66 protein-coding genes are annotated in these 47,869 nt (G+C 64.4%); 63 read left to right on the top strand and 3 right to left on the bottom strand.

Annotated elements, in window-relative coordinates; genetic code table 11:
• Positions 1 to 272, bottom strand: a 272-nt coding sequence (locus ACKUB9_RS29100) for an HNH endonuclease signature motif containing protein (RefSeq protein WP_410825972.1), incomplete at its 3' end; no start/stop codon positions are given.
• A gap of 80 nt (positions 273 to 352) precedes the next feature.
• On the bottom strand, positions 353 to 1,072 hold the full coding sequence (locus tag ACKUB9_RS29095) for a LexA family protein (RefSeq protein WP_407529396.1): 720 nt from the start codon (positions 1,070 to 1,072) through the stop codon (positions 353 to 355).
• 87 nt (positions 1,073 to 1,159) lie between these two features.
• On the opposite strand from ACKUB9_RS29095, the gene ACKUB9_RS29090 reads away from it, so the two are divergent.
• The 37 genes from ACKUB9_RS29090 (at position 1,160) to ACKUB9_RS28910 (ending at position 29,237) form a co-directional block, all read left to right on the top strand.
• Positions 1,160 to 1,357 carry a hypothetical protein gene (locus tag ACKUB9_RS29090; RefSeq protein WP_407529397.1) on the top strand — a complete coding sequence of 66 codons (198 nt, stop codon included), beginning with the start codon at positions 1,160 to 1,162 and terminating at the stop codon, positions 1,355 to 1,357.
• Positions 1,354 to 2,400, top strand: a complete 1,047-nt coding sequence (locus ACKUB9_RS29085; protein WP_407529399.1) for a ParB N-terminal domain-containing protein — start codon at positions 1,354 to 1,356, stop codon at positions 2,398 to 2,400. Before ACKUB9_RS29090 ends, ACKUB9_RS29085 begins: the two co-directional genes overlap by 4 nt.
• A gap of 3 nt (positions 2,401 to 2,403) precedes the next feature.
• Entirely contained in the window at positions 2,404 to 3,219 is an 816-nt protein-coding gene (locus ACKUB9_RS29080) for a ParB/RepB/Spo0J family partition protein (RefSeq protein WP_407529400.1), read from the top strand.
• A gap of 1 nt (position 3,220) precedes the next feature.
• Positions 3,221 to 3,358 (top strand): hypothetical protein, encoded by a 138-nt coding sequence (locus ACKUB9_RS29075; RefSeq protein ID WP_407529401.1) that lies wholly within the window; start codon positions 3,221 to 3,223, stop codon positions 3,356 to 3,358.
• Positions 3,359 to 3,360: 2 nt separating this feature from the next.
• On the top strand, positions 3,361 to 3,630 hold the full coding sequence (locus ACKUB9_RS29070) for a hypothetical protein (RefSeq protein WP_407529402.1): 270 nt from the start codon (positions 3,361 to 3,363) through the stop codon (positions 3,628 to 3,630).
• A 2-nt stretch (positions 3,631 to 3,632) separates the two neighbouring features.
• Positions 3,633 to 4,568, top strand: a complete 936-nt coding sequence (locus tag ACKUB9_RS29065; protein WP_407529403.1) for a helix-turn-helix domain-containing protein — start codon at positions 3,633 to 3,635, stop codon at positions 4,566 to 4,568.
• A gap of 178 nt (positions 4,569 to 4,746) precedes the next feature.
• The gene (locus ACKUB9_RS29060; RefSeq protein WP_407529404.1) at positions 4,747 to 5,091 is read left to right on the top strand and encodes a hypothetical protein; all 345 of its coding nucleotides are present in this window, start codon (positions 4,747 to 4,749) and stop codon (positions 5,089 to 5,091) included.
• Positions 5,088 to 5,531, top strand: coding sequence for a RusA family crossover junction endodeoxyribonuclease (locus ACKUB9_RS29055; protein WP_407529405.1), 444 nt, complete (start codon positions 5,088 to 5,090; stop codon positions 5,529 to 5,531). The genes ACKUB9_RS29060 and ACKUB9_RS29055 overlap by 4 nt, the downstream gene beginning before the upstream one ends.
• Before the next feature lie 15 nt (positions 5,532 to 5,546).
• Entirely contained in the window at positions 5,547 to 5,744 is a 198-nt protein-coding gene (locus ACKUB9_RS29050) for a hypothetical protein (protein WP_407529406.1), read from the top strand.
• Positions 5,741 to 7,144, top strand: coding sequence for a DEAD/DEAH box helicase (locus ACKUB9_RS29045; protein WP_407529407.1), 1,404 nt, complete (start codon positions 5,741 to 5,743; stop codon positions 7,142 to 7,144). Before ACKUB9_RS29050 ends, ACKUB9_RS29045 begins: the two co-directional genes overlap by 4 nt.
• The gene (locus tag ACKUB9_RS29040; protein WP_407529409.1) at positions 7,141 to 8,046 is read left to right on the top strand and encodes a DNA-methyltransferase; all 906 of its coding nucleotides are present in this window, start codon (positions 7,141 to 7,143) and stop codon (positions 8,044 to 8,046) included. The genes ACKUB9_RS29045 and ACKUB9_RS29040 overlap by 4 nt, the downstream gene beginning before the upstream one ends.
• 5 nt (positions 8,047 to 8,051) lie before the next feature.
• Positions 8,052 to 8,321, top strand: a complete 270-nt coding sequence (locus ACKUB9_RS29035) for a hypothetical protein (RefSeq protein WP_407529410.1) — start codon at positions 8,052 to 8,054, stop codon at positions 8,319 to 8,321.
• Complete coding sequence (locus tag ACKUB9_RS29030; protein ID WP_407529411.1) at positions 8,318 to 8,572, top strand: DUF837 domain-containing protein; 255 nt, start codon at positions 8,318 to 8,320, stop codon at positions 8,570 to 8,572. The genes ACKUB9_RS29035 and ACKUB9_RS29030 overlap by 4 nt, the downstream gene beginning before the upstream one ends.
• On the top strand, positions 8,569 to 9,378 hold the full coding sequence (locus tag ACKUB9_RS29025; protein ID WP_407529412.1) for a YdaU family protein: 810 nt from the start codon (positions 8,569 to 8,571) through the stop codon (positions 9,376 to 9,378). The genes ACKUB9_RS29030 and ACKUB9_RS29025 overlap by 4 nt, the downstream gene beginning before the upstream one ends.
• A gap of 212 nt (positions 9,379 to 9,590) precedes the next feature.
• Entirely contained in the window at positions 9,591 to 11,144 is a 1,554-nt protein-coding gene (locus tag ACKUB9_RS29020; protein ID WP_407529413.1) for an AAA family ATPase, read from the top strand.
• 1 nt (position 11,145) lies between these two features.
• Positions 11,146 to 11,430: a hypothetical protein gene (locus ACKUB9_RS29015; RefSeq protein WP_407529414.1), complete on the top strand. Its 285-nt coding sequence runs from the start codon at positions 11,146 to 11,148 to the stop codon at positions 11,428 to 11,430.
• Between the two features lie 10 nt (positions 11,431 to 11,440).
• Positions 11,441 to 12,166, top strand: coding sequence for a KOW domain-containing RNA-binding protein (locus ACKUB9_RS29010; RefSeq protein ID WP_407529415.1), 726 nt, complete (start codon positions 11,441 to 11,443; stop codon positions 12,164 to 12,166).
• A 664-nt stretch (positions 12,167 to 12,830) separates the two neighbouring features.
• Positions 12,831 to 13,196 carry a hypothetical protein gene (locus ACKUB9_RS29005; RefSeq protein ID WP_407529416.1) on the top strand — a complete coding sequence of 122 codons (366 nt, stop codon included), beginning with the start codon at positions 12,831 to 12,833 and terminating at the stop codon, positions 13,194 to 13,196.
• A 111-nt stretch (positions 13,197 to 13,307) separates the two neighbouring features.
• Positions 13,308 to 13,523, top strand: coding sequence for a hypothetical protein (locus ACKUB9_RS29000; RefSeq protein WP_407529417.1), 216 nt, complete (start codon positions 13,308 to 13,310; stop codon positions 13,521 to 13,523).
• Positions 13,524 to 13,803: 280 nt separating this feature from the next.
• Entirely contained in the window at positions 13,804 to 14,385 is a 582-nt protein-coding gene (locus ACKUB9_RS28995) for a hypothetical protein (RefSeq protein ID WP_407529418.1), read from the top strand.
• Positions 14,382 to 14,858 (top strand): hypothetical protein, encoded by a 477-nt coding sequence (locus ACKUB9_RS28990; RefSeq protein WP_407529419.1) that lies wholly within the window; start codon positions 14,382 to 14,384, stop codon positions 14,856 to 14,858. Before ACKUB9_RS28995 ends, ACKUB9_RS28990 begins: the two co-directional genes overlap by 4 nt.
• Positions 14,855 to 15,166, top strand: a complete 312-nt coding sequence (locus ACKUB9_RS28985) for a hypothetical protein (protein WP_407529420.1) — start codon at positions 14,855 to 14,857, stop codon at positions 15,164 to 15,166. Before ACKUB9_RS28990 ends, ACKUB9_RS28985 begins: the two co-directional genes overlap by 4 nt.
• A 90-nt stretch (positions 15,167 to 15,256) precedes the next feature.
• Entirely contained in the window at positions 15,257 to 16,072 is an 816-nt protein-coding gene (locus ACKUB9_RS28980; RefSeq protein ID WP_407529421.1) for a hypothetical protein, read from the top strand.
• A 140-nt stretch (positions 16,073 to 16,212) separates the two neighbouring features.
• The gene (locus ACKUB9_RS28975; RefSeq protein WP_407529422.1) at positions 16,213 to 16,830 is read left to right on the top strand and encodes a hypothetical protein; all 618 of its coding nucleotides are present in this window, start codon (positions 16,213 to 16,215) and stop codon (positions 16,828 to 16,830) included.
• Positions 16,784 to 18,751, top strand: a complete 1,968-nt coding sequence (locus tag ACKUB9_RS28970) for a phage terminase large subunit family protein (RefSeq protein WP_407529423.1) — start codon at positions 16,784 to 16,786, stop codon at positions 18,749 to 18,751. The genes ACKUB9_RS28975 and ACKUB9_RS28970 overlap by 47 nt, the downstream gene beginning before the upstream one ends.
• Before the next feature lie 2 nt (positions 18,752 to 18,753).
• Positions 18,754 to 19,257, top strand: coding sequence for a hypothetical protein (locus ACKUB9_RS28965; RefSeq protein WP_407529425.1), 504 nt, complete (start codon positions 18,754 to 18,756; stop codon positions 19,255 to 19,257).
• An 18-nt stretch (positions 19,258 to 19,275) separates the two neighbouring features.
• On the top strand, positions 19,276 to 19,497 hold the full coding sequence (locus ACKUB9_RS28960; protein WP_407529426.1) for a phage head-tail joining protein: 222 nt from the start codon (positions 19,276 to 19,278) through the stop codon (positions 19,495 to 19,497).
• Between the two features lie 2 nt (positions 19,498 to 19,499).
• Positions 19,500 to 21,035: a phage portal protein gene (locus ACKUB9_RS28955; RefSeq protein ID WP_407529427.1), complete on the top strand. Its 1,536-nt coding sequence runs from the start codon at positions 19,500 to 19,502 to the stop codon at positions 21,033 to 21,035.
• 12 nt (positions 21,036 to 21,047) lie between these two features.
• Entirely contained in the window at positions 21,048 to 23,180 is a 2,133-nt protein-coding gene (locus tag ACKUB9_RS28950) for a ClpP-like prohead protease/major capsid protein fusion protein (RefSeq protein ID WP_407529428.1), read from the top strand.
• 65 nt (positions 23,181 to 23,245) lie between these two features.
• Positions 23,246 to 23,584: a DUF2190 family protein gene (locus ACKUB9_RS28945; protein WP_407529429.1), complete on the top strand. Its 339-nt coding sequence runs from the start codon at positions 23,246 to 23,248 to the stop codon at positions 23,582 to 23,584.
• 7 nt (positions 23,585 to 23,591) lie between these two features.
• Positions 23,592 to 23,963, top strand: a complete 372-nt coding sequence (locus ACKUB9_RS28940; protein ID WP_407529430.1) for a head-tail joining protein — start codon at positions 23,592 to 23,594, stop codon at positions 23,961 to 23,963.
• Entirely contained in the window at positions 23,960 to 24,499 is a 540-nt protein-coding gene (locus tag ACKUB9_RS28935) for a hypothetical protein (protein WP_407529431.1), read from the top strand. Before ACKUB9_RS28940 ends, ACKUB9_RS28935 begins: the two co-directional genes overlap by 4 nt.
• Positions 24,500 to 24,521: 22 nt before the next feature.
• Positions 24,522 to 24,722 (top strand): hypothetical protein, encoded by a 201-nt coding sequence (locus ACKUB9_RS28930; RefSeq protein WP_407529433.1) that lies wholly within the window; start codon positions 24,522 to 24,524, stop codon positions 24,720 to 24,722.
• A gap of 4 nt (positions 24,723 to 24,726) precedes the next feature.
• The gene (locus ACKUB9_RS28925; protein WP_407529434.1) at positions 24,727 to 26,256 is read left to right on the top strand and encodes a phage tail sheath C-terminal domain-containing protein; all 1,530 of its coding nucleotides are present in this window, start codon (positions 24,727 to 24,729) and stop codon (positions 26,254 to 26,256) included.
• Positions 26,257 to 26,283: 27 nt separating this feature from the next.
• Complete coding sequence (locus tag ACKUB9_RS28920) at positions 26,284 to 26,640, top strand: phage tail tube protein (RefSeq protein ID WP_407529435.1); 357 nt, start codon at positions 26,284 to 26,286, stop codon at positions 26,638 to 26,640.
• 2 nt (positions 26,641 to 26,642) lie between these two features.
• Positions 26,643 to 26,963, top strand: a complete 321-nt coding sequence (locus tag ACKUB9_RS28915; RefSeq protein WP_407529436.1) for a phage tail assembly protein — start codon at positions 26,643 to 26,645, stop codon at positions 26,961 to 26,963.
• 162 nt (positions 26,964 to 27,125) lie between these two features.
• Entirely contained in the window at positions 27,126 to 29,237 is a 2,112-nt protein-coding gene (locus tag ACKUB9_RS28910; protein WP_407529437.1) for a hypothetical protein, read from the top strand.
• Positions 29,238 to 29,239: 2 nt separating this feature from the next.
• On the opposite strand, the gene ACKUB9_RS28905 is transcribed toward ACKUB9_RS28910, so the two are convergent.
• Positions 29,240 to 29,614: a hypothetical protein gene (locus tag ACKUB9_RS28905; RefSeq protein ID WP_407529438.1), complete on the bottom strand. Its 375-nt coding sequence runs from the start codon at positions 29,612 to 29,614 to the stop codon at positions 29,240 to 29,242.
• A 46-nt stretch (positions 29,615 to 29,660) separates the two neighbouring features.
• Here ACKUB9_RS28905 and ACKUB9_RS28900 point away from each other — a divergent pair, with 46 nt between their 5' ends.
• The 26 genes from ACKUB9_RS28900 (at position 29,661) to ACKUB9_RS28775 (ending at position 47,685) form a co-directional block, all read left to right on the top strand.
• The gene (locus ACKUB9_RS28900) at positions 29,661 to 30,137 is read left to right on the top strand and encodes a DNA circularization N-terminal domain-containing protein (protein WP_407529439.1); all 477 of its coding nucleotides are present in this window, start codon (positions 29,661 to 29,663) and stop codon (positions 30,135 to 30,137) included.
• A complete protein-coding gene (locus tag ACKUB9_RS28895) occupies positions 30,134 to 30,808 on the top strand; it encodes a hypothetical protein (protein ID WP_407529440.1) in 675 nt (224 codons plus the stop codon). Before ACKUB9_RS28900 ends, ACKUB9_RS28895 begins: the two co-directional genes overlap by 4 nt.
• A gap of 2 nt (positions 30,809 to 30,810) precedes the next feature.
• Positions 30,811 to 31,917 carry a contractile injection system protein, VgrG/Pvc8 family gene (locus ACKUB9_RS28890; RefSeq protein ID WP_407529441.1) on the top strand — a complete coding sequence of 369 codons (1,107 nt, stop codon included), beginning with the start codon at positions 30,811 to 30,813 and terminating at the stop codon, positions 31,915 to 31,917.
• Complete coding sequence (locus ACKUB9_RS28885; RefSeq protein WP_407529442.1) at positions 31,914 to 32,462, top strand: phage baseplate assembly protein domain-containing protein; 549 nt, start codon at positions 31,914 to 31,916, stop codon at positions 32,460 to 32,462. The genes ACKUB9_RS28890 and ACKUB9_RS28885 overlap by 4 nt, the downstream gene beginning before the upstream one ends.
• Positions 32,463 to 32,465: 3 nt before the next feature.
• Positions 32,466 to 32,729, top strand: coding sequence for a PAAR domain-containing protein (locus tag ACKUB9_RS28880; RefSeq protein WP_407529443.1), 264 nt, complete (start codon positions 32,466 to 32,468; stop codon positions 32,727 to 32,729).
• A 6-nt stretch (positions 32,730 to 32,735) separates the two neighbouring features.
• Positions 32,736 to 33,254: a phage GP46 family protein gene (locus ACKUB9_RS28875; RefSeq protein ID WP_407529444.1), complete on the top strand. Its 519-nt coding sequence runs from the start codon at positions 32,736 to 32,738 to the stop codon at positions 33,252 to 33,254.
• Between the two features lie 5 nt (positions 33,255 to 33,259).
• Positions 33,260 to 34,318, top strand: a complete 1,059-nt coding sequence (locus ACKUB9_RS28870; protein ID WP_407529445.1) for a baseplate J/gp47 family protein — start codon at positions 33,260 to 33,262, stop codon at positions 34,316 to 34,318.
• Positions 34,311 to 35,093, top strand: a complete 783-nt coding sequence (locus ACKUB9_RS28865; RefSeq protein ID WP_407529446.1) for a YmfQ family protein — start codon at positions 34,311 to 34,313, stop codon at positions 35,091 to 35,093. Before ACKUB9_RS28870 ends, ACKUB9_RS28865 begins: the two co-directional genes overlap by 8 nt.
• An 8-nt stretch (positions 35,094 to 35,101) precedes the next feature.
• Complete coding sequence (locus tag ACKUB9_RS28860; RefSeq protein ID WP_407529447.1) at positions 35,102 to 36,058, top strand: hypothetical protein; 957 nt, start codon at positions 35,102 to 35,104, stop codon at positions 36,056 to 36,058.
• 4 nt (positions 36,059 to 36,062) lie between these two features.
• Positions 36,063 to 36,464 carry a hypothetical protein gene (locus ACKUB9_RS28855; protein WP_407529448.1) on the top strand — a complete coding sequence of 134 codons (402 nt, stop codon included), beginning with the start codon at positions 36,063 to 36,065 and terminating at the stop codon, positions 36,462 to 36,464.
• A 9-nt stretch (positions 36,465 to 36,473) separates the two neighbouring features.
• Complete coding sequence (locus ACKUB9_RS28850) at positions 36,474 to 37,142, top strand: hypothetical protein (protein ID WP_407529449.1); 669 nt, start codon at positions 36,474 to 36,476, stop codon at positions 37,140 to 37,142.
• 274 nt (positions 37,143 to 37,416) lie between these two features.
• Complete coding sequence (locus ACKUB9_RS28845) at positions 37,417 to 37,950, top strand: hypothetical protein (RefSeq protein WP_407529450.1); 534 nt, start codon at positions 37,417 to 37,419, stop codon at positions 37,948 to 37,950.
• Positions 37,950 to 39,260, top strand: coding sequence for a hypothetical protein (locus ACKUB9_RS28840; RefSeq protein WP_407529451.1), 1,311 nt, complete (start codon positions 37,950 to 37,952; stop codon positions 39,258 to 39,260). The genes ACKUB9_RS28845 and ACKUB9_RS28840 overlap by 1 nt, the downstream gene beginning before the upstream one ends.
• Positions 39,261 to 39,273: 13 nt before the next feature.
• Positions 39,274 to 39,534 carry a hypothetical protein gene (locus ACKUB9_RS28835; protein ID WP_407529452.1) on the top strand — a complete coding sequence of 87 codons (261 nt, stop codon included), beginning with the start codon at positions 39,274 to 39,276 and terminating at the stop codon, positions 39,532 to 39,534.
• 9 nt (positions 39,535 to 39,543) lie between these two features.
• On the top strand, positions 39,544 to 40,104 hold the full coding sequence (locus ACKUB9_RS28830; RefSeq protein ID WP_407529454.1) for a hypothetical protein: 561 nt from the start codon (positions 39,544 to 39,546) through the stop codon (positions 40,102 to 40,104).
• A gap of 95 nt (positions 40,105 to 40,199) precedes the next feature.
• Positions 40,200 to 40,625, top strand: a complete 426-nt coding sequence (locus ACKUB9_RS28825; RefSeq protein WP_407529456.1) for a hypothetical protein — start codon at positions 40,200 to 40,202, stop codon at positions 40,623 to 40,625.
• Positions 40,622 to 41,242 carry a hypothetical protein gene (locus tag ACKUB9_RS28820; RefSeq protein WP_407529457.1) on the top strand — a complete coding sequence of 207 codons (621 nt, stop codon included), beginning with the start codon at positions 40,622 to 40,624 and terminating at the stop codon, positions 41,240 to 41,242. The genes ACKUB9_RS28825 and ACKUB9_RS28820 overlap by 4 nt, the downstream gene beginning before the upstream one ends.
• Before the next feature lie 10 nt (positions 41,243 to 41,252).
• Positions 41,253 to 41,741, top strand: a complete 489-nt coding sequence (locus tag ACKUB9_RS28815; protein WP_407529458.1) for a hypothetical protein — start codon at positions 41,253 to 41,255, stop codon at positions 41,739 to 41,741.
• An 11-nt stretch (positions 41,742 to 41,752) separates the two neighbouring features.
• The gene (locus ACKUB9_RS28810; RefSeq protein WP_407529459.1) at positions 41,753 to 42,097 is read left to right on the top strand and encodes a hypothetical protein; all 345 of its coding nucleotides are present in this window, start codon (positions 41,753 to 41,755) and stop codon (positions 42,095 to 42,097) included.
• 33 nt (positions 42,098 to 42,130) lie between these two features.
• The gene (locus ACKUB9_RS28805; protein ID WP_407529460.1) at positions 42,131 to 42,466 is read left to right on the top strand and encodes a hypothetical protein; all 336 of its coding nucleotides are present in this window, start codon (positions 42,131 to 42,133) and stop codon (positions 42,464 to 42,466) included.
• 169 nt (positions 42,467 to 42,635) lie between these two features.
• Entirely contained in the window at positions 42,636 to 44,528 is a 1,893-nt protein-coding gene (locus ACKUB9_RS28800) for a hypothetical protein (RefSeq protein WP_407529461.1), read from the top strand.
• A 655-nt stretch (positions 44,529 to 45,183) separates the two neighbouring features.
• Positions 45,184 to 45,879, top strand: coding sequence for a glycoside hydrolase family 108 protein (locus ACKUB9_RS28795; protein WP_407529462.1), 696 nt, complete (start codon positions 45,184 to 45,186; stop codon positions 45,877 to 45,879).
• Positions 45,880 to 45,902: 23 nt separating this feature from the next.
• Complete coding sequence (locus tag ACKUB9_RS28790) at positions 45,903 to 46,466, top strand: hypothetical protein (RefSeq protein ID WP_407529463.1); 564 nt, start codon at positions 45,903 to 45,905, stop codon at positions 46,464 to 46,466.
• A 3-nt stretch (positions 46,467 to 46,469) separates the two neighbouring features.
• Positions 46,470 to 46,838, top strand: coding sequence for a hypothetical protein (locus ACKUB9_RS28785; RefSeq protein ID WP_407529465.1), 369 nt, complete (start codon positions 46,470 to 46,472; stop codon positions 46,836 to 46,838).
• Between the two features lie 75 nt (positions 46,839 to 46,913).
• Complete coding sequence (locus ACKUB9_RS28780; protein WP_407529466.1) at positions 46,914 to 47,141, top strand: hypothetical protein; 228 nt, start codon at positions 46,914 to 46,916, stop codon at positions 47,139 to 47,141.
• Positions 47,142 to 47,214: 73 nt separating this feature from the next.
• Entirely contained in the window at positions 47,215 to 47,685 is a 471-nt protein-coding gene (locus ACKUB9_RS28775) for a hypothetical protein (RefSeq protein ID WP_407529468.1), read from the top strand.
• The last annotated feature ends 184 nt before the right edge of the window (positions 47,686 to 47,869 follow it).

Genomic DNA, 47,869 nt, shown 5'->3' with positions numbered 1-47,869 from the left:
ACTTCCCTCAAATTGCAGATCTTGTTGTTTAGGCGATTGCGGTCGATGTGATCCAGAATTGGTCCGGGATCAACGCCGTGATACAGCTTCCAGGCAACGCGGTGCGCAAGAAGGCTCCGACCGCTATGATTAAAGCGGATGTATCCTGCGTTGGAGATCTGTCGGATCTGACGCCAACCGCCTGTGACCCGGCGCGAGATTATGCCAGAGGCTGGATCGTAAAGATAACGCCTTCTCAGCTCTGAAAGGCTTGGCAATGGTTGTGCTTGCACGGCGGCGCTCCATCGGGAACGCCTTACGGTAGGCTGTCGCCTACCGCTCGTCAAGCCTCAAATCGGCTATCGCCTACTTTTCAGAGAGGCGAAAACTTACCGACGACCAAGCCGACGATCTCCACCTTTCGATAGTCGTCCGGCTGATAGCTGCGCGGGATCACCACCGGCTCCTGATGCGCCGGATCGGTTGAGCGCGGGATGAGGTGGATCTCGTCCCTTTTCACCGACACTTCCTTGACGGTCCACTCGACCTTGCCGCCGTCGTCGTGCCGCTGCACTACCACGATGTCATTGTCCTGGAGCGCCACGCGCGCATCCCAGTAGGGCACCGCGATCACGAAATCGCCGTCGTGAATGCGGCGCTTGTTCATAGACGGCCCCACCACCTTGTACGCTGTTTGTTCCAGTTCCGGGAAGCGACAAGGCACATATGGCACCGGCTCGGATTCCACCTGTGGGGGAGTATCAAGCTCAAACCATATGCCAGCCCCGACAGTTCCCGCAACCGGGGCGAGCCGCACAGCCTGTGGGGACCTATCTCGCGCGCGCGTAGGGAAGGACAATACGGCGCTGCGCTGCATCTCGATCCGTGCCTGACCCTCCCCCAGCATGATGGCGTCGAGGCTCAGGTCGTGAGCCTCAGCAAGCTTCGTCAGGGTCGAGGCCCGTGGGTCCTTCCCTTCGCTCACAATCTGCTGAACAGCGGCCTGATTGAGGCCAGCGCCTAGCGACGCGGACTTCATGGTGAGGCCCTTCTGCTCAAGGGCCTGTCTGAGACGTTCGCGCCAGTTGTCCATACGTGAGCTATGGCGCGAGTGTGGCCTATTGGCAACAGAGCGATAGCCTATTGACACCGGTAGGCTAACGCCTATTATCCCCTCGCCATGACCAATCACGAAGTCCTCGCTTTCATCAAATCGGAGGCCAGCCGTATCGGCATCGCGCCGACAACGCTGTGCCAGCGGGCGGTGCGTAATGCGCAGCTCGTGAGGCGCTTGGAAGCCGAGAAGACCGTGACCTTGGACACGGTGGTGAAGCTGAAGCAGTGGGCCGCCGCGCAGCCCTCAAGGCCCGCCGCATGAGCGTCCTCCGCTCTCTCTCGGATCTCTTTCTGATCTTCGGCCCCGAGGCTCAGGCCCGGGACAATAAAAACGGCGCCGCAGCCGAAGCCGGGCGCCGTGAGGATGTGACAATGATCAACCTTACCACGTCTGTGCCGGCAACGCCACGGCCGAACCGTGACATTCCCGGCCGCTCTGACACGATCGATCGCGCCCGTCTCCATGCGGAGGAGTGGATCAAGAGCCGCGTTGCGCGGGGTCAGATTGAGGTCTTCTCGGAAGAGGGCGTCATCACGCCGGCCATCGCTGAGCTTTTGCTGAAGCGGAACCCGGACAACCGCAACATCAAGAAGGCGCGTATTTCTGAGATCAAGGCTGATCTTGAAGGCGGGCGCTACGTCCTCAACGGCGAGCCGATCATCGTTTCGAAGGACGGGCTTCTGAACGATGGCCAGCATCGACTTCTCGCCTGCGTGGAGAGCGGGCTTTCGTTTCGGTCGGTGGTGGTGTTTGGCGTCACACGATCGTCCCGCCTGACGCTGGATCAGGGCGGTGCCCGCACGGTCTCCGACTATCTCGACATGCAGGGCAGTCGCGACAACACCAAGGTCGCCGCTACCGTGGGCCGCATGCTCTGGCAGTTCAGTCGCATGGGGCGGATTGCGAAGGGCGCGAATGTTAAGGGCGGCGGACGTAGCTGGCCCACTAAGGCCGAGACATTGCTGGTCGTCTCGGAGTGCGAGCATGAGATTGCTCGCAGCATCCAGGCCGTGCAGCACACCTCTCGTCTCGTTGGCTCGTTCTCGTTCGTCGTTTTCTGCCGGATCATCCTGACACGCGCGAATGATGCGATGGGCGGTGCCTTCATCGACCGCCTGCTCGACGGCAGCAATCTCAAGCCGGAGAGCCCGATCTTCATGCTGCGCGAGCGGTTCATCAACGATCCGAAGATGTCTCAGCCGGATCGGCTTGAGGCGATCGTACGGGCTTGGAACGCCACCCGGCAGGGTCGGACGCTTGCCAAGATCCAGATCATGGGCAACGTGCCGAAGATTGAGGGCTGATCCATGCAGTCCCAAGACCTTCCGATCACGCACATCTTCGTTCGCCAGGACGCGCGCAAGATTGATGAGGCCGCCGTGCGCGGCCTGATGGAGAGTATACGGGAGGTCGGGATCATCAATCCGCTTCGGGTACGCCCGGCGCGGCGACACGTCGAAGGCATTGAAACCGACGCTTATGAAGTAACTGCCGGTGCTCACCGGCTGCGTGCCGCTCGTAAACTCGGCATGGAGGCCGTGCCGTGCATCGTCGCGGATGATGACGATTTGCGTGCCGAGCTTGCGATGATTGATGAAAACCTGATGCGGGCGGAGCTTTCGCCCGCACTTAGGGCGCAGCAGACCGCGCGCCGCAAAGCGATCTATGAGGAGCTTCATCCCGGAACGGGGCACGGCTCGCCGGGCGTAAGTCGCCAAGTTGGCGACATACGTGATCGATCGGACGCTGATCGCTTTACCGCAGAAACCGCTGGCGTCACGGGCCGCAGCGAGCGCGCCATTCAGCGCGACGCGGAGCGAGGCGACAAGATTAGCGAGCGCGCCTTGCAGCTTGTCGCGGGTACTCACCTCGACACCGGCACCTTCCTCGACAAGATCAAGTCGCTCGGTGAGCGAGAACAAGAAGCCCGTGTGCAACGGGAGCTTGCCGCGCCTCGTAAGCCCGTCAGCCCTGCTCCTGAACCCCGCAACGAGATTGAAGCCTACGAGGCTTGGCTGACGAAAGTCGTCCGCCTGTTCGACCAAGTGCCAGACGAGTGGCGTGAGCGTGCTCGCGATCACCTCTTCCCCGACGTGCCTGTGATGGACCGGGGGCGTGCTTGACATGCCCTTCGACATCAAGTGCGCCATCGCAATGGTGATCCTCGGCCTCGCGATCATCGCGTCGATCGGGAACACCCTCCCTCCTCCTCTCGAAAACACAGTGAATGGTCCCGTTCGCGTCATTCCGGAGATCAAGTAGTAATGGCTCAGAAGCACCCGCAGACCGTCACGATGGCGCGCGAGTGCATCGGCCAGCTCGAAGTCGAATGCACTTCGGCTGGCGTCTTCATCCAGGCCCCGACCGGAGACGTAATCCACATCCCGAATTGGGACCTGCGGGTTATGGGCGACCTGCTGAGCCATCAGGCGGTCAACGTGAAGCTCGCGGCTGCCGCTGATCCTTTCGTTGAGCCTCGATCCTCCCGTCGTCTCTCGGCTGACGGCGATGTGCTCTCCGGTGGGGAGCGCTGAGCATGGCGGGCTATCAGCCTTTCGCGACGCTGCGTGTCTCACGCGACAACCGCCCAAGCATGCCGGTGGTGGACAGGTCGCTTGTCGAGCGACGGGCGGATGTAGACGCGTTCATCCCGCCGCCCCCCGTCACGCCGCACAAGTCTGCGGAGGACGCCGCTTTCGAGCGGGCCGCACGGTCGGTGGATGCGGTCTCGCCGGTCCGCAACATCCTCCGGCTGGTCGCCCACGTGTCGGGTGTGCCTGCCGACGAGATCATGGGCGAGCGCCGTCATGCGCCTATCGTCAAGGCGAGGCAGATCGCGGCGTGGCTTGCCAACCGGCACACGAAGGCATCGCTCGGAGAAATCGCCCGCCGGCTCGGCGGTAAGGATCATACTACGATCTTGCACGCGGCCCGGCGCGTAGACGCCGCAGTCAAGGCTGAAGGGCTGACGATTAGCGAGAGCCTGTTCGAGGCCGCGTCGCAGCTCTGGGCGGTCCAGTGGGGCGGCAAGGTCGTCAAGATCCCGCGCGCTGGCATCAAGACCGATCGCCAGCGCCGCGCCGCTGAGATGCGCCGTCAGGGCGCGACCATCTCGGAGATCGTGAATGCTACCGGCTACTCGCGCCGGCACGCCCGCGCCCTCGCCGCCGACATAGGCTTGCCGGTCACGGCCGATAGCGAAGGCGCCCCGGATAGGGAGCAGGTCAAAGCGCAGCGTGCCTCGCAGATCAGGGTGGAGATGGCTAAGCCCGGCGCGACGATCGCGGGTGTTGCCAGATTGCTCAAGATCCGCCGGCACACCGTCCGCGAGATCTGGCGCAATTTGTCGGTCGATGTCCAGGTCCCGGAATGGGTCCTGAGCCAGCACGCGGCGGAGTATCGCCGCCGAGCTGCGATTGATGAAGTCGAGGCAGCCTCTTGGGCTCGCCGCGCGAAACGGGAAGCCGCCTAAGTGGCCTCCCTCATTCAATTTCCGCGCTTCCGGTCTTGGCTTGCCGGCCCCCGTCCGGTTGCGCGTGTGTCTGTGTGTCCTGCGTACCCTCCTCACTTCGACTGCACCTCCGTGTCCCGCAATCAATGGACCACGGTTGGATTGCGAAATGTCGAAATTCTGTTGTCGGGAAACAGAGATGGTCACGGCTGAAGCGGCGCAAGCTGCGGCTTGGGTGTCGGACATGATCCGGCTGGAGAGCCGCGGACCGGGCGACACGAACAACGCCATGCGGCGCATCGCGCGTCGCTACCAGATCCCGTTTCCGGCGCTGTTCTCGCTGCGTTATCGCAGCCCGCGCCGGGTCTGGGCGGACATCTACGCTGCGGTCAGGGCGGCAAGAGACGAAGAATTACAAAAACACATCGGACGCCTGCAACATGATCTGGAAATCACTCGGGCGATTGCTGGGCCGAATGACAGCGCTGTTCGCGCGGTCGAGGCTTTGGTGGTCGCGCATACGAAGCACGGGGAGGCGCCATGACTAGCCTACTCAAGTCCAAGCGTCAGCACCTCGCCTTCAAGGCCGACGAGCGGCCCTGCTACGTCCAGCGCACGCCTGCAGAGGTGGTTGAGCTTCGCTTGCCGGAGCCGCCCTCCACGAACCGCCTCTTCCGCCGAAGCGGTCCGAAGGTCGTCAAGACAGAAGCCTATCGCGCGTGGAGGCGTCAGGCGGAGGCGGTTGGAAACCTTCAACGTCTCGGCCGGCGCGTCGGCCCGAGCGACGTCAGCATCTACATCCCCGAGACGCGCAAGGACACTGACAATCTTGCGAAGCCGCTGATCGATGCGGCCCGGCACATCGGCGTCATCGCCGATGACGGCCCGAGCTACGTCCGCAACGTCAGCCTGATCCGCACAAGCGAGCATGAGGATTGTCGCCTCGTGTTCCGGCCGACTGATCTCATCCCACAGCCCTTCTAAGCAGGATCGCGCAGCATGAGCGAGCATGACGATTTCGGCATTGTCCTTCTAAGCACCCTGGACGACCACGAGGCCGCGATTTTCGTTGATCTGGGGTGGCTCAGCCAGATGGACACCGCGGACATCGCTGACGCTCTCGGCCGCGAAGAACACTGGGTCGCGAACTGCCTCGCCAAAATCCGTGACGCTCAGCGCCCGCAGGTGGCCGCATGAGTGCCGACCTGATCGCGTACCGGGACTTCATCGCCGCCAAGCGCATCGCGTTCGAGCCGGCGGGTCTGGACGTCATCCCGTCGCTGAACGAGAGCATGTTCCCGCACCAGCGACATGGCGTCGAGTTTGCGCTGCGCCTCGGGCGGGCTGCCCTGTTCTATGACACTGGCCTTGGAAAATCGCTCGCCGCGCTAGAATGGGGCCGCGTGGTCGTCGCCCATACGGGCAAGCCTGTGCTGCTGTTGGCCCCGCTGGCGGTTGGGCAGCAGCACAAGCGGGAGGCCGATCGCTTCGGTATTGATGCGGAGGTTGTGCGCTCGCAGGATGAGATCGGCGCGCGACGCATCTACATCACGAATTACGATCGATTGGACCGCTTCGACCCGTCGAAGTTTGGCGGCGTCATTTTGGATGAATCCAGCGTTCTCAAGTCGTTCACCGGCAAGACCACGCGCCGGTTGATTGAAGCATTCGCCGTCACGCCGTTCCGGCTCTGCTGCACCGCCACGCCCGCACCGAACGATCACACCGAAATTGGCACGCACGCCGAGTTCCTGGGCGTCATGCGGCGCGAAGAGATGCTGCCGATCTGGTTCATCAACGACACGGCCGACACGGGCACATGGCGGGTCAAGGGGCATGCGCGCGAGAACTTCTGGTCCTGGGTCGCGACATGGGCTCGATGCGTCTCGCGCCCGTCCGATCTGGGATTTGATGACGGCGGGTTTGCGCTTCCTGAACTGACGATCAAGCATCACGAGGTAAAGGCCGACCGCTCCCGCAATGCGGGAGCGGAGAAGGACGGGCAAGCGCGTTTATTCCGCATCCCGAACACGTCGGCCACGAGCATTCACGAGGAGAAGCGGCTGACGGTCGCCGATCGTGCGGCCTTGGTCGCGGAGATCGTCGGCGCCGAGCCCGATGAGCCGTGGCTGATCTGGGTCGATACGGATTATGAGGCCGACGCCGTGCGCGCGGCCGTGCCAGAGGCGAGCGAAGTCCGCGGGTCTCAGTCGTCGGAAGACAAAGAACGGCGGCTGGTGGCCTTCTCTGAGGGCCGCGCGCGCATCCTGTTGACCAAGCCCTCCGTCGCCGGGTTCGGTCTCAACTTCCAGCACTGCGCTCGCCAGTGCTTCGCGGGCCTGAGCTTCAGCTACGAGGCTTGGTATCAGGCCGTGCGGCGCTCCTGGCGGTTCGGCCAGTCCCGACCTGTGCACGTTCACGTCGTCTGTGCGGACACGGAGCGAGCGATCTGGACTGTGGTCGAGCGCAAAGCCGGCGACCACGAGGCGATGAAGCGGGAGATGGTCGCGGCCATGCGCCGGGCCATGCGCGAAGAGCGCGCCCGCAAGCTCTACCACCCCGAACAGGAGGTCAGGCTTCCGGCCTGGGTCGCATGATGCTGCACGTTCTCGCTCAAGAAACCTCCGAACGGTTCGTGGCCTTCAACGGCGATAGCGTCGAGGTGGTCTCTACCCTGCCTGACGCTTCGGTCGGCTTTTCGATCTATTCGCCCCCCTTCTCTCACCTCTTCATCTATTCTGACAGCGAGCGCGACATGGGTAATGTCCGCTCCGACTCCGAGTTCTTCGAGCAATACGGCTACCTGCTCCGTCAGCTCCATCGCGTGACGAAGCCGGGGCGTCTGACGGCCGTTCATTGCTCCGATCTGCCGCGCACCAAGGCCACGCACGGCGAGGTCGGGATCTACGACATGCCGGGCGACATCATCCGCGCCCACATCGCCAATGGTTGGACCTACCACTCCCGCATCTGCATCTGGAAAGATCCGGTCGTGGAGATGCAGCGCACTAAGGCGCTCGGGCTACTCTACAAGCAGTTGCAGAAGGATAGCACGCGGTCGCGGCAGGGCATGCCGGACTACGTCTTGGTGTTTCGCAAGACGCCCGAAGACGAGAAGACGGCGGACAAGGTTGGCCAGGATGCAAACCTGTTCCCGGTTCATCAGTGGCAGGAATGGGCCTCCCCGGTCTGGATGGATATCCAGCAGACCAACGTCCTCAACGTGCGAGCCGCGCGAGAGGATAAGGACGAGAAACATCTCTGTCCGCTCCAGCTAGATTTGATCGAGCGTGCGATCCGCTTGTGGTCCAATCCGGGCGACACAGTGCTCTCGCCCTTCATGGGCATCGGCTCGGAGGGTTATGGCGCGCTGCGCTGCGGCCGGCGTTTCATCGGCATCGAGCTGAAGGCGTCCTATTTCACGCAGGCCGTTCGCAACCTCAAGCAGACTGAGGACGAGGCGGCCGGCGGCGATCTGTTCACCATAGCGGCGGAGTAGCCGCCATGGCCCGCCGCTCGATCCAGTTCGATAGGCCGGACCTGTTCGCTGGTGCGCAGGACCCAGCCGCTCGTCCGGCGCATGAGATAGCTCCCGGTCCCGATCCGTACTTCTGCACCTTCTGCGGGGTGCTCACCCATCATCCCTACAGCCGCCGTTCTCCCGGATACCAGCAATGGCTTCGTCCTGTCTTCACAGCCTGTGAGGACATCGACTGCCGGGCTCAGGTCGATGCGGCTGTTTCCGATCATCAGGACGAGAGGAGCGCGGCATGACCGTAGACGCCCTACAGCACGGCAAGGCGCATCGGGACGCCCTGTTCCGCCGCTACGTGGATCTGCGCCGGCTCGCGGAAGGCAGCGAGGATCAGGCCGACCATCAGCAGGTGGCCGAAGCCTATCGCGATTTCCTGCGGTCGCATCTCGCGCGCGATGAGCGCGCCATCTTGGACCTCGAAGACGAAATCACGCGGCTGCGGGCCGAAGTCGCCCGTCTGCGCCGCCTGCATACGGGAGCCGCAGCATGAGCAAATTCCCCTACCTCCCGCTGGCGGTTGACGCCTATCGCAACGACACGGCGCACCTGACGCTCGAAGAACACGGCGCCTACCTCATGCTGCTCATGCTGGCGTGGCGTTCCCCTGGATGCCGTCTGCCGGACGACGACGCCAAGCTGGCGAGGATGCTGGGCCTGACCGCGAAAAAATGGGCGCGGATCAAGGAAAATGTGATGGGCTTCTGGGATCTGGAAGGCGGCTTCTGGATCCAGCCCCGGCTCATGAAAGAGCATCAATTCGTTTCCCGGAAGTCAGAGCAAAATCGCTCCGCCGGATCGCGTGGCGGGCACTCTAAGTCTTTGAAAAACAAACAATTGGACCTAGCAGACGCTACAGCGAACGCCACAGCGAACGCTGTAGCGGACGCTCTACCACTTAACACTTTACACTCTACACCAGACACAGAATGTTCAGATAGAACCGTTCAGTCTCATTCTGAAAACAATGAGGGTGATAAAGCGGATAACGGCCACGCTTCCAGCGTGCCCGAGAAACCATCGAAATACGAATTTGAGGCAAGCGTCATTCGACTGCTGCCGCACCACTTCCGGCTTTGGCAGGATGCCAATCCGCACCTTTCGCTAAAGTCTGAATTGCTCGGCCTGGATCAGACCGCCGCCAAGATCAAGGCAGACGGCGGAAATTGGTTCTTGGCAGTCCCGGCTATCCTAGCGAAGCGAAACCGCGACGCCGCTCTGGACCGTGAGCGCATTCGCGCAGAAGCCGAAGCTCGCGCCAATGCGCCGCGTCCGAAGCCTTCAGCGATGTGTTGCTGAGGCCGCAATGCCCTCCGCTTCCGCGATCCTCGCCGCCTTCGGGGTCACGCTGCCGAGTACTGCCCCGGGCCGATATTACACCACCTGCCCGCAATGTTCACACTTGCGACACGGCAGCAATCGCAGGGTCAAGTGCCTCGGCGTTACAATCGACAGCCGCGGCGTGAAGATCGGGTGCAACCACTGCAACTTTCACGGCGGAAAGTTCTACGATGACGCTCAATCCGAAAGCCGTCGAATTTTTGCGGCGCCGCGCAATCGACGCGGAGACGGCGGATCGCTTGCAGCTCTACACCGCGCGGCGCGATCCGGCTGGCGGTGATCCCGTTCCTGATCCCGGCGGAGACATCCTCGTTTTCCCGTACCTCGAACAGGGGGAGGAGGTTAACGCCAAGTACCGGGTCCGGGCCGCAGACGGGTCCAAGCGGTTCTGGCAGCGCTCCGGCGCCCGCAAGACGTTCTTCAACGCCGACATCCTGAGCGACCCTGCGCTGGAGGCCGGCACACCGCTCGTCATCACGGAAGGCGAACTTGATACCGCCGCCGTGATCCAAGCTGGGCACCCCTTCGCGGTCTCGGTTCCGGACGGTGCCCCGCCCCCCGTCGCCGGCGCCGCCGAGGTTCCTGACGAAGCGATCGTTCCCGAGCACGATGACAAGTATCGCTTCATCTACAACAACTGGGACCGGCTGAAGCGGGTCAAGCGCTTCGTGCTCGCCGCGGACGGCGACGCTCCTGGCGTTCGCCTGACAAGCGAACTGGCGCGGCGCCTCAACCGCGCTCGGTGCGCCGTCGTGGTCTACCCTCCGGATGCGGTGGTGCCGCAGGCGGACGGCCAGATGCGACCGTGCAAAGACCTGAACGAGGTGTTGCAGTACCTCGGCGACGCCGCGGTGATCGAGGCTATCGCGCGAGCCAAGCCCTATCCCGTCAAAGGTCTCTATAAGCTTTCGGACGTGCCGGAGGCGCCGCCGATTGAGCCGGTCGAGACCGGGCTACCGCAGCTAGACGAGCACATGAAGCTCTATCGCGGGGCGTTCGTCGTGATGTCTGGCCTGCCCGGCGGCGGCAAGACCGCGCTTACCCTACAACTGGCCGCCAACACCGCGTTCATGCACGGCTGGAAATGGGTCATCGCGTCGTTTGAGATGCCGATCCGACCGGTGATCGAAAATATGCTGATCGGCTTCCTACTTCGCCGCCCGCGTGCCGACTGGACACGAGCCGACTGCGACCGCTGCCGCGAGTTCATCGACAAGCACTTCACCTTTATCGCTCTAGATGCTGAAGACGACGACACGGAAGCCAACCTCGATTGGGTGCTTGACCGCGCGGGCGATGCTGTCGTGCGGCATGGCGCCGATGGTTTTCTTCTAGACCCGTGGAACGAGGTCGAGGTGATGCGCCGGCCGGGGGAGAACATCGCGGATTATACCAACCGCGCCATTCGCCGCCTTAAGCGCTTCGCCAAGGTCTTCGACGTCTGCACTATCGTGGTGCCACATCCGACGAAAGACGCGGCTCTATCGGTCTCGAATGGCGTTCCGATGTCGCTTTACAGCATTGCGGATGGCGCTACGTGGGCGAACAAGGCTGAGATCGGGGCCATCGTCAATCGCGAGAGCGCGAACAGCACGGTTTCGACGGTGCTCGTCAAGAAAGTAAAGTTTCACGAAACCGGCAAGGTCGGAGAAGTTTCCCTTAACTTTGATACGGATCTGCGGATGTTCCTGCCGCAACCGCCGCGCGCAGGGTCGGAGGTATAAAATGGACGATCTCCCCTCCGCTCTCGCCATCACAGACCATGCCTTACTGAGGTGGATGGAACGCCGCCACGGCATAGACGTGGAGATGTGGCGTCGATTGATGGCGGATGAACTGCGGGCGTCGCTCGACGCTTACGAGGGCGAGTGCGAGACGGGCCGCCCGTGCTTCGTCATCACCCATCAGGGTCGCGTCGTGACTGTCCTTGGCGATGTGGCTTGGATGACGAGACGTCTGTCTGCGCCTGCCGTTCCAGTGCCGATCGTCACACCTCTGGCCGCTGAGTGAGGAGTTCCCGATGACCAAGAAGCAACGTCAACGGCGCAAGATCGCCCGGCAGCGCTCTGTCCAGCACGCCAAGGTGGCGGCTCGCTATGATCGCGAGAAGGTCATTAAGCGCCGCTTGCGGGCCAAGGAGCGCGTTTTGCTGCCGGTCGGGCGGGAATGGCTCGCCGTGGAGGCGTTGCCGCTCTCTGGGGCGCGGTGCGCAGCGGCACTCACGGCCGCTGGCCTCGCGGTGTTCGAGGCGCGCGAGAAGGTGCGCAAGCAGGTCGATGGCGGTCCGCCTCGTGTCGCGCATGAGCCGATCATGCGGCGGGTCATGTTCGTCGGCATTTCGAGGTGGTCGGATCTGCGTTTGGTGGAGGAATGTCGGCACGTCTGGCGTGTGTTCGGCGTCACGATCGAAGGGCAGGATTGGGTTGCGAGAGAGTTCTTCCGGCAAGCCCTGTTCGAGGCGGAGTACCTTGGTGATCGCAGTCTGCCGCTCATCAAGGCAGATGCGATGCAGGATTTCGCTGATCACGTCTGCGGCTACAAGCGGAAGGGTGAGCTTGTGCGCGAGATCGCGGACCTCCTGTATCCGATCGGGTCCACAGTCCGCGTCACACAGGGTCCGTTCGCATCATTCCCGGGCGTAGTGGATGCCTATGATCCGAAGGCTGACCGATACACGGTTGCGGTTCGGATTTTCGGACGGGAAACTCAGGTGCCGTGTGAAGAACGCCAGCTAGAGGCCGCATAGGGGCTTGCGAACTTCTCAGCGCTGCGCTAGTTGTCTCGTCAGGACTGCCAGTGACTGGGACTGCCCGAGAGGGATGTGACCTGGGACGTGCCGCTCCTCTCTGGAGCTGCCATGGCTTCAAAAGCCATCTGGTCCCTGCGATGCCTCGCCAGAGTGCGGGGCGCGCGACTGGAGGCTTGTCCCTAAATTCCAAGTTCGGTGCTTTCTCCGTCTTCCGAGCGCGCTGCCCGGCGGCATGGATGGCAGGGGATGACGGGCAATAGGCCGGAAGTCGTCGGCCATCCCCAGGTGTGGCCGTCTAGCGCGGCACCGATACAGTTCGATGCGGTGACACGGTGAAAGGGCTTCGGCCCTGAAATCTCCAGGCCGTAGGACGCTTCGGCGGATCGCTATGCGGGGTTGATTGGAGGCCCCGCTCGCATCGATACCCTTCTGACGGCGAGGGCCTTGGAGTGCGGACGCCCGTACTCTTCACCCTGGACAGCTTGGCCTTCCCTCCCGGCGTCGGGGCCGTCAGACCTATACCGGTTTATAGCGGGTTTAGCCCATAACCGTCCCTAGATCGCTATAAATCGCCCTCTCAGCGCGCACCCTTCCGGTCCGCTGACCGCGGGGCCGGCTTTCGTCGCTGGGGTCGGTCCCGCACCCATTCATTGAGGCCATCATGACCCCTAGCGAGTTCAAGGCTTGGTTTGAAGGCTTCACCGAGAGCATGGACGGTCCGCCCTCGCTCAAGCAGTGGGAGCGCATCCAAGCCCGCGTGAAGCAGATCACCGGGCAGCCGACGACGCAGACGGTGTTCGTGGATCGCTACTGGCCGAGTGTGCTTGGCCCCCGGTGGCATGGCACATACGCCGTTCCCTGCGCGGCAGGCCCGGGCCAGAATGGCGTGACGCTGTCCGCAGGTTCTTGTGACGGCAAGGTTGGCAACGTCGCTTTTGCTTCTACCGCGTTGCCCGCCTCGTTCGACAGTCATTCCGCGATGGCCGCTCTCGGTCGCGCTGACGCCGAGGATCTGAAGGCGGCCTGACCGTCATGGCATCTGAGGTTGAGATCGCATCCTGGGTCGGCTTCTGCCTCGTCGTCCTGAAGATCGCAGCCGCCACGTTCGCGATCTGTCGCCGGATCATGTGAGGTTGTCGTGTTCTCCCGCTCCGAGCGTCGTCACCACCTCCGCCGCATGAAGGACAAGGCCGTCAGGGTCTACGGTCGCTATGACAAGCGGGACCCGAAGCGGCACGAGGCGATCGCCAATCACCTCGCGCACTGCTCAGGCCCGTGCTGCGGTAATCCTCGCCGCTGGTTCGGTGAGATGACGATGCAGGAGCGTCGGGCGTTCGAGGCGGCGGAAGCCTGATCAGTCCATGACCCCCGGCTACCGCATCCTAGCCCACCTCGGCCTCATGGGCTGTGCCGCTGTCTCGGCCGGCGCGCTCTGGTACGCGCTGACGGGGTGGATGTGAGGGCACGGATAGGGCGATGAACGGCGTTCTAGGGTTGCTGGCGGGCGTTTGAAGATCTTGGCTACCAGCCAACGCCACCAAGCAGTGCTCCGAATTGCTGAGGCGGGCAGGGCGCCCCGCTCCGTCGCCGTGCGAGATTTGCCGCACCGGTCCGTGTCGTGAGAGGCACTAGGGGTGATCTCGTTCGACCTGTCGGCATTTGAGGCTGCAGCCCGCCAGATGGACGTGGCGCCCGATCAGGTCGCCTTCGCTATCAGTCGCACGCTCAACATGGCGGCGGTCGCCACCGAGAACCGCCTCGCCACTGAGACGTGGCCCTCGCACGTCACGGTTCGCAATCGAGGCTTCCTGAAAGCCGCGCTCAAGCCTGAGTTCAGCACGAAGCGCAACCTTCGGGTCGCCCTCGTTGATCGGCTCGGACGTGGCCACCTCAAGCTCCACGCCAAGGGCGGCACCAAGCTCGCCCGAGGCCAGTTCGCCATCCCGTCGCGGAATGTCACGCGTACCGCTCGGGGCGTGCGTCAGAACCAGAAGCCCGCGAACCTGCCTCGCAAGGTGGTCAAGGGCGGCCTGATCTTCCAAGCCCGGGGCAAGGGCAAGAACCAGCGTCTCGCCCTGATGTACAAGATGCAGGGCGCCACACAGCAACCCGCCGACGTGCCCTTCTACCGGGACTGGCAGCGCTTCATGCGCCAAGAAGTGCAGCGCGCTTTCCCGCGTGCGGTGGCTGAGGCGATGCGGACGAGGCGACGTTGATCCGCACCCTTGAATTCCGGACCGCGTCGCTCGCTATCCACGAGCACGACATCATCACCACCTTTCGTGAGGACGGTTCGCAGTCCCGGATGTGGCCGCCGATCGGTGAGGCTTGGTATCAGGCCATCGCCCGCAATCTCGGTTACACCGACCCGCTTCAGTACGCCCGAGAGCACGAGATCACCCATCACTGGCTGGCCGACGAGATGGGCTGGCCTCACTCGTGGTCGCTTTGGTCCGCCGCTCACGGCGCATGGGACAGCAGCAAACCTGCGCGTCCGTGGTCGCAGCGCGTGAAGGATGAGGAACATACGGTCAACAGCCTGCAACGCTACATCAACACGGGTGAGGTGGACGCCTATGGCTGCCTGCAAGCGCAGTGGGGCGATGAGCTGCCGGAGGCGGCGGGACGGTTGGTGGCGCTGATGCGGCCGTGGTGTAGGCTCTCGCCGTGTAGTATGGTCGGGGCATGACCGACCCCCTCTGCCTCCCATTTGATGTGCCTAGCCACAAGCAGCAAATTCTAGACGAGCTTGTGCGCTTTGGCGAAGCGATTGAAATGCCTTATAACATCGCCAATAAGTTGGTGGTCGAAAGGCATTGGCCTGATGATCGCAGCCGTAAAGCCCATGTGCCTGTGTCGAGTTACCGTTCCGTCGGCGGTCTTACGAAGCGCCAAGTGCGACGGTTGATCGGAAAAGGGTACGATCCTCGCTCCATCACGGTGACGGTCTCGCCTGATATGCTGCGGGTCGTGCGTAGCATTAAGCTGCTGACGTAGCGAATTGCCTGCGCTAAGCTGAAAGCGGGTCGGAGAGGTGCTCGTAACACCCCGCCGACCCTGACCACAGCAAGCGTAGGAGCGCTCGCAATGGCTGAGGCGGACATTATCACGCCCTCGTTCAAGGCGTGCAAGAAATGCGGTGAGACGAAGCCCTTTGAGGCTTTCTGGCCCGAGCCCAAGAATAACGATGGGCGGCGAGGCACCTGCTCAGACTGCACCAACACGGGTAGGCGTGCCGACGCAGATAATAGCGAGAGCCGAGCAAAGGAAGCAGCCCGTAAGGCTGAGTACCGCGCCAGAGTTGACCCCGAGGTGATGCGCGCTCGCAAGGTTCGAGAGAACGCACGGCGGGCGGCGAATGAGGGGCGCGAGTATCTAGGGCGCGAGAAGCGTGCTGAGCGCACAGCCAGATTGAAGGCTGAGGCTGTTGAACAGAGAAAACGTCAGGCGGCAACTGCCCGGGCTGACAGGATGAGAGAGCGCCCTTGGCTAGACCGTAGCCTTACAGCGGGTGAGTGGTTTGCTCTCCAATACAAAGCCGATCCAGAGTTCAATCTGAAGCAGCGGCTGAGGGCTGCCGAACGTCGGCGGTGCAGAGGTGAGCGCATTGATGACCACATGCGCGATGCCATCAAGCGTGGGGGTCGGAGTCCGAAGGTAGAGCGGCTGCTCAGCTACTCCATAGCGGATCTGAAACGGCATCTCGAAATGCAGTTTACGAAGGGCATGACGTGGGATCGCTACTTCGCAGGCGACATCCACATTGATCATCGGCGTCCGTTGTCGTCCTTTGATCTCAGCGACCAAGAACAGTGGCAAGAAGCGTGGGCATTGACAAATCTTCAGCCGCTTTGGCGTAAGGATAACCTTGCGAAGGGCGCGCAGGTCATTTTGCTGCTGTAATCCAAATTGTTCAATGATATCAATGAGTTCTTGGGTCCCTTGCCCCCACCCCGGGTGTCGAGGGTCCGCCCAAGCAAAACACTTTTCTAGGTGCATGCTTTCAAAACCGCTTAATCATTAAGCGTTAAGGCTTAAACAGGATGAAGACGGCGACGCAAGCCGAGTTCGCGAAGATGCACGGCGTCTCTCAGGCGCGTGTTTCGCAGTGGAAATCCAAGGGCCTGCTGTCGATGACGCCCGAGGGCCGGGTCAAGGTGGAGGAGTCGGAATGGCTTCTCGCCGATAGACCGGCCTCATATCGCGGCGGAAAGACGAAGGGGCCGAACGGCGGCGCTGATCGGCGTGAGAAACCTGCGGTCGCGCGCCCCGACGAAACTCCGGAGCAGGCCGCTGAGCGCATCGTGGTCGATGAGGGTGTGGCCCCTTTCGATCACGCCGAAGCGGTACGGGTCAAAGAGAACTACCTGGCACTCCTGCGGCGCCTTGAGTTCGACCTGAAGAGTGGCGCGGTCGTCCCGATCGACACGGTGATCGCCGGGATCGTGGAACAGTACGCCCGGGTGCGGAACAAGCTCCTGAATTTGCCGACCCGCGTGGCGCCCCGCGCGGCCGTTCTGAAGTCCGCCGAAGAGGTGAGGGCGCTTGTCGAGGCCGAGGTGTTACTCGTGCTTCAGGAATTGACGCTTGATGGTGAGGGGCACGTCAGCCTCAGTGAACTCCGCGACGTCCTACGCGAGCGGTTCGGCACGGTTCATTGAAAGGCTGAATCGGGGCCTTGACGAGGCGCAGAAGCCGCCGCCACGGCTTAGTTTGAGCGAGTGGGCGGATCGCTACGCGCATCTTTCGGCCGAAACGAGCGCTGATCACGGTAAATTCCGGGCGTTCGCTTATCAAAACGGCATCATGGACGCGGTCACGTCGCCCCAAGTGCGTCAGGTGACGGTCATCAAGTCGGCCCGAGTGGGCTATACGAAGATCCTAGACCACGTCGTCGGCTTCTATATCCATCAGGACCCCTCGCCGATCCTCATCGTGCAGCCTCGCGTGGAGGATGCGGAGGATTATAGCCGGACCGAAATCGCGCCGATGCTGCGCGATACGCCGGTTCTGGCCGAGATCGCGGGCGATCTGAAGGCAAAGGACAGCAATCAGCGCGTTGCCAAGCGCGTTTTTCGGAACGGGTCATCAATCGCCTTCATCGGCGCCAATTCGCCAGGCGGTTTCCGGCGCATCACGGCTCGCATCGCGGCTTTTGACGAGATCGACGGCTATCCGACCGGCGGCGCGGGCGACGAAGGCGATCAGATCGCGCTCGGCATCAAGCGCACCGAGTCGTTCTGGAACCGGAAGATCATTTTGGGTTCGACCCCGACACTGAAGGGTGTCAGCCGGATTGAGAAGGCGTGGAATGAGAGCGATCAGCGCCGCTACCACGTCCACTGCCCGCACTGCGACCACAAACAGGTTCTCAAGTGGTCGAACCTGACGTGGAACAAGGACAAGAACGAGAAGGGTGAGACCGTCAAGCACTACCCGGAGACCGCGCATTTCGTGTGCGAGGCTAATGGGTGCGTGATTGAGGAGCACGACAAGCCGCGGATGATCGACGGCGGCGAGTGGGTCGCCGAAAAGCCGTTCGCAGGCCATGCCGGCTTCCACATCTGGGCAGCCTACTCGCTTTTCGAGAATGCCGCGTGGCGATTTCTCGTTGAGGAGTTCCTTCGGGTTCGCAACGACCCGAGTTTGCTACAGACCTTCGTCAACCTAGTGCTCGGAGAGACTTGGGAGGAGCAGGGCGAGACGGTTGCTGCCGGCTCCCTCATCACCCGCGGCGAGCCTTATGATCACGAGACCCTGCCGGACGGCGTGATCGCCCTCTCGGCCGGGGTGGATACCCAGGACGACCGTCTGGAGGTGCAGATCGTTGGGTTCGGGGCCAAGGAAGAGGCCTGGCCCTGCCTGTACGAGGTTCTGCACGGCGATCCCGCGCAGCCGAAGGTGTGGGAGGAATTGGATGCCCTCCTCTTGGCGACGTATCGCGGAGCGGACGGCCGAGCGTTCAAGGTTCGCTCAACTTGTATCGACAGCGGCGGCCATCATGCTGCTGCGGTCTATGCGTTTTGCCGTGCGCGCCGGAACCGCCGCGTATTCGCGACGAAGGGCGTCGGCGGCCCTCGCCCGATCTGGCCGAAGCGGGCCAGCAAAGGTGGCGTGAAGGGCGCCGAACAGGTCTTCGCCATCGGCGTCGATACGGCCAAGGAAGCGATCTACGGCCGGCTGAGGATCAAGGAGCCGGGGCCGGGCTACATCCACTTTCCGGCAGAGACCGCCTTTGATGCGGCTTACTTCAATCAGTTGACCTCCGAACAAGTCGTCACCCGCTACCGCGAGGGACGGCCCTACCGGGTGTGGGTGCTTCAGAAGGGCAAGCGGAACGAGGCGCTGGACACGATGGTCCTGGCGCTCTCTGCCCTTCGGTCCCTGCCGCTGCGGCTGGATCGCGTGACGCCCGCCCAAGCGCCTGAGACCACTACCGTAGCGCCCGCGCCCGTGCGGGCCGAACCGGAGCCGCCTCCGGCCCATGTCATCGCCGCTGAGGAGCGGCGCCCGCCATCAACACCCCTCCGCAGGCCGGGCCACATCCCGCGCCGATCCGGCTGGCTCAACTCTCGGAGATAACCATGTCCAAGAAGGCTGATCTTCAGGCGCTCGCCGACAAGGGGCCGGGCGTGCTCGTCAAGCGCGGTGCGGTGTGGACCTACCCGGGCGCACCCGTGGACAGCGCCGGCACCAACCTTCAGCTTCCCGTCGAATACGTGAGCGATGCGGACGTGCAGGAAGCGCTCTCGGGCGGCGATCTCGTGGCGGCTGTGGTCGATCCCTTCGGCGTCGTCTCCGCCGTGCGCGTGGCCGGCGGCGAGGTCAAGGCCGTGACGATGGGGCTCGCTGGCTCCGCCGAGATGGGCACCGAGCTGCCTCCGAACAGCCGCGTGGAGCACGATGCCGGGCGCGTGATGCTTTCGCAGGCCGAGGCCGAGCAGCAGGCCGTGCAGGGCGTGACGGGCGAGGGCGCTGAGATCGCCGGTCGCGACAAGGACAACGACCCGCGCACCAAGCAGGGCGGACGAGGTCCGTTCAACAACGAGGCCAGCACCGACACCGCTGGGCCGCGCAAGGGCCGCTAAGCCGCGGATTGCATCGCCATGCCTATCGACCCGACGCTTCAAGCGCGCCTGCTGGCGCAACTTGAGCAGATCAACAGCATCATCGCGTCGGGTGCCGATAGCGCCAGCTATGGCGACAAGTCCACCAACTTCCGCGACCTGAACGAACTCTATCGTATTCGCGACGGCATTATGCGGCAGTTGGGCCTGACCACGCGCGCCCGGCGCACGGTGGCGGGCTTTCGCAGCGGGTTCTACTGATCATGCTCGAACCGACCCTGTTGGATCGGGCGATCGGCTATATCTCGCCCGAGCGGGCAGAGAAGCGGGTTGCTGCGCGTCAGCGCATGACCCGGGCCGCGACCACTCGCAACCTCTACGAGGCGGCCACTCTCGGGCGTCGTGCGCAGGGGTGGCGGCGCGTCTCGTCGGACGCCAACACTGAGATCCGCATTGCGAGCCGGCTCCTGCGCGACAACGCGCGGGACATGGTGCGCAACAATGCCTTCGCGCAGCGGGCGAAGTCCACGATTGCGCACAACGTGGTCGGCGCTGGCATCCTGCCGCAGGTCAAGTCGGATCGTGAGCCGCGCACCAAGCAGATCGGCGACCTGCTGAGGAAGCACTTCGACAGCACGGACATCGACGCGGAAGGCCGGCATAATCTCTACGGTTTGCAGTCGCTCGCGATGGCGACGGTGGTTGAGGCGGGTGAGGTTCTGATCCGGCGGCGCGTCCGGCGCCCGAGCGACGGCTTCGCCTTGCCGTTCCAGTTGCAGGTTCTCGAACCCGACTACCTCGACACGTCGCGTGACGGCATCCTCGACAACGGCAACGCCGTCGTGCAGGGCGTTGAGTTCAACCTGATCGGTCAGCGGGTCGCGTATTACCTGTACGACCGGCACCCCGGCTCGATCTTCGGCAACGGCGCCCTCGTCTCGACGGGGCGGCGCGTGTCGGCCGACTTCGTAGCGCACATCTATCGGGTGGATCGCCCGGGGCAGGTGCGCGGCGTCAGTTGGTTCGCGCCCGTGATGACGCGGATGCGCGATTACGCCGACTACGTCGATGCGCAGCTCATGCGGCAGAAGATCGCCTCGTGTTTCGCGGCCTTCATCACCTCAAACGACGAGTTTAACGGGGTCGAGGGTGTTGGCGGCGACGGCACGATCATGCCGAACGACGGCTCGTCCCCGTACCCGATCGAGAGTTTCGAGCCGGGGATGATCGAGCGGCTGCGAGACGGGGAATCGGTCTCCTTCGCCACGCCGCCGACGACCCAGGATTTCGGTCCCTACGCCACCGAGACGCTGCGCGAGATCGCGGCCGGGTTGAACATCCCCTACGAGGCGCTGACCGGCAACCTGAGTCAGGTCAACTACTCGTCGGGCCGCATGGGCTGGCTTGAGTATCAGCGCAGCATTGATAGCTGGCGCTGGAACATGCTCATTCCGCAGATGCTCGGGCCGATTGAGGCGTGGACGCTTGAGGCTGCCAACGTCGTGACTGGCTCTTCTGAGCCGTTCGGCCTCGATTGGACGCCGCCCCGGCGCGAGATGATTGATCCCGTGGTTGAAGTTGAGGCCGCGGCAGCCGCCATTCGTAACGGCCTGAGCTGGCGGTCGGAAGAACTGCGCAAACTCGGCTACGACCCCAACGACTGGCTCAAGGGCATCGTTGAGGACAACGAGATTGCCGACAAGTTCGGGCTGATCCTCGACTCTGACCCTCGCAACACCACGCTTCGCGGTGCGTCTCAGGCGGACAAAGACGCCAAGACGCCGAAACTGCCGCAGTAGACGGACACCCACATGCCAAAGAAGCAGACGCCTGCCGCGGGTGGGCTCTCTACCCGCGCGCTTTCGCAAGGCGCCCGTTCGCTCGTGATGAACGGCGAACTCGTGCTCTACGGCGTCGTAGACCCCTTCGACATGATGGAAGGGTCGGTCCGCGCGATCGACGTCCTCAACGGGCTGATTGAACTGGCGGATCAGGACACGATCAAGGTCCGGATCAACTCGCCCGGCGGCTCCGTGGTCGAAGGGCTGGCGATCTACAACAACCTGCGCGCCTCCGGGAAGCCGGTTGAGGTCCACATTGACGCGATGGCGGCGTCGATCGCCTCCATTATCGCTATGGCGGGCGACCGCATCGTCATGGCGGAGAGCGCCACGATGATGATCCACGACCCGTGGGGCGTGGCGATCGGCGGCTCGGAAGATTTGCGCTCCACGGCCGACGAGATCGACCGGCAGAAGCAGATCCTCGTCAACATCTATGCCGCTCGCACCGGCCTTGAGGCTTCGGAAATTGAAGCCCTGATGAAGGCCGAGACGTACATGTCGGCGGCTGACGCTGTTGAGCGCGGCTTCGCCGACGAGATCGATACGCCGATGCAGATCGCTGCCTGCGCTCTGCTCGACAAGAAGGATCTGGCCCGACTTCTGGCGCCAGTCACCGCTCGCGCCTCTGAAGTCGCGAAACCTGCGGCCCCCGCCGCGCAACCCCAGGAAAAAGCCATGGCTGATCAGGCTGCTTCCGGCGTCGGCGGGACCAACCCCGCCGCACCGCCGGCTATCGAGAACAAGGACCCCGTCGTGACGCACCTCTCCGCCCCCTCGGTTGACGTGAAGGCCGAGCGTCTGGCCGCTGCCGAAGCCGAGCGCGCTCGCGTCACCGGCATCCTGGCCGCCGCCCGCTCGGCGAAGATCGACCCCGCCGACATCTTCATCACCGGCCTGATCCAGAACAGCATCGCGCTGCCGGAGGCCAAGATGGCGATCGTGGACCGTTGGTCCGAGACCCAGAATAGCCGGCAGGACAACCCGGCCGGCGATCAGCGTCCCGCCGCTGCGGTCGTGACCGCTGACGGCGTCGACCGCTGGGCGCAGGGTGCCGAAAAGGGCCTCATGGCCCGCGTCGGCCTCGCGGGCGGCGAGCGCAACGAGTTCACCGGCCTGACCCTGACTGAACTCGCCCGCTCCTCGCTGTCCGTCCGGAACATGAAGACCGGCAGCGAGAACCGGCTGGAGATGGTCGGGCGGTCGTTCACCGTCCGCAACGAGGCGGGACTCCACTCCACCAGCGACTTTCCGCAGATCCTTCAGAACGTGGCCTATCGGTCCGTCCTGCGGGGCTATCAGGAGGTCGAGGAGACCTTCCCGCTCTGGACCGGCCGGGGCACGGCTTCGGACTTCCGTCCGATCAGCCGCGTGGACATGGGTCTGTTCCCCGCCCTCACGAAGGTCGAGGAAGGCGCTGAGTACACCTATGCCACGATGGGTGACACCGGCACCGTCGTGCAGGTCGCGACCTACGGCAAGATGTTCGCCATCACCCGTCAGGCGATCATCAACGACGACCTGCAGTTCATCTCCGACACGCCCCGCAAGATGGGGCGCGCGGCCAAGCGCACGATCGGCAATCTCGTCTACGGCATCCTGAACGGCAACCCGACCATGCAGGACGGGGTGGCGCTGTTCAACGCCGCGCACGGCAATCTCGCCACCGTCGTCGGTCAGCCGACCATCGCGACGCTGGCGGCCGGCATGACGGCGATGCAGGTCCAGACGGACATGAGCGGCATCGGGACGGGCGGCGGCATCCTGCCGAAGTTCATCCTTACCCCGCCGTCGCTCTGGCTGCCGACCCAGACTGCGCTCTACTCGCAGAACTACCCGGGTGACGCGGGCCAGATCCGCAACCCGATCCAGGGCATGTTCACCGCCATCTCCGACTCCCGTCTCACGGGCACGTCCTGGTACATGGCGGCCGACCCGCAGCAGACCGACACCATCGAAGTCACCTACCTGGATGGTGTCGAGGAGCCGTTCCTTGATCAGAAGGATGGCTGGTCCGTGGACGGCGTGGAGATGAAGGTCCGCATGGACGCGGGCGTCAAGGCTCTGCATTGGCGCGGCCTCTATCGTAACGCTGGGGCCTAACTTACCTAACGTAATATGAGCGGCGTCGTCCCGGCGCCTTTCTTCCCTCATCCGGAGATCGGATAATGCGTAACTTCATTCAGCCGGGCGACACCCTGACCGTCCCGGCTCCTTCCGGCGGCGTCGTCAGCGGCGGCGTTGTCGTTCTCGGTTCCATTATCGGCGTTGCGACCACCACGGCGGCTGTCGGCCTTCCCGTGGCGCTCAAGACGACCGGCGTGTTCGAGTTCCCGAAGGTCTCAGCCCAGGCTTGGGCCATCGGTGACAAAATCTACTGGGACGGCGCGGCCGGCAACGCGACCACGTCCACCACGAGCACGACCCTGCTCGGCGTGGCGACTGAAGTTGCGGCGAACCCGTCCGCGGTCGGCCGCGTCCGCCTGCGCGGCACTCAGACCCTCTGAGTCTGCCGTGGGGCTGGACTTCAGCACCCTCGTTCTCGGGCCGAACCAAGACATCTTCGGCACGAGAGCGGTGCTCACGCCAGTCAGATCGGCGCCCGGTATGGCGCCGGTCTCCATTCGTGGGATCTTCCGGCTCACTCCGGCCGACTACACGAACGAGATGGGCGAAGTCACCCGTATGGATAACTACACCTTCGACGTGAGGGTGACCGAGTTGCCGGTTTCGGTGACGCGCGGCGACAAGCTGTCCAACATCGACAGCAACGAGATCCCTTTCCTCAAGGATCTTGTCTTCACGATCGAAGACACGGGCGACGACGGCTTCGGTGCGCAGTCGTGGGTGATCAAGGCTGAGAACATCCGAGGCGGACGGCTGTGAGCCCTGAAGCGTTCGCCATCCGTGACCATGCCTTTGAGTTGGTGTCCGGCTCCGGGCTGTTTCAGACGGTGAAGAACAGCATCGTTCAGCAGATGGAGCCGGGAGACCAGTTCCCCGCCGCGACCGTCTTCCTGTTGCGCGAGGTGCGCGTGCCGGACGGTGACGCGAACCACGGCGAGCCGCGCTTCGTCAACGACCTGACGCTCGGGGTGGTGATCACCATCGACAGCGGCGATCAGAACCGCCTTGAGAGCGTGCTGGCCGACTACACCAATCGGACGATCAACCTCATCCTCACCGATCCCGACTTCGTCGCGGATCTTGAGGGCATCGTCGGGCTCTCCGAGAGCCAGTCATTCCCGCCGAGTGGTGAAACTTACTACGGCGAAGCGCGGGTCGAGATGACCGTGCAGTACCGCACGAAGTTCGAGCCGCTGGTGGAAGACGACTTCCTGCGCACGCGCATCACGACGCGCCCGATCAATCACCCTGACGCTCCCGCGATCAGGACGACGATCAATCATCGGCAGCCCTAGTCTAGAATACGGACCACCCATCATGACCGAACCTGCCAAGCGCGCCGTCATGGCGACGCGCAAGGACTTTCGCACGCTCGTCCATGTCCCGAGCGGCGAGACCTTGGACGAGAACGGCCGCGGTCTGTGGCCTGCCGACAGCTTCACCTTTCGTCTGCTTCAGGAAGGCGCGCTCAAGGATGCGCCGGACGAGGCGCCCGCCGCTCTCCTGAAGGGGAAGTAAGCCTATGGCCGTTTCCTTCTCCCAGATCCCGCCGAACTACAAGCTTCCGGGCGTCAGCATCGAGGTTGATCCCTCGCAGGCCGGCACGCCCGTCAACCAGCGCTTCGGTTTGCTCGCGGGGCATCCGACGTCTGCCGGTACGGCGCCTGCGAACATCCCGATCGCGGTGGGCACGCAGGCGAACGCTGACGCGCTGTTCGGGCCGGGCTCCATGCTCGCCGAGATGTTCCGGGTGTGGTTCGCCCTGAACAAGACCACGCCGCTGTTCGCGGTGCCGGTGCCGGAACCCGCCGCTGGCGTGGCCGCGACGGGGACGATCACCGCCACGTCGGCGCCGAGCGTGGCCGGTACGGTCTATCTCTACATCGCGGGCCTCGTGGTTCCCGTCGCGATCGGCTCGTCCGACACGACGGCGAACGTTGCGACCAAGATCGCGGCGGCGGTGAACGGCGCGACCCGGCTGCCTGTGACCGCCGTTGCCGCGAGCAACGTCGTCACCCTGACCGCGAAGTGGAAGGGCGTCACGAGCAACGACATCCGCATTGAGGACAGCGTGCTCGGCTTCTACGGCGGGCAATTCCTGCCGGCCGGGCTCGCGCTGACCTACCCTGCCAACAACGTGCTGTCGGGCGGCACCGGCACTCCGGACTTCACGGCCGCCATCGCGAACATCGGCGACGTCGCCTACAAGTTCCTCGCCCTGCCGCACACCGACAGTGGCTCGCTCGCTCTCTGGGCCGGCGAGTACGGCTTTGGCGATGGCGGGCGCTGGGGGCCGTTCCGGCAGTCCTACGGCCAGATCTGGTGCGCGCGCCGGGACACCTACTCCGGGCACATCACCTGGGGGCCGGGCAACAATTATCCGGTGATCTCCTGCCTCGCGGTGGAGCCGCAGTCGCCCTCGCCCATGTGGGTGTGGTCGGCGGCTTACGCCTCGCGCGCCGCGCAGGCGCTCTCGGCTGATCCTGCGCGTCCGCTCCAGACGCTGACGATGGACCCGGTCCTGCCCGCGCCGCGGGCCTTCCGGTTCAACAAGACGCAGCTCAACGCGCTCGCTCAGAACGGCCTTGCGATCCAAGGCACGGACGTGGACGGCACGGGTACCAACGTGCCGCAGATCCTGCGCGAACAGACCACCTACCAGCGCAACACCCTCGGGCAGGCTGACAACGCCTACGAACTCGCCACGACCCTCAGCACCTTGGATGAGGTGTTCACGCGCGTCCGGCTGACGATCAGCTCCAAGTACCCGCGACACAAGCTGGCGAACGACGGCACGCGCTACGGCGCCGGTCAGGCGATCGTCACGCCCAAGACCATCAAGGGTGAGATCATCTCTATTCTGCGCGCTTTGGAGTTTGAGGGTATCGTTGAGAACGTGGAAGGCTCGAAAGCCATTCTCGTTGTCGAGCGGTCGAGCACCGACGCGAACACGGTCGAAGTGCTGTTCCCGCCGGATCTCATCAACCAGCTTCGCCGCGTGAACGTGCTTGCGCAGTTCCGCCTACAGATTCCGATCGGCATTGCTGCCTGATCTTTCCCGACAATCGGAGATTAGACTATGCCCGCCATCGGTGGCACCGCGGTCGTGCGCGCGAACGGCCAGCAATATCCTCTCAAGGGCGACTTCGTCGTCTCGCCGTCCCCGACGCAGCGCACGGGCGTGGCTGGCATGGACGGCGTGCACGGCTACACGGAGGCGTATCGTCTGCCGTTCATCGCCGGCACTCTGTCCACGCTCGGCGAATTGTCGATCGAAGAACTCGCCAACATCACGGATGCCACCGTGCAGGCCGATCTCAACAACGGGCGGTCCTACGTGCTGCACGAGGCGTTCACGACGTCCGCGTTCGAGATCAACACCTCGGCCGGCTCGGTTGCCATCCGCTGGGAAGGCACCACCTGCGATGAGTTCTGAGCATGTCTGACGGCATCGGCGCTCGTCCTCTGCTGGCCGGTGAGAAGCCGGACGGCGACTTGGAATTTCCCTTCCGCTTCCCGCTCCGCAAGGCGATCCGCTCCTTTGATGAGGAGAAGACGGAGATCGTGCTTGAGGAGCCGACCGCCGATCACGCGGTCAAGTACGGACTCCTCACGCGCGGGCTGACGGACGAGACGGCGGCGGCACTGATCGCTGATCTGACGAAGGTGCCGGAGGCCAGTATCAAGCGTATGGCGCTCTCGGACATGATCCGGCTCACCACCATCCTGTCCCGTTTTTTGTCCCAGGCGGCGCGTTAGAGCAGGCGTTCGATGACGCCTTGCGGCTCGGCGTCACCTACCACTGCTGGCCCTTCTCCGTGTCTCCTGGCGCCCTTCCGGCCGCAGAGCGCAACCTGATCCTAGAGCGCACGGTCGCGGTGCTCCCGAAGCCGCCGCCCCCGCCGCCTCCCGACGAGTCCGATGGCTGACGATCAACTCAAGCTGGTTGCCTCAGTCGAGGATCGGTTCACGGGGCCGCTGCGCGGTCTCCGGACGGCTCTCGGGCAGGTCGCTGCCTCACCCGCCGCCAACACCCTCAAGAAGGATTTTGAGGGCGCGCACGGGGCGATCACCAAGACCACCACAGCCATTCAAGGCATGGCGCCCGCTCTCGCCGCGTTCGGCGTCGGCGGGTTCGCTGCGGGCGCCGCGCTCAGCGGCATCACGACGGCGATCCGCAACTTCTCGGGCAACACGCAGCAGCTCAGCATGCTCTCCCGCGAGACGGGAGTGGCGATCGACAAGCTGCGGGCGTTCGGCGAGTTGGGTGAGCGGTTCGGTGTCTCCACGCAGGCGATGCAGGGCTCCGTGCTCGCTTTCGGCGAGACGATGCGGGATCTCCGTCGTCGCTGGGGTGAGACCTACACCAGCCTTCAGGCCATGAACCTCGGCAAGCTGGCAGAGGATCTGGTCAACGCGCCGAACATGGACGCCGCGCTCAAGCGCGCGATGGAAGGGCTGGGCAACATCCCCGATCCGGTGGTGCGCCGCCGTGTCTCGCGCATGCTGTTCGGCACCGACGAGCCCGGCCGCGTGGCCGGCATGATCGGCGGCGATTTCGAGAAGGTTCTGGCCGATATCCAGTCCAAGATGGGCCGGACGACCCAGGCCCAGGTGGACGCGGCGCAGAAGTTTGAGGAGACGCTGTCGGGCCTGCGCGCGAACATGGAGGGGCTGCGCAACAGCGCGCTGACGCCGCTCCTGCGCGATCTGAACCGTTTCGTGGAGACGTTGCAGTCCCCGGCCGCGCTGGAGTTCTTCAAGGGCGAGCTGGACGGCATCCGCAAGGGCTTTCAGTCCGTCAAGGAGGAGATCGAGGCGCTGGTCCGCATCTATCAGGCGGTCAAGGGCTTCATCACGGGCGGCGAGACCAACGTGCGCGGCCCGGCGGCGATCGGCGGCGACAAGCAGACGGGCGCGCTGGTCCAGCGCCGCGACGAACTGCGCCGGCAGATCGATGTGCTCGGCGAGAACGCGGCCCGCAAGCAGATGGGCGGCGATGAACTCGGCGCGCAGGAGACGCGGGCCAAGCGCGACCGGCTCATCGAAGAGATGAAGCGGGTCGGCGACGAGTTGCAGAAGCTGCGCGAGACGGGCGGCAACGCCACCGTGCAGCAGCAGTCGTTTAACGGCGCCATCGGTGGCGGCCTCATCCACCGCGCGGCGCTCGGCGGCTTCGGCGGGGTAGGTGGCGCGCGAGCGACCGGCTTCGGCGGAGTGGGTGGCGCAGGCGGGGCAGCAATCTCGCCATCCGCCCCGGCAATTGCCGGTGGGGGACCACTCGGCGGCCCCGCGCAGAGTTCTCGCGCTTCCGGCGCGAGCGGCAGGGGCGGCGCGGGGGTCCCTGATACGGTTCCGATGACGGACGCTGAGCGCAACACGCTCGGGCTCATCATGAAGTATGAGAGCCAAGGTCGGAACGTCATGAACTACGTGGGAAAGGGGCAGGGCCTCGATCCGACCACGCCAAAGGGCTACACAGCCCAAGGCTATTTCCAGATGCTCAACTCGAACTGGCGGAGGATCGCTCCTCTGTACGGCATCGGGACGCCGAACGCGATGGCGTCGAGCTTGGAAGACCAGACGAAGGTCGCCCTCCATCTCTTGCGCCACGGCGGTGTGAAGAATTGGGCGAACTACAATCCGGCGCTTCGGGCTGCACTCGCCCGGGGCGAAACGGCGCCTCGTATTGGCGCCGGCGATGCGGCGGGTGCGAGTGCTGAGAAGCCTTGGTACGAGCGCGAGCCGACCTATCAGCCCGGGAGCAAGGGGTGGTCGCGGCTACGTGACGACGAGGTTGTGACGAACGACGTTCCGCACCGTCGAATGGGCGATGAGATGATGCTGCGTCGGTTCGGCGGCGCTGGCGCGATGGGCGCGGCGCCGCAGAAGGTGACGGGCTCAGCCTCGCTCGACATCACCTTCAGCAACGCCCCGGCCGGGATGAAGACCCGCACGAACACGGAAGGCATGTTCCGGGACGTGAAGGTCTCCAAGTCGCGGCAGATGGCGCCGGCCGATTGGGAGTCTTGACGTTAACGAGGGAAGGGGTTGGCGACGCCTCGTCTTAGAAAGCGAAGTCCCGGGTTCTGTTGCCCGCCTGAGCCGATGCCGTACATCGCCCAAGCGTATTCACAGGCATCAGACGTGCTGTTCTCAAAGCCAGACAAAGCCCGCTCAACATGCTTCCGCGGTATCTCGTTCCATCCCGATATCTTCAGGCTTTCCATAGACATCTTGGCCTGAAATTGGTCTAGAACGAGACCCGTACACAAGCGATCCGCTACTCTCGAAATCGCCAGAGCGTCGAATGCACGCTCTTTGAAATACGCCATAGCGTCGAATGACTCGGCCTTGGCCGAGAACGCGGTGGTGGAGAGGACGAGCGCGGGCAGGATGAAGCGAAGCATGCGGCGTCATGTAGGCAGACATTTGCCGTTTGCGAAGGGGGCCTGAGTGTCCTGGCGTGACAGCCTCCGCCCCGCCTCATTCCGCGGCGTTGTGTTCCAGATCCAAGCGAGCACCAAGGGCGGCGGGCGCCGGGGCATCACCCACGAGTTCCCGAAACGCGATGAGCCGCTGGACGAGGATCTGGGGCGGCGTGCGCGGCGTCGGACCGTCACCGCCTACCTGATCGGTGACGACTACGACGCGCAGGCGGACGAGCTTGAGGAAGCCTTAGAGCAGGAAGGTCCCGGCCTTCTCGTGCACCCCACGATGGGCCAGATGCAGGCCCGGCCTGACACCTGGGCTCGCACGGAGCACAAGGACCAACTGCGTTACTGCGTGTTTGAGATGGTCTTCGTGGAGGCGCGCAACACGTCCTATCGCGATCTCATCTCCGAGCCGACGCAGGGCGCCGTGAACGACAAGGCGACCGAGGCCGAGAGCGCGGCGGTGGGCGGCTCCGAAGACAACGGAGAGTGGCGTTGACCCTCACCGAGCGCCGCGTTGCTGCGGCCGATTTGCGGGCCATCCTGGCGGCTCTGGAGGCCGTTGCCGGCGCGGGCCGCACCCTGGAGGCCGCGGAGTTGCGGCGGGCCACGGGCGCCCTTGCAGCGGAGGCGGAAGACAGGGTCGAGGCGTTCACGTTCGGCGCTTCACTCGCCGAGTGCTTCCGGCTTGCCCGTGCTGCCGGCGCCACGCTCGACGCGATGGATCGTGTCCGCGCCAGCATCACCCCGCGCATCTCGCACGGCCCGGCCTCGCTCGCGGTGTTGCAGACCGGCATCCGGCTCGCTCTCATCACCTCCGCGCGTATCGTCGCCGCGACGGTGTTCGTGAGCCGTCAGGATGTGGACGCCGCGCTCGCCCGGCTTGTGCCGGCGTTCGATGCCGCAACGGAGTTCGCGGCCGACAGGTTGGATCAGACTAACTTCCGGGCGCTGACCGCCCTTCAGGCGGCGTTGGTGCGCGACCTCACGCAGCGCGCCCGTCCTCTGCCGCGGATGGTCTCCTACAGCCTGCCGCGGCGCCGGCCTGCGCTCGCCATCGCGAACCTGTTCTACGGTGACGGCTCGCGGGTCGAGGAGTTGGTCGCAGAGAACCGTGGCATGGTTCACCCGCTCTTCGCGCCCGCCTCGGGCCGGCGGCTGTCGGCCTGACGATGCCGAAGCTTGAGGAATATTGCGAGGTTCGCACGACCGGCGGCGTGTTCCGGGATTGGATCAACGTTGCAGTTGAGCAGAGCTTCGGCAATCCGAACTGGATGCGGACCTTCCGCCTCATCGTGGCGGAGCCGAGCGAGCATCTGCAACTGCGACTGAAGCCCGGCGATCGGGTGGACATCGCGCTCGCCGGCAAAGTGGTGATCCAAGAAGGCTACATCTCGCGCCGGCAGGCCGCCATCGCGCCGCAACAGCATCTCGTTCAGATCGAGGGCTACTCGAAGGCGGGTACCATCACGGAAGCCTCCGTTGACGTCCCGGGCGGGCAGTTTCGCAACTACTCTGTGGACGCCATCGCCAAACGCGTGCTTCAGCCCTACGGCCTGAACTTCAAGGTCGAGAACGGCCCCGAGGGGTGGCAGGAGAAGTTCCCGAACGTCTCTGTCCGCTACGGCGAGACGCCCTTCGATCTTGTGTCGCGTCTGTGCTCGCAGCGCGGCCTTTGGCTCCACGCCGACGAGAGCGGCAACCTCATCGCCGGCCCGAAGTCGGGCGGCGGTGCGATGTTCGCGGAAGGCGTCAACATCCTCGCTGCCAACTGCATGATCGAGATGCCCTCTGTGGCCTCGCTCGTCGGCAGCTCGCAGGCTCAAGGATCAGACAGCTTGTTCGGCAAGAAGGCTGCTGAGATACAAGCCAAGACAGACGTGTCCGGAGGCCCGAAGGGTACGAAGCGGATCGTCTTGGCTGAGATGCCGCTCACGCAGAAGGAATTGCAGGCCCGCGTCAATATGGAGGCCGCCGCCCTTGCCGCCTCGCAGTTGCGTGTGTCGCTGACCTACCAGGGCTGGCTCAACCCCTCCGGCAGTCTCTGGAACTTGGGCGAGTCCGTGACGGTGCGCTCGCCAGCGCTCTTCCCGATCCAAGGCGGGCAGATGGAATTGCGCCTCTGGGGTTACGTCTACTCGCAGGACGTGGCTGGCGGCACGACGACGACGCTCGAACTGGTGAACGCGGGCGCGTTCCAGCAGAAGTACAGCGACGGCCAGCAGTCGGACTCGTTCTATCAAGCCATCCCGCCCGCGCAGCCTGAGCAGCCCACATGACCCTGCGCAGCTCCATCGCTGATGCCGCCCGCCGCGCCTATCTCGGCATCACCCGCGGCACCCTGATCTCGGCCGACGACAAGCCGATGATGCAGGAACTGACCATCCGCGATCGGTTCGGGCAGAAGAAAACCAACGTGGAGCACTGGCACCCCTATGGGTTTACCAGCGTCCCCAACCCGCCGGAAAAGGACAAGGAAGCTGAGGTGATGATCGCCTACCTCGGCGGCGACGAGAGCCACCCCGTCGTGCTGTCTGTCGCGGATCGGCGCTACCGTCCGAAGGATCTCAAGCCCGGCGACATCGCCCAGCATGATCACCGCGGCAACAAGACGGTGATGCACAAGGACGGCGTTACCCATACCTCGTCGCAGACCATCACGCACAACGTCGTGGATGGTGACGGTAAGGTGCTCTCCACGATCGTCCAGCATAAGGACGGCAAGAAGATCACCATGACAACGAAGGGCGGCGCTTCGGTCGAGTTGGACGGGCCGAACATCACCAAGAAGCCCGGCCCCGGCGGCAAGCTGTTCTTGGGTTAGTTTATGGCGAAAGCTGTAGCGCGGCGTGGAGACGCAATTGATCACGGCGGCGAGATCATCGAAGGATCGGACACCGTCTACGTGAACGGGCGCCCCGTGGCCCGCGTCGGCGACAAAGTCCAATGCCAGCAGCACGGCCTCGTGACCATCACGGATGGCAACGATGCTTGGCCCACCAACGGTCGCGCTACCGCCCGCGTGGGCAGCCGCTGCTCTTGCGGCGCAGTCGTGACGACCGGCAGTCCCACCGTCTTCTCAAACCGCTGAGCCGCCGTGACAGACATCCGACTGAAGCAGTCCGGCTCGCCGTTCGAGGCCGTGACGCTCGATTTTCTGCTGACGCCACTCGGCGATCTCGACACGGAGCATGAGTTGGCAACCGCCGTGACGGTGGCGCTCTGCACCGACCGGCGCGCGGACGATGCCGACACGCTGCCGGACCCGAACAGCGCGGACCGGCGCGGTTGGTGGGCAGATGCCGACGCCCGCCAGATCTGGGATGGATGGCCTATCGGCTCCCGGCTGTGGCTGCTGTCCCGTGCCTCTATCACGCCGTCCGGCGCCCGGGAGGGTTCGACCACGGCGCGGGCCGAAGCCTACATCCGAGAGGCGCTGGAGCCCTTCACCGACCCGCAGCGCCGCATCGCCTCGCGCGTCGAGGTTGATGTGGTTCGCAACGGCACTGAGCGCATCGACGCGCAAGTGACGCTCTATCGCGGCCGGGAGCAGCCCGTCGCGCTCGTCTTTGAGGATCTGTGGCGCGGCATCCGCGTGTCGCTGCCCTACGCCTGAGACCCATGGCCTGGACCACTCCCACTCTCCGTGAGGTTCGCGCTCGCACGCGCGATGACATCGCCGCGCACCTTCCCGGTGCCGACGCGACGGTGCCGAACTCCGTGCTGCGGGTTCTCGCCGACAGCAACGCGGGGCTCGCCTACCTCAACCTGCTTTATCTTGATTGGTTGGCGCGGCAGTTCCTGCCTGACACGGCCGAAACGGAGTGGCTGGACCGGCACGGCGCGATCTGGCTCGGCGGGCGCAAGGCCGCCACCTACGCCAAGGGCACTGTGCTCCTGACCGGCATCGCCGGCACGACGGTGCCTCTCGGCACGACGGTGCAGAGCGCCGACGCGATCATCTACCAGACGACGGAGGTGGTGATCATCGGCGCCTCGGCGACATCGGTTGCCGTGGAGGCGTTGACGCCCGGCAGCGTCGGCAATCGTGAGCAGGATGCGACGCTCTCCCTACCCATCGCTCTCGCTGGCGTGAACGGATCGGCGGTTGTTGAGACTATCTCCGGCGGCGTGGACGAGGAGTCGGACGACGATCTCCGCACCCGTGTGCTGCTACGCATCCGACGCCCGCCGATGGGCGGCGCCGCCGACGACTACGTGCAGTGGGCGCTCAGCATCCCGGGCGTGACCCGGGCGTGGGTTTACCCGAACGAAATGGGCATTGGCACCGTCACCGTGCGCATCATGTGCGATGAGTTGCGCGCGAACGCAGGTGGGTTTCCGAACGCGGACGATCTGGGGCGAGTGCGCGCGTACCTTGATACGGTGCGACCCGTCGCGATCAAGGATTTCTGGGTCTCAGGCCCGATCCCGCAGCCGCTGAGCATGACGGTGCGCAATCTCTCGCGCGACACGCCGTCCACGCGTGCGGCTATCGAGAAGGCGGTGCGTGACATGCTCTACGAGCGTGCTGCTCCTGGACAGACCATCTTTGCCAGTTGGGTAGCTGAGGCCATCTCCGGCGCCCTCGGCGAGGATCATCACGACCTCGAATTTGCGAATGCCGTGATGCCGTCCAACGGGCACATGGGCGTTCTCACGAACATCTTCTATGCTTGACCGGCACATCCGTCGTTCCGGCGACGACTACGCGGAGGCATGGTCGGATCTGCTGCCGTCCGGGACGGCGTGGCCTCGCGACACCGATAGCGTCCTGAAGCGGCTCCTGCGCGGACAGGCGCAGGTCTGGGGCGACCCGGTCGATAGCCGCGCGGGCGACCTTCTAGAACGCGAGACCGATCCGCGCGCGACGTTGCAGATGCTCTCGGAGTGGGAGCGTGCGTTCGGCCTGCCTGAGCCGTGCGTGCAAGAGCCGCTGACGATTGAGGAGCGGCGGCAGGCGCTGCTCGAAAAGATGACCGCGCAAGGCGGTCAGAGCCGGATGTTCTTCTACGGGCTCGCGGCGCGGCTCGGCTACGTCATCCGCATTCAAGAGTTCTCGCCGTTCATGGCGGGCATTTCGCGCTGCGGCGACACGCGGCAGCAGGAGATCAACGGGCTCCCGTACAGGTGGGAGATCGGCCCGTCTGAGATCCGCTTTCACTGGAAAGTGCGCGTCTGGGGTTCGCGTATCTCGTGGTTTCGTGCGGCGTCGGGTCGTGCCGGCGTTGATCCCCACGTTCGGTTCAGTCAAGCCGAAGACCTTGAATGCCTATTCCGCCGCTACCGGCCGGCACACACCGAGATTGTTTTCGATTACGCCAACGTATCGCCGGTGTATCAGGTCTACACGCAGTTTCGTTGCGGTGTGGATCACTGCGGGACGGACGCCCTTCTGGAAATTGAGACATTCGGCGGCGATCCGCTGCCTCCCGAAGCCTTGCCGCTCTATTAGGTCGCACCATGAAATACATCAAGCCGTTCAACGAGACGGACCCGAACGCGGGCTACGTCAACGGCGACCCCAGCGCTTCTATTCAAGGGTCGATCCCGCCGGCTGAAGCGTTCGAGCACCCCCTCCGTGAACTTGATCGCGCTATCGGGGACTCTGGACAGACGCAGAGTTCGGGCAACTTAGCCCAGCTTAGCGCTGCGATCCGTCGACCGCTGTTCTCCGTCGATACCGGCACGGTTAACTCAGTCGTGCTGACGATCCCGAATTGGGTTCACACTGAGGGCCGAACCGTCAAAGCACGCATTGGCGCGGGCAACACGAACACCGGCGCGGCCAACGTCACTATTGCCCCTGAGAACGCCAAGCCGCTGACCTATCCGGACGGCTCCTCGATCATCCAGGGCGAGTTGCCGGCGGGGCGCGTATGCGAGATGTTGACTACGGCGACTGGCTTCGTGCTGGTCACGCCCGCGATCAAGATCACTCAGAGCATCTACAATAGCTTTTACACTATCCCCGGCACTTACTGGCGGCTAGATAGCCCCTCAAATTCTGTTATCGCCAACGCTCAGGTCTTTATGGCGAATTACGGCAACAAGACCGCCACGGTCGGTGCCGGAACCGTGGTCGATCAGACGAACGGCTGGGTCATCATCGGCCCCAATGACGGCGGCACCTACGTCCTGACGGCCTCGGGCGCGATCGACCAGCCGACCACTGAGGAGCAGGTCGTGATCTGGTACAAGCCCGGCAATGCGGGGCCGGGCATCGCGCTCACCATCGCGCGCAACCCCTACCCGGCGCCCGGCAACAATGCGAACGACGCATCGGTCTCGGCCATCGCGCGGCTGGCACCGGGCGACTCGTGTTTCGCAACGTACTACCAGACCAACCCTAACAACTCGACGTTCAACATGCTCAACCAACCTTTGAGCCACTTCGGTGGCGTGCGTGTTGCGGGCTAAGGGGGTGGATATGGTAATCGTTAATTTTGCGAATGCTGAAGCGCTGACGAACGCGATGGCGGCCTTGCCGCTCGCCGACCGGATGCGCTGCATCGCCGCCGCCAAGTCGGGCGGCTCCTACGAGGTCGAGGCTCCCGAGGAGCTGGAGGCGACCCTGCGCGCCTCGCACCCGCCAGCGCCAGCGCCTGCCGTCATCACCACCAAGGCCGACTTGTTCCGTCGCTGCACCGACGAGGAGGCGGAGGCGATTGAGACCACGCTGATGGGTCTCTCGGTCCGCAAACGCCGCATCTTTGAGGGCGCGCAGCACATCGCGAGCGACGACCCGGACTTTGACGATCTGCGCACGGCCGCGGTCGAGATGTTCGGTGAAGAGCGCGCGGCCGAACTGCTGGCCGCGTCCTAGGGCGATCTGATGCCGACCCAGATTGTCGACATCCAAGCGCGGCGCGTCGATTTCGATACGCAGTCTAACGCGGACTGGCTGGACGGGCTCCTGCTGTGGAAGGCGGGGGCGGGCGGCGTTGTCGCTGGCGCTACGAACACCGGCAATGGGGCGCTCACGGTCGCCTCAGTCGATGCCGGCACCGCTCTCGGGCATCACGTCGTGTCGGTGACGTCGATCGATAACATGCCGCGGATCACCGTGCAGGCGCCGGACGGGAGCGTGACGGCTCGCGGCGTGGCGGGGCTGCCGCTCTACGCAGGCGGCATCACCTTCACGTTGGCGCAGGGTAGTACACCGTTCGCGGTGGACGACACGTTCGCCATCGGAGTGCTACGGACGCCTGTTGACATCACGGGTCTGCGCTTCGTGTTGCAGGCTCGCCTTACGCGTACCAGCGCTAATGTCGCCTTCGTGGCCGACTCTGCGCCGGGCGGTTTTATCGCCCCGACGATCGCGGCGGGTGGTACGAACGGCACCATCGCGCTCGCCGTTCCGCGCGCTATGATGTCGCCTGACCGTTTCGCCCCCAGCACCTATGTGCACGACATCCTAGCAATTGATCCTGAGAGTGGCCGCGTTGTGCCGGCCTTCTTTGGCGAAATCGCGCACGCCTACGGCGTCACGCAACTCTCTTGAGCAGGCACTAATGGCAGTTCGTCAAGACGCGCTCAGCGGTGCGGCGTCGATTCTTGTCGTCGGACCGCCGGGGCCGGCGGTCCCCGGACCTGCCGGCCCGGCAGGTCCGGCAGGAGCTGCGAGCGCCGTGCCCGGTCCACAAGGACCGGCAGGTGCCGGCACAGTGCTTAGTCGGACAGCCTCTGCCATCATTCCTGCTTGGAGCGCCGTCGTACTTGACGCCTCCAACTATTGCCTGCCTGCTGATCCCGCCAATCCTGCCCATTCTGGAGCAGTGGTCGGTGTCTGTGCCGCGGGCGCTGCTTCAGGGGGCGCCGCGGCGATCCAGACAATCGGTGACGCCGCCGGCCCGGTCGGTTCGTGGACGGCCGGAGATCAGCTTTACGTTGGCGCGAGCGGTGTGCTCAGTTCCACACCCCCGTCATCAGGCTGGGTTCTGCTTGTCGGTAAAGCAGTCACGACGAGCCGTGTCATCGTCAACATGGGTGCCGTCACAGCAAGCAGCCTAGTCGGCCCTGACGCCAACTATCTGATCCCAGTCACAGCGACCCATGTAACCGTCCCCGCGCTGACCGCCTCGCGCGCATGGCGGCTGCCAGATGTCGACGGATATCCGCCCGGTCGGGATCTCGTCGTCGCCGACGAGGGTGACAGTCTCTCGGACACGATCGTCCTGAACATTCTGCCGCTTGACGGCTCAGGTGACACGATCAGAGGCACCACCGATAACGTCGTATCCTTGCGTGCGCCGGGCGCATTCGTCCGTTTTCGGCGCGGCATTCTTAGCAATACGTGGATGATCGTCTGATGCGGCTCCCTTTGTTTTTCTGCATTCTCCTGACTTTGACGACCTTTTCCCGCGCGGATGAGATCCTGTCGCAAGGCCGGATCAAGGCTGGCGGACCAAACGCGGGCGATATCGTGTTCGGCACCTTGAAACTCGGCAAGCGGCTCTCGGGCAAGACCGTGTTGCAGCCGAACGCCGTAGAAATTCAAGGCAATGATGCCAAGGTCTCGGTCCCCTCTACCGGCGGTTATTGGAAAGATCGAGGCGGCATCCCTGCCAACTTCACCCGCCTGAATGATCGGGTGATGATCGGCGCCGCCGCTGATTGGGATGGGACCTTTGCCGGTTACACGTCCAATTGGCAGTGGTACATGGGGAACGGCATCTATAATTATCTGCTGCGCAATGCGCAGGTGGGAATTACCAGTCGTTACAGCCAGCCCGCGGCGGTGTTCGCGGCAGATACTGCGTCGAGTTCCGGACTGCCCGGCGAGCCCACGAGCACCTGTTGTGCGATGCCGCTCGGCCTATTGGCGTACAACAACAACACGACCAACCCCCAAGGCATGTGGGGCATCTACATCACGGGCGGGCGCATCGCGGGCACGGGGTCGTGGGCAAACGAGATCGACGTCTTCAACGCTTCAAACACGGTCGTGAAGCTCACGCCCTACACGTCGAGCGCCACGGCCGGCGTCACGCTCGGGTTGGCGATCCAGTCGGGCGGTGAGGCGGTGGAAGCTCCTGGCGGTACTCCGGCTTTCCCGCAATTGTCGGCAGCGACCGCGGCTCTCCTGATCGCTGGTAACGGCTCGACCTTCGACCGCGGCATCGTCTTCCGGCAACTCACCATCTCAGACACGTTCCCGAAGGCCATCGACCTTCCGGCGAACTACCGGATGCGGTGGACGCACGACGCCAGCGATCAGACCGAGGCGTTCATTTCCGCAAACGTGGGCGACTACAGCAAAGCGATCGGCCTGCAATTCAACAGCATCGGTGCGGCTTTCCAAGACCCAACGCTGAGCGGGACCTACGGTATGATCCAGTGGGTGCCGAACGTGGCGAACTACCCGACACTCGCGGGCGGTCCGACCGGCGGCCCGGTCTATTTCGCTGCGAACGGGCCAGACGCCAACATTGACGTGCTGATCGCCCCCAAGGGTGTCGGCGCTCTTGTGATGCCGTCAATCTCATTGCTTCCGCTGGGTACTCCACCGAACTCCGGTGCTCAGTGCCGCCCTGGCCAGATTGCGGCGGATGCCTCCTATCTCTACGTCTGCCGCGCGACGAACGACTGGCGCCGCATCGCGCTCGGCGCAGCGTTCTAATCACGAGGATTGCATGTTCCGCACGCTCGCTGCCTCACTCTCGCTTGCCCCGCTTCTCCTGGCGGCGCCCGCCCTCGCGCAGCCGCAGACTGCGCGCTCCTACACGCTGACACTCACGCCTGAACAGGTGCAGGTGATTGCGAACGGGCTTGGCAAATTGACGATGGAACAGGCGCTGCCGACTTTCGCAACCCTGCGCGATCAGGTTGATCAGCAGGACCGGCAGAAGGCTGACCCGGCCCCGAAGCCTGACCCGGCCCCGGCGGCCAAGTAGGCTAGTGCCATGCTTCACGCCACAGCCGTCATCGACACGGCCGACTGGCCTCTGGCCATCCCCGTGCGCGCCGCCGATGGCACGAGCGTGGACTTCAGCACGACGCCGCTCAGCATCGGTTTCCGCCCCATCAACGGCGGGCCGGTCGTCACCTCCGCCTCGACGGCTGCCGGCACTCTCGCGTTTGTGGCGGCTACATCAACCGTGGACGCCTACTTCCGCCTCGACCTGCGGGTGGCGGCGCGGACGTGGACGGTCTCGGCGCCGACGGCGGTCTACGGCGACCTGAAGCGCCATCCCGACCCGCAGAACCCCGCCAGCGAGGAATGGCTCGGCCGGGTGGCGCTGACTGTCCACCCGGGCTCTGACAGTGCCGGCATCGCGACCGCGGCCTCCACGCCCGTCCTGCTGCCCGTGCAGCCTTACGACGGGCGCATCATAGCGGCTCCCCTCCTCGTCGGCCCGCAGGGCGCTCCAGGGGCGTTGCCGGCTCTGCCGGTGGACGTTGCCACTGTTGACTACACGCTTGGCCTCGTCGGCGGTGAACTCGCCTGGGTGGTCGCGCCGTGAGTCGGAGCGTCGTCACACCGATCGTCCTGCCGCCGCAGGGGCCACCTGGAGCGCCGGGGCCGAGTTCCGACTACGGCTTTGCTACGATCTCGCTTGTGCAGACGCCGCTCAGCGTGCCGGCCGAGACCCGCACGCGTCTGCCGCTCATGGTGGCAGCCGAGAACCGCGCGGACCTGCGCGCACCCTTCACGACCCACAGCTTCCTGTCCGCCGGTTCGTTCTGGGCGCGGTCGATCTCCGACGCCTTCCTGCTGCGCCTCAACCTCGACGTCGTCTCCGACATCGCGAGCGGCGACCTTCGGGCGGCGCTGATGGTCAACGGTAGCCCCAACGAAGCGACCAACGTACAGCGCAACCTCACCTTCGGTGCGGGCGAGCACGAGCCCGTCAGCCTCGTGCTGCAGTTCTTCAGCCGCGCGACCTTCCTGACGTTCGGCGCCTCGCTCTGGCTTACCACGACGGTGCCCGTGACGGTGACGCCGCTGAGCGCCTACATCCGCCCGGAAAGCACCGCCCCGTGATCCAGGTCTTTCATGATGCGGACCGCGGCGCGATCTTCGTCAGCACCCAACGGGTCGCTTATCCGAGCCGCACGCTGATGGCGTTGCGCAGCGGCGACATCATCGCGGTTCGACTGGCCTACGGTGACCGGAACGTGGTCGAAGCGCATTGGGCCGAGTTCGCCCGCCGGGATGGCTCAGCCTTCACGAGCGCGGACGAGGCTTACGCCTACGTGGCGGACGAGTGCAATCGCGCCCCGGCCCGCATGCCGACCGTCATGGTAGCAGCCGCGGAGCCGATCGCGGCCGGCATGCCGCTCGCCATCTCGCGCCTTGACGGCCGGTTGCTTCCGGCCCGCGCCGATACCTACGTGCGCGCCTTCGTGGTCGGGCTCGCGGCGGAGGGCGCTGAGACCGGCTTCCCGGCCCGCGCCGTGCGGACCTACGTGACGCTGCCCGATTGGACCGCCGTCGCGGGCACGGCCGACCTCACGCCGAGCGTGCCGTACTTCCTCGCGCCTGAGGGCGGCGTCACCGTCACGCCGAGCCTTGAAGCCGGTCACTGCGTCGTGCGCGTCGGCGAAGCGAGTTCGCCCCGCACGCTCATGTTCCATCCCGCCGATCCCATCCTCGTCTAGGAGTTCGTCAATGCCGATCCGCAAGCCGCTCGTTCTGGGCGATGATGGCCTGCCGCAGGTTCTTCAGCCCGGCGATTCCCTGAGCGCGCCGACGAACGCCCCTTCGCTGCGGTCTGCTATCAACGGCGAGTCGTCGGCCGCGCTGCCGTTCGGCACGCCGGTCTACGCTAGCAGCGGCACGCAGGTGAAGCGGGCGCAGGCGAACGCCAAGGCGACGGCGAAGGTGGCCGGGCTCGTCTATGACGCCTCAATCGCGGCGGGTGCCTCCGGCTCCGTCGCACAGGGCGGCATCCTCGTCGGCACTACCGCACAGTGGGATGCCGTCGCAGGTACGACGGGCGGTCTCGCGGTCGGAGCCTACTACTTCCTTGACGCAGCTAACCCCGGCAAGCTGACAGCCACACCGCCGACCACGGCTGGGCAGGTCAACGTCTGCATCGGCTCGGCGCTGTCCAGCACTGAGCTTGAGGTGGACGTCGAACTCCCGATCCTGCTGTGAGGTGAGCCCGTATGGTCGCCCGCTCGCCGCTCGTCATCGGCGCGGATGGGCTCCCGCAGCAGCTTCAGCCTGCTGACACGCTCTCGGGCACGCTCGGCCGCATCGGCATCCACACCGCCACTTGCAACGCGAGCGGCGTCGCCACTTTCGTGTGGACCTACAGCGTCGTCCTGATGGCTTGGATCAAGGTGACGTGGTCGGGCCAGCAGATGATCTGCGGCGACTTCACCACCTACTCCGCCACGGGCGGCACGGCGCAGGGCATGGTCTCGCGCGGCACGCTGGCCTTGTCGTCGGGGCCATTCACGACCGCGCCTTCGGGCGCCGTGCTGACGGCAATCGTCGTCGGCAACTGACCCACACCCCCTCATCCTGAACGGAGATCCCCGATGGCCTTCGCTGGCTGCCATGTCGCATGTCTGTACGTCAACAGCCCCGGCGCTCCCGGGTTGATCGGCGGGCTTCAGTGGTCCGAAACGCTGGCGAGCGCCGGCACGACCTCGCGCGCGATGCCGTCCAATCCGTCCGGCCCGTATCCGGTCGGCAACTACTTTCCGTCGTTTGAGATCACTGTCTCGGCGGAGTCATGGGTCGCGGTCGGCCCTAATCCCGACGCCTCACAAGCCTCCGGCACGGGCAACGCGGCCCGCTTCCGGATCGGCGCGGGCGAGACCCGGAACGTGTGGTGCACAGCCGGCGACAAGGTCGCTTGGGCCGCGGCGTAGGGAGCGTTCACACATGCCGCCGCTTGGACTACCCCGCATCACCAAGGCGGCCACCCCGTCCTTGCTCGGTCGGCTCCGGACCGGCGTCGCTCGCCCGGGTTGGGCCGCTGCGGTCTTGGCCCTGCGCACTGCCGGCGCGGTCGGCCCGGCCGCTGGGACAGTCTACAAGGTGGTCGGCACGGACACGCTGCCCTCCGGCGCGAGTTACGACTCTGGCACGAAGCGCGTCACCGTCTCGACGGCCGGTGTCACTCTGGACGGGTGGGACTTCACGGGCGGCAAGTCGCTCGCGATGAACGCCGAGGGCATCACCCTCCGCAACTCGAAATTCGACGCCGGCACGAACCTGACGCAGTGCGTGGTGTACGGCACGACGGCCACGCCGCAGAGCGGGCTCATTGAGCGGTGCAGCTTCGACGGCGCGCGGGCGATCTCGGCCACGTACAACGCCTCGATCAAGTGCAAGGACGGTACGGGCGGGCTGACGATCCAGCTCTGCGACTTCCGCGATATGCCGGCCGACAACGTCGTGGCGGGAGAAAGCAACTCGCCCGGCTCGCTGCTGGTTCTCGGCGCGCAGAGCACCATCCGACGCAACACCTTCGGCACGGGCGCTTGGGGCAATCCATCCGCGCACTACGACGCCATCACGCTCAACTGCGGCGACTGGCTGGTCTATGAGAACTACTTCGACCTGACCCCGTTCAACGACGGTACGCAGGCCGGGACGACTTACGGCACCAATAACTGCCTGCGGTTGTTCGGGTTCAACCTGCTGCGTCTCGATGTGTACAACAGCATCCTGACCGGGCACGAGACCCTGTCGTCGTACCCGCTGGACGTCAACGGCGACTCCATCCTGTCCGCGCGCATCCGCGACAACCTCATCCGGCCGAACGCAGGCGGCGGTTGGCGCCACCCCGGCGCCGGGGCGATCCTGCAATCGTCGGGCAACCGGAACGCGCAGAGCCAAGCGCCCTTGGTCGAGATCCCGGCCAAGACCTACACACCGCCGGCCATCACCTCGACCGCGACGCGCAACATCGTAGAGAGCACCCCCTTCACGTTTGAGCCCACTGCCGATCAGCCCGTAACGTGGTCGGTCTCCACCCCGGAAACGGGTAAGTGGACGCTCACCACGGCACCAACCGCCGGTTCCAAGCCGACGCTGGCGTTCGCCACCCCGGCGCAGAGCGCGAACAGCGCGGCCGGTAGCAAGGTCTACACGGCGACCTTGACGGCTACGAACGGCGCCGGCCAGACCACGTCACAGACGGTTAACTTCACAGTGATCGTGGCGCCGGCCCGCAAGGTCTCGTTCTACGATCAGCTCGTGGCGCTCAACGAGACGCCGGCCGCGCCGCGCAAGTCGGCCTATGACACCCTGCTGGACGCGCTTACGCTCGGCGCCACGTCGCAGACCAAAATCCTCGACCGGCTGGACTTCCTGTACGTGCTTGAGGCGCCGACGCTGCTCATGGCGCGTCAGAACCTGATCGCGGACCGTTACAACGCAACCGTGGTCGGTGCGCCTGTCTTCGTTGCCGGCCAGGGGTTCAGGGGTAACGGCGGCACCGGCTATCTGGAGACGGGCTACAATCCGACCGTCGCCACCGACGACAAGTTCACGCAGACCGACAGTTGCGCGGGCGTCTACACCAGGACGTTGGGCGGGATCAACGACGGCTACTTGGTCCTGGGCACGCAGGTCGGCATCCAGTCCGGCGGCACGACCGCCGCGACGGTCTCCAGCCGTCTCGTCACCACCGCCAACATGACGACCACCGGGAGCTTCCTGCCGGGGTTCGTCAACGCCAACCGCACGACAGCCGGCGGGAACAACTACACCATCGGCTCGGGCGACAGCAGGGAGACCGTGAACCGCGGGACGCTGGCGATCACCAGCGCGACGTTTGCGGTCGGCAAGTCAGTGCCGAACACCAGCGCGGGCGGTCAGATCATGGCAGCCTGGGCCGGCGGATCGCTCACACAGGCCGAAGAGACGGACCTGCGCAACGCCCTGCGTACGTTCTTCATCGCGACGGGCGCCATCGCCGCGTGACCCTCGGCGACTTCCTCTTGGCGCTCCTCAGCATCCCGCTCTGGGTCGCCCTCATTTACGGCGTCGCCTGCCTGATCGGCTGGTGGGCGGGCCGGCGCTGAACCTTGGAACATCGGAGATCCTATGGCCGCGTCATCGTATGACCGGCAGCCATCTCACTCGGTTTGCGCCGATTACTCATCTGCTCCCCGCGCGTCGCCCACCGGCAGTTCCAGGCGGCGTAAGGACCGTCATTGTCCACTCTCTCAAGTTCGAGGCCATCAGGCGCGTCGCCCATATCGGCATAAAATGCCTCAAAAGAACTCATCCACTCCTGGCACATAAAAATACCGCGAGCGCCATAGTGGCGATAGGATTGATGTCGTGGATTAGTGCAGCGGGCGCGCGCCGCAGCCCAAGCGCTATATGTTTTGGTTTTGGACATGTGGTGTGTACTAGCCGCCTCGCTGACAGCGGCCGACTTAATGCAACCACAGCTAGTTGTATTTTTGCCATTCAAGCTTTGGCCTAGAACAACTAACCGTGAGCCGCATTCACAAACACAGTTCCACATTCTCCGTCGTTTACCGGCTACGACTGGGGACCCGTGAAACCCTGTAACTGTAAGTTTCCCGGATCGGGCTCCGTTTAAATCCTTAGGACTGGGCATAGCGCAATGGCCTCTCACAGCTTTGACAGATCTCTGAAGTTAGTTCTTGTCCATGAGGGTGGTTATAGTAACCATCCTAAGGACCCGGGCGGCTCGACGCAGAACGGCGTAACTCAAGCTACATATGACGATTATCGCAAAAAATCGGGTAAACCAGCGCAAGATGTTCGCAAAATTGATTATACAGAAATTTACCAACTGTACAAGCGCAACTACTGGGATCGCATCCAGGGCGACGACCTGCCCGCGGGTGTCGATTACGCGGTGTTCGATTGGGCCGTGAACAGCGGTCCGAAGCGCGCCATCATCGGCCTGCAGCGGGTCGTAGGTGTTGCGGATGACGGCAAGCTTGGTCCGATCACGCTGGCCGCGGTCCGAGGCATGGATCAAGCCGCCATTGTCAACCGACTGAACGATGATCGCCTGACGTTCTTCCGCCAACTCTCGACGTGGCCGACCTTCGGCAAGGGCTGGTCTAACCGCGTCGCAGGCGTGCGCAAAGAAGCCTTGGCGATGATCCGCGTGCCCGTGGTGCCGCCCGTCGTTATCGCGCCGCTGCCGGCCCCTTCTCTTCAGCCGATGGCCCCGAATGCGGGCCGCCCGCCTGTCCCGCCCTCCGGCCCCCTTCAAGCCGAGTTGCAGGGCGCCGGCACCGGCTTCGTCTCTTGGTTCAAGCGCACATTCGGCGGCAAAGCCGTCTGACCCTCACAGAGGAATTCCAGCACATGGAGTGGTCAACACTCGCGGGCCAGCTCGCGCAAATTGGGCTGCCGGCGCTTGGCGGGCTGTTCGGCGGCCCGCTGGGCAGCACGATCGGCGGCGTGGTGGGCAAGGCCATCGCAGGCGCTCTCGGCGTCCAGCCGACGCCCCAGGCCGTTTCTCAGGCCATCCAAGCAGACCCGTCCGGCGCGGCGGTGCGTCTGGCCGAGATCGAGGCCGAGACGAAGGCACGAGAGGCCGAGTTCGCGGACCTTGCCAACGCTCGCCAGCTTGAGATCGTCGCTATCCAAGCGGATCACGGTGTGGCTTGGGTGCCGGTCGCCATCACGGCCGCGAACTACTGCCTCGTCATCGGCCTCGTGGTCGGCGTGGCAATGGGCTGGATCAGAGAGGACGGCATCATTGCCGGATGGATCTTGGGTGCGGCTACGGCAGGCTACAATTTCTGGATCGGCACCTCCGACAGCAGCCGGCGCAAGGATAACACCCTCCAGCGCGTGGCGACGAGCGCCGTGACGCCCTCGCCGGGTATGGTCGCGATCCAAGCCGCGCAGGCGGCAAAGCGCTGATCCGTGACCGCACTCGACATTGCGGGCCTGCTCAAGGAGTACGGCGGCTGGGGCGTCGCGAGCATCTTCGCTCTCGTGATTTACAAGCTCTATACCGATCTCGGCGCCTGCAACAGCCGCGCCATATCCGACCGCGACATGGTCCTGAAAGCCATGCACGGAGCTACAACCGCAGCCGAGAAAATGAACGGCCTGATTGAAGGAATAACAAAGACCCTTCGCTCGCATGAAGACACTAGCGATGATTTGGCGAAGCAAGTTGAGCTTTTCACGCAGGAGAGTAGGCACGCAATTGCTAATGTGCAAACCTCGCTAAATGCTATCGTCAACAGAATGGATCGCGAACGCGAGGCGGTACGGGGGCGCTCCTAGATGTGGAGGCGCATTGTGTCATGGTTCGTGCACGGCCGCTCGGCCGTAGCCCCCGACCCCCGGCTGGACGTGGCCGTGGCCCGCAACCTCGCGGCGCACGGGCGCGTCGCCAAGGCCGCCGAGGAAGCCGAGCGCGCCGCGCAGGAACACACTGAAAAAGTCGAAGCCGCCGTTGCAGCCGTCAAGGCTAGGACAGAAAGCCGCCTTGCAAAAAAGGGCTACGGACGGACTATAGCCGATAGCGCTCTCGAACAGATAGCGTATCGGCTGAAGCGTGAGTTGCGAGGGCCTGATGATACGTAACCGACTTTTTCTCGTCGGCCTACTTCTCTTTGCCGGTTATTTTTGCATCGACGCCCTGTTTACGAACGCTGACATGATCCTGGCGATGCGGGTGCTGCAATCCGCGGTCGCTGCCGTCGTGTGCTACATCTACTGGCCCGACGCATGGGCGGCGATCCGGACGAACGCCCCTGAGCGTGGCGACTACCTCGTGCTCGGTATCTACACGGGGTGGCTCGCGACGATGTGCCAAGGGCTCTACAGCGTGACGTTCCGTCTCGCCGGCAACCCCATGTGGCTCATCAACGCCGACCCGGTCGGGCTGTGGATCATGATGTCCGTCATGGCGGGCGTGCTGCATGTGCTCGCACCCGAGGCGATCGGCGGCACGGTCCCACGCCGCAACCGTATTGCAGTCGGTGGCGGGCTCGGCTGCGCGATCGTGGTGGTGTTGGTGCTTCTCGCGGTGCGGCCTGACGTGGGGCCGGCGGTGGAGCGGCTGAAGCCGTACATCTCGGATTGGTTCAAGACCGGCAACCTGTTCGGTCCGCCGACAGCTTCGTAAACAACTCACACAACCACAGCCCTATCAGACGCCCGCCGAGATGTCTCGGCGGGCGCTTCGCTGTGGGCTGTCCCCTTCATAGCCCGCAGAGGAGCAGATCATGGCTAGTTCTCCGATCCCGCTCACCCGTTACAACGGGACGATCTACGCGAAGAGCGGTGACGTCATCGAGAACCTCGACATC

Origin of the sequence: Methylobacterium oryzisoli (genome assembly GCF_046557895.1) — a bacterium.
GTDB classification, from domain to species: Bacteria; Pseudomonadota; Alphaproteobacteria; order Rhizobiales; family Beijerinckiaceae; genus Methylobacterium; species Methylobacterium oryzisoli.
This window is presented reverse-complemented; position numbering and strand designations above follow the sequence as displayed.

What these genes read in the sequence shown, in the direction of transcription:
- ACKUB9_RS29045 (WP_407529407.1), top strand. Translation starts at nt 5,741, where the DNA reads ATGAGTGCCGACCTGATCGCGTACCGGGACTTCATCGCCGCCAAGCGC.
- ACKUB9_RS28790 (WP_407529463.1), top strand. Translation starts at nt 45,903, where the DNA reads ATGGAGTGGTCAACACTCGCGGGCCAGCTCGCGCAAATTGGGCTGCCG.
- ACKUB9_RS29010 (WP_407529415.1), top strand. Translation starts at nt 11,441, where the DNA reads ATGACCAAGAAGCAACGTCAACGGCGCAAGATCGCCCGGCAGCGCTCT.
- ACKUB9_RS28860 (WP_407529447.1), top strand. Translation starts at nt 35,102, where the DNA reads ATGAAATACATCAAGCCGTTCAACGAGACGGACCCGAACGCGGGCTAC.
- ACKUB9_RS29085 (WP_407529399.1), top strand. Translation starts at nt 1,354, where the DNA reads ATGAGCGTCCTCCGCTCTCTCTCGGATCTCTTTCTGATCTTCGGCCCC.
- ACKUB9_RS28810 (WP_407529459.1), top strand. Translation starts at nt 41,753, where the DNA reads ATGGTCGCCCGCTCGCCGCTCGTCATCGGCGCGGATGGGCTCCCGCAG.
- ACKUB9_RS29015 (WP_407529414.1), top strand. Translation starts at nt 11,146, where the DNA reads ATGGACGATCTCCCCTCCGCTCTCGCCATCACAGACCATGCCTTACTG.
- ACKUB9_RS28815 (WP_407529458.1), top strand. Translation starts at nt 41,253, where the DNA reads ATGCCGATCCGCAAGCCGCTCGTTCTGGGCGATGATGGCCTGCCGCAG.
- ACKUB9_RS28870 (WP_407529445.1), top strand. Translation starts at nt 33,260, where the DNA reads ATGGCCTGGACCACTCCCACTCTCCGTGAGGTTCGCGCTCGCACGCGC.
- ACKUB9_RS28945 (WP_407529429.1), top strand. Translation starts at nt 23,246, where the DNA reads ATGCGTAACTTCATTCAGCCGGGCGACACCCTGACCGTCCCGGCTCCT.
- ACKUB9_RS28915 (WP_407529436.1), top strand. Translation starts at nt 26,643, where the DNA reads ATGTCTGACGGCATCGGCGCTCGTCCTCTGCTGGCCGGTGAGAAGCCG.
- ACKUB9_RS28885 (WP_407529442.1), top strand. Translation starts at nt 31,914, where the DNA reads ATGACCCTGCGCAGCTCCATCGCTGATGCCGCCCGCCGCGCCTATCTC.
- ACKUB9_RS28865 (WP_407529446.1), top strand. Translation starts at nt 34,311, where the DNA reads ATGCTTGACCGGCACATCCGTCGTTCCGGCGACGACTACGCGGAGGCA.
- ACKUB9_RS28980 (WP_407529421.1), top strand. Translation starts at nt 15,257, where the DNA reads ATGGCTGAGGCGGACATTATCACGCCCTCGTTCAAGGCGTGCAAGAAA.
- ACKUB9_RS28960 (WP_407529426.1), top strand. Translation starts at nt 19,276, where the DNA reads ATGCCTATCGACCCGACGCTTCAAGCGCGCCTGCTGGCGCAACTTGAG.
- ACKUB9_RS29080 (WP_407529400.1), top strand. Translation starts at nt 2,404, where the DNA reads ATGCAGTCCCAAGACCTTCCGATCACGCACATCTTCGTTCGCCAGGAC.
- ACKUB9_RS29090 (WP_407529397.1), top strand. Translation starts at nt 1,160, where the DNA reads ATGACCAATCACGAAGTCCTCGCTTTCATCAAATCGGAGGCCAGCCGT.
- ACKUB9_RS28905 (WP_407529438.1), bottom strand. Translation starts at nt 29,614, where the DNA reads ATGCTTCGCTTCATCCTGCCCGCGCTCGTCCTCTCCACCACCGCGTTC.
- ACKUB9_RS28975 (WP_407529422.1), top strand. Translation starts at nt 16,213, where the DNA reads ATGAAGACGGCGACGCAAGCCGAGTTCGCGAAGATGCACGGCGTCTCT.
- ACKUB9_RS28890 (WP_407529441.1), top strand. Translation starts at nt 30,811, where the DNA reads ATGCCGAAGCTTGAGGAATATTGCGAGGTTCGCACGACCGGCGGCGTG.
- ACKUB9_RS29050 (WP_407529406.1), top strand. Translation starts at nt 5,547, where the DNA reads ATGAGCGAGCATGACGATTTCGGCATTGTCCTTCTAAGCACCCTGGAC.
- ACKUB9_RS29070 (WP_407529402.1), top strand. Translation starts at nt 3,361, where the DNA reads ATGGCTCAGAAGCACCCGCAGACCGTCACGATGGCGCGCGAGTGCATC.
- ACKUB9_RS28835 (WP_407529452.1), top strand. Translation starts at nt 39,274, where the DNA reads ATGTTCCGCACGCTCGCTGCCTCACTCTCGCTTGCCCCGCTTCTCCTG.
- ACKUB9_RS29035 (WP_407529410.1), top strand. Translation starts at nt 8,052, where the DNA reads ATGGCCCGCCGCTCGATCCAGTTCGATAGGCCGGACCTGTTCGCTGGT.
- ACKUB9_RS28985 (WP_407529420.1), top strand. Translation starts at nt 14,855, where the DNA reads ATGACCGACCCCCTCTGCCTCCCATTTGATGTGCCTAGCCACAAGCAG.
- ACKUB9_RS29040 (WP_407529409.1), top strand. Translation starts at nt 7,141, where the DNA reads ATGATGCTGCACGTTCTCGCTCAAGAAACCTCCGAACGGTTCGTGGCC.
- ACKUB9_RS28850 (WP_407529449.1), top strand. Translation starts at nt 36,474, where the DNA reads ATGCCGACCCAGATTGTCGACATCCAAGCGCGGCGCGTCGATTTCGAT.
- ACKUB9_RS29005 (WP_407529416.1), top strand. Translation starts at nt 12,831, where the DNA reads ATGACCCCTAGCGAGTTCAAGGCTTGGTTTGAAGGCTTCACCGAGAGC.
- ACKUB9_RS29020 (WP_407529413.1), top strand. Translation starts at nt 9,591, where the DNA reads ATGACGCTCAATCCGAAAGCCGTCGAATTTTTGCGGCGCCGCGCAATC.
- ACKUB9_RS28805 (WP_407529460.1), top strand. Translation starts at nt 42,131, where the DNA reads ATGGCCTTCGCTGGCTGCCATGTCGCATGTCTGTACGTCAACAGCCCC.
- ACKUB9_RS29075 (WP_407529401.1), top strand. Translation starts at nt 3,221, where the DNA reads ATGCCCTTCGACATCAAGTGCGCCATCGCAATGGTGATCCTCGGCCTC.
- ACKUB9_RS28880 (WP_407529443.1), top strand. Translation starts at nt 32,466, where the DNA reads ATGGCGAAAGCTGTAGCGCGGCGTGGAGACGCAATTGATCACGGCGGC.
- ACKUB9_RS29025 (WP_407529412.1), top strand. Translation starts at nt 8,569, where the DNA reads ATGAGCAAATTCCCCTACCTCCCGCTGGCGGTTGACGCCTATCGCAAC.
- ACKUB9_RS28920 (WP_407529435.1), top strand. Translation starts at nt 26,284, where the DNA reads ATGCCCGCCATCGGTGGCACCGCGGTCGTGCGCGCGAACGGCCAGCAA.
- ACKUB9_RS28965 (WP_407529425.1), top strand. Translation starts at nt 18,754, where the DNA reads ATGTCCAAGAAGGCTGATCTTCAGGCGCTCGCCGACAAGGGGCCGGGC.
- ACKUB9_RS29030 (WP_407529411.1), top strand. Translation starts at nt 8,318, where the DNA reads ATGACCGTAGACGCCCTACAGCACGGCAAGGCGCATCGGGACGCCCTG.
- ACKUB9_RS28930 (WP_407529433.1), top strand. Translation starts at nt 24,522, where the DNA reads ATGACCGAACCTGCCAAGCGCGCCGTCATGGCGACGCGCAAGGACTTT.
- ACKUB9_RS28830 (WP_407529454.1), top strand. Translation starts at nt 39,544, where the DNA reads ATGCTTCACGCCACAGCCGTCATCGACACGGCCGACTGGCCTCTGGCC.
- ACKUB9_RS28950 (WP_407529428.1), top strand. Translation starts at nt 21,048, where the DNA reads ATGCCAAAGAAGCAGACGCCTGCCGCGGGTGGGCTCTCTACCCGCGCG.
- ACKUB9_RS28910 (WP_407529437.1), top strand. Translation starts at nt 27,126, where the DNA reads ATGGCTGACGATCAACTCAAGCTGGTTGCCTCAGTCGAGGATCGGTTC.
- ACKUB9_RS28795 (WP_407529462.1), top strand. Translation starts at nt 45,184, where the DNA reads ATGGCCTCTCACAGCTTTGACAGATCTCTGAAGTTAGTTCTTGTCCAT.
- ACKUB9_RS29055 (WP_407529405.1), top strand. Translation starts at nt 5,088, where the DNA reads ATGACTAGCCTACTCAAGTCCAAGCGTCAGCACCTCGCCTTCAAGGCC.
- ACKUB9_RS28925 (WP_407529434.1), top strand. Translation starts at nt 24,727, where the DNA reads ATGGCCGTTTCCTTCTCCCAGATCCCGCCGAACTACAAGCTTCCGGGC.
- ACKUB9_RS29065 (WP_407529403.1), top strand. Translation starts at nt 3,633, where the DNA reads ATGGCGGGCTATCAGCCTTTCGCGACGCTGCGTGTCTCACGCGACAAC.
- ACKUB9_RS28840 (WP_407529451.1), top strand. Translation starts at nt 37,950, where the DNA reads ATGCGGCTCCCTTTGTTTTTCTGCATTCTCCTGACTTTGACGACCTTT.
- ACKUB9_RS29060 (WP_407529404.1), top strand. Translation starts at nt 4,747, where the DNA reads ATGGTCACGGCTGAAGCGGCGCAAGCTGCGGCTTGGGTGTCGGACATG.
- ACKUB9_RS28955 (WP_407529427.1), top strand. Translation starts at nt 19,500, where the DNA reads ATGCTCGAACCGACCCTGTTGGATCGGGCGATCGGCTATATCTCGCCC.
- ACKUB9_RS28775 (WP_407529468.1), top strand. Translation starts at nt 47,215, where the DNA reads ATGATCCTGGCGATGCGGGTGCTGCAATCCGCGGTCGCTGCCGTCGTG.
- ACKUB9_RS29095 (WP_407529396.1), bottom strand. Translation starts at nt 1,072, where the DNA reads ATGGACAACTGGCGCGAACGTCTCAGACAGGCCCTTGAGCAGAAGGGC.